Source organism: Wolbachia endosymbiont of Ctenocephalides felis wCfeT (assembly GCF_012277295.1).
Classification (GTDB): domain Bacteria; phylum Pseudomonadota; class Alphaproteobacteria; order Rickettsiales; family Anaplasmataceae; genus Wolbachia.
In genome coordinates, this window is sequence record NZ_CP051156.1 from 1,210,504 (window position 1) to 1,268,174 (window position 57,671).

At 34.9% G+C, this 57,671-nt stretch carries 44 protein-coding genes, 1 tRNA gene and 12 pseudogenes (1 of these 57 running past the window's edge); 28 read left to right on the top strand and 29 right to left on the bottom strand.

Going from position 1 to position 57,671, the window contains the following annotated elements:
* The first annotated feature begins 263 nt into the window (after positions 1–263).
* Together HF197_RS05880 and HF197_RS05885 are read left to right on the top strand one after the other, a co-directional pair.
* Positions 264–1,033, top strand: a pseudogene (locus HF197_RS05880) (IS5 family transposase).
* Positions 1,034–1,156: 123 nt separating this feature from the next.
* Complete coding sequence (locus HF197_RS05885; protein WP_168464622.1) at positions 1,157–1,354, top strand: hypothetical protein; 198 nt, start codon at positions 1,157–1,159, stop codon at positions 1,352–1,354.
* Positions 1,355–1,512: 158 nt separating this feature from the next.
* Here the strand turns inward: HF197_RS05885 and tnpC (HF197_RS05890) are convergent.
* The 5 genes and pseudogenes from tnpC (HF197_RS05890) to HF197_RS05910 all read right to left on the bottom strand — a co-directional run.
* A pseudogene (gene tnpC, locus HF197_RS05890) lies at positions 1,513–2,873 on the bottom strand (IS66 family transposase).
* A gap of 310 nt (positions 2,874–3,183) precedes the next feature.
* Entirely contained in the window at positions 3,184–4,119 is a 936-nt protein-coding gene (locus tag HF197_RS05895) for a BRO-N domain-containing protein (RefSeq protein WP_168464623.1), read from the bottom strand.
* A 282-nt stretch (positions 4,120–4,401) separates the two neighbouring features.
* Positions 4,402–4,635 carry a hypothetical protein gene (locus tag HF197_RS05900; RefSeq protein WP_168464624.1) on the bottom strand — a complete coding sequence of 78 codons (234 nt, stop codon included), beginning with the start codon at positions 4,633–4,635 and terminating at the stop codon, positions 4,402–4,404.
* A gap of 75 nt (positions 4,636–4,710) precedes the next feature.
* Positions 4,711–5,480: pseudogene (locus tag HF197_RS05905) on the bottom strand (IS5 family transposase).
* Positions 5,481–5,547: 67 nt separating this feature from the next.
* Positions 5,548–5,790: pseudogene (locus tag HF197_RS05910) on the bottom strand (hypothetical protein); the annotation flags it as partial.
* A 389-nt stretch (positions 5,791–6,179) separates the two neighbouring features.
* Here HF197_RS05910 and HF197_RS05915 point away from each other — a divergent pair.
* Positions 6,180–6,371 carry a hypothetical protein gene (locus tag HF197_RS05915; protein ID WP_168464625.1) on the top strand — a complete coding sequence of 64 codons (192 nt, stop codon included), beginning with the start codon at positions 6,180–6,182 and terminating at the stop codon, positions 6,369–6,371.
* A 115-nt stretch (positions 6,372–6,486) separates the two neighbouring features.
* Entirely contained in the window at positions 6,487–6,789 is a 303-nt protein-coding gene (locus HF197_RS05920) for a hypothetical protein (protein ID WP_168464626.1), read from the top strand.
* Positions 6,790–7,318: 529 nt separating this feature from the next.
* Here the strand turns inward: HF197_RS05920 and panC are convergent.
* The 5 genes from panC to HF197_RS05945 form a co-directional block, all read right to left on the bottom strand.
* Entirely contained in the window at positions 7,319–8,086 is a 768-nt protein-coding gene (gene panC / locus HF197_RS05925; RefSeq protein WP_168464627.1) for a pantoate--beta-alanine ligase, read from the bottom strand.
* A 113-nt stretch (positions 8,087–8,199) separates the two neighbouring features.
* On the bottom strand, positions 8,200–9,060 hold the full coding sequence (locus HF197_RS05930) for a Rossmann-like and DUF2520 domain-containing protein (protein ID WP_168464628.1): 861 nt from the start codon (positions 9,058–9,060) through the stop codon (positions 8,200–8,202).
* A gap of 51 nt (positions 9,061–9,111) precedes the next feature.
* The gene (gene panD / locus HF197_RS05935) at positions 9,112–9,456 is read right to left on the bottom strand and encodes an aspartate 1-decarboxylase (RefSeq protein WP_256359333.1); all 345 of its coding nucleotides are present in this window, start codon (positions 9,454–9,456) and stop codon (positions 9,112–9,114) included.
* Positions 9,457–9,516: 60 nt separating this feature from the next.
* Positions 9,517–10,308, bottom strand: a complete 792-nt coding sequence (gene panB, locus HF197_RS05940) for a 3-methyl-2-oxobutanoate hydroxymethyltransferase (protein WP_168464630.1) — start codon at positions 10,306–10,308, stop codon at positions 9,517–9,519.
* Between the two features lie 70 nt (positions 10,309–10,378).
* Complete coding sequence (locus HF197_RS05945) at positions 10,379–11,413, bottom strand: Glu/Leu/Phe/Val dehydrogenase family protein (RefSeq protein ID WP_168464631.1); 1,035 nt, start codon at positions 11,411–11,413, stop codon at positions 10,379–10,381.
* Between the two features lie 302 nt (positions 11,414–11,715).
* On the opposite strand from HF197_RS05945, the gene HF197_RS05950 reads away from it, so the two are divergent.
* Both HF197_RS05950 and HF197_RS05955 read left to right on the top strand, forming a co-directional pair.
* On the top strand, positions 11,716–12,921 hold the full coding sequence (locus HF197_RS05950; RefSeq protein WP_168464632.1) for an IscS subfamily cysteine desulfurase: 1,206 nt from the start codon (positions 11,716–11,718) through the stop codon (positions 12,919–12,921).
* On the top strand, positions 12,911–13,765 hold the full coding sequence (locus tag HF197_RS05955) for a DMT family transporter (RefSeq protein WP_168464633.1): 855 nt from the start codon (positions 12,911–12,913) through the stop codon (positions 13,763–13,765). Before HF197_RS05950 ends, HF197_RS05955 begins: the two co-directional genes overlap by 11 nt.
* A gap of 39 nt (positions 13,766–13,804) precedes the next feature.
* On the opposite strand, the gene bioB is transcribed toward HF197_RS05955, so the two are convergent.
* On the bottom strand, positions 13,805–14,758 hold the full coding sequence (gene bioB, locus HF197_RS05960; protein ID WP_218938901.1) for a biotin synthase BioB: 954 nt from the start codon (positions 14,756–14,758) through the stop codon (positions 13,805–13,807).
* Between the two features lie 52 nt (positions 14,759–14,810).
* Between bioB and HF197_RS05965 the strand changes: the two genes are divergently transcribed.
* From HF197_RS05965 to bioA, 5 genes are all read left to right on the top strand, one after another.
* Positions 14,811–15,920, top strand: coding sequence for an aminotransferase class I/II-fold pyridoxal phosphate-dependent enzyme (locus HF197_RS05965; protein ID WP_246168484.1), 1,110 nt, complete (start codon positions 14,811–14,813; stop codon positions 15,918–15,920).
* A gap of 89 nt (positions 15,921–16,009) precedes the next feature.
* The gene (locus HF197_RS05970) at positions 16,010–16,567 is read left to right on the top strand and encodes a hypothetical protein (RefSeq protein WP_168464635.1); all 558 of its coding nucleotides are present in this window, start codon (positions 16,010–16,012) and stop codon (positions 16,565–16,567) included.
* Positions 16,536–17,285 carry a methyltransferase domain-containing protein gene (locus HF197_RS05975; RefSeq protein ID WP_168464636.1) on the top strand — a complete coding sequence of 250 codons (750 nt, stop codon included), beginning with the start codon at positions 16,536–16,538 and terminating at the stop codon, positions 17,283–17,285. The genes HF197_RS05970 and HF197_RS05975 overlap by 32 nt, the downstream gene beginning before the upstream one ends.
* Positions 17,270–17,887 (top strand): dethiobiotin synthase, encoded by a 618-nt coding sequence (bioD, locus tag HF197_RS05980; protein WP_168464637.1) that lies wholly within the window; start codon positions 17,270–17,272, stop codon positions 17,885–17,887. The genes HF197_RS05975 and bioD overlap by 16 nt, the downstream gene beginning before the upstream one ends.
* Positions 17,884–19,161 carry an adenosylmethionine--8-amino-7-oxononanoate transaminase gene (bioA, locus tag HF197_RS05985; RefSeq protein ID WP_168464638.1) on the top strand — a complete coding sequence of 426 codons (1,278 nt, stop codon included), beginning with the start codon at positions 17,884–17,886 and terminating at the stop codon, positions 19,159–19,161. The genes bioD and bioA overlap by 4 nt, the downstream gene beginning before the upstream one ends.
* On the opposite strand, the gene HF197_RS05990 is transcribed toward bioA, so the two are convergent.
* The 3 genes and pseudogenes from HF197_RS05990 to HF197_RS07660 form a co-directional block, all read right to left on the bottom strand.
* Positions 19,158–19,535, bottom strand: coding sequence for a HesB/IscA family protein (locus HF197_RS05990; protein WP_168464639.1), 378 nt, complete (start codon positions 19,533–19,535; stop codon positions 19,158–19,160). The genes bioA and HF197_RS05990 overlap by 4 nt on opposite strands.
* Positions 19,535–19,966, bottom strand: coding sequence for a Fe-S cluster assembly scaffold IscU (iscU, locus tag HF197_RS05995; protein WP_168464640.1), 432 nt, complete (start codon positions 19,964–19,966; stop codon positions 19,535–19,537). The genes HF197_RS05990 and iscU overlap by 1 nt, the downstream gene beginning before the upstream one ends.
* 384 nt (positions 19,967–20,350) lie before the next feature.
* Positions 20,351–20,459: pseudogene (locus HF197_RS07660) on the bottom strand (IS5-like element ISWpi1 family transposase); the annotation flags it as partial.
* Positions 20,460–20,901: 442 nt separating this feature from the next.
* Here HF197_RS07660 and HF197_RS07580 point away from each other — a divergent pair.
* From HF197_RS07580 to HF197_RS07665, 3 genes and pseudogenes are all read left to right on the top strand, one after another.
* Positions 20,902–21,743 (top strand): annotated as a pseudogene (locus HF197_RS07580) (hypothetical protein); the annotation flags it as partial.
* Positions 21,744–21,911: 168 nt separating this feature from the next.
* Positions 21,912–22,265 (top strand): hypothetical protein, encoded by a 354-nt coding sequence (locus tag HF197_RS07585; RefSeq protein ID WP_256359343.1) that lies wholly within the window; start codon positions 21,912–21,914, stop codon positions 22,263–22,265.
* Positions 22,266–22,315: 50 nt separating this feature from the next.
* Positions 22,316–22,618: a hypothetical protein gene (locus HF197_RS07665; protein ID WP_369800032.1), complete on the top strand. Its 303-nt coding sequence runs from the start codon at positions 22,316–22,318 to the stop codon at positions 22,616–22,618.
* On the opposite strand, the pseudogene tnpC (HF197_RS06020) reads toward HF197_RS07665, so the two are convergent.
* The 4 genes and pseudogenes from tnpC (HF197_RS06020) to ltrA all read right to left on the bottom strand — a co-directional run bounded on the left by tnpC (HF197_RS06020) (position 22,615) and on the right by ltrA (position 28,274).
* Positions 22,615–23,975, bottom strand: a pseudogene (tnpC, locus tag HF197_RS06020) (IS66 family transposase). The gene HF197_RS07665 and the pseudogene tnpC (HF197_RS06020) overlap by 4 nt on opposite strands.
* 228 nt (positions 23,976–24,203) lie before the next feature.
* Positions 24,204–26,156, bottom strand: a complete 1,953-nt coding sequence (ligA, locus tag HF197_RS06025; RefSeq protein ID WP_168464643.1) for an NAD-dependent DNA ligase LigA — start codon at positions 26,154–26,156, stop codon at positions 24,204–24,206.
* Positions 26,157–26,185: 29 nt separating this feature from the next.
* A complete protein-coding gene (locus tag HF197_RS06030) occupies positions 26,186–26,470 on the bottom strand; it encodes a helix-turn-helix domain-containing protein (RefSeq protein ID WP_168464644.1) in 285 nt (94 codons plus the stop codon).
* A 16-nt stretch (positions 26,471–26,486) separates the two neighbouring features.
* Entirely contained in the window at positions 26,487–28,274 is a 1,788-nt protein-coding gene (ltrA, locus tag HF197_RS06035; protein ID WP_218938890.1) for a group II intron reverse transcriptase/maturase, read from the bottom strand.
* Positions 28,275–28,921: 647 nt separating this feature from the next.
* On the opposite strand from ltrA, the pseudogene tnpC (HF197_RS06040) reads away from it, so the two are divergent.
* Positions 28,922–30,282: pseudogene (gene tnpC / locus HF197_RS06040) on the top strand (IS66 family transposase).
* 90 nt (positions 30,283–30,372) lie between these two features.
* On the opposite strand, the gene nth reads toward tnpC (HF197_RS06040), so the two are convergent.
* Together nth and HF197_RS06050 are read right to left on the bottom strand one after the other, a co-directional pair.
* Complete coding sequence (gene nth, locus HF197_RS06045) at positions 30,373–31,011, bottom strand: endonuclease III (RefSeq protein ID WP_168464645.1); 639 nt, start codon at positions 31,009–31,011, stop codon at positions 30,373–30,375.
* Positions 31,012–31,032: 21 nt separating this feature from the next.
* Positions 31,033–32,340 carry an APC family permease gene (locus tag HF197_RS06050; RefSeq protein WP_168464646.1) on the bottom strand — a complete coding sequence of 436 codons (1,308 nt, stop codon included), beginning with the start codon at positions 32,338–32,340 and terminating at the stop codon, positions 31,033–31,035.
* Between the two features lie 155 nt (positions 32,341–32,495).
* Here HF197_RS06050 and terL point away from each other — a divergent pair.
* A pseudogene (gene terL / locus HF197_RS06055) lies at positions 32,496–33,872 on the top strand (phage terminase large subunit).
* A 163-nt stretch (positions 33,873–34,035) separates the two neighbouring features.
* Here terL and HF197_RS06060 read toward each other — a convergent pair.
* Positions 34,036–34,854, bottom strand: coding sequence for a transporter associated domain-containing protein (locus HF197_RS06060; protein ID WP_168464647.1), 819 nt, complete (start codon positions 34,852–34,854; stop codon positions 34,036–34,038).
* A gap of 407 nt (positions 34,855–35,261) precedes the next feature.
* On the opposite strand from HF197_RS06060, the gene hemE reads away from it, so the two are divergent.
* Entirely contained in the window at positions 35,262–36,263 is a 1,002-nt protein-coding gene (hemE, locus tag HF197_RS06065) for a uroporphyrinogen decarboxylase (protein WP_369800006.1), read from the top strand.
* A 35-nt stretch (positions 36,264–36,298) separates the two neighbouring features.
* Here the strand turns inward: hemE and HF197_RS06070 are convergent, their stop codons facing one another.
* Genes HF197_RS06070 through HF197_RS06080 form a run of 3 tightly spaced genes read right to left on the bottom strand, consistent with a single transcriptional unit; the run spans position 36,299 to position 37,779 of the window.
* A complete protein-coding gene (locus tag HF197_RS06070; RefSeq protein ID WP_168464649.1) occupies positions 36,299–37,084 on the bottom strand; it encodes an enoyl-ACP reductase FabI in 786 nt (261 codons plus the stop codon).
* Between the two features lie 45 nt (positions 37,085–37,129).
* Positions 37,130–37,492 carry a histidine phosphotransferase family protein gene (locus HF197_RS06075; RefSeq protein ID WP_369800033.1) on the bottom strand — a complete coding sequence of 121 codons (363 nt, stop codon included), beginning with the start codon at positions 37,490–37,492 and terminating at the stop codon, positions 37,130–37,132.
* Positions 37,489–37,779, bottom strand: a complete 291-nt coding sequence (locus HF197_RS06080) for a hypothetical protein (RefSeq protein ID WP_168464651.1) — start codon at positions 37,777–37,779, stop codon at positions 37,489–37,491. Before HF197_RS06080 ends, HF197_RS06075 begins: the two co-directional genes overlap by 4 nt.
* Positions 37,780–37,914: 135 nt before the next feature.
* Here HF197_RS06080 and purM point away from each other — a divergent pair, with 135 nt between their 5' ends.
* The 3 genes and pseudogenes from purM to HF197_RS06095 all read left to right on the top strand — a co-directional run bounded on the left by purM (position 37,915) and on the right by HF197_RS06095 (position 42,815).
* Positions 37,915–38,919: a phosphoribosylformylglycinamidine cyclo-ligase gene (gene purM, locus HF197_RS06085; RefSeq protein WP_168464652.1), complete on the top strand. Its 1,005-nt coding sequence runs from the start codon at positions 37,915–37,917 to the stop codon at positions 38,917–38,919.
* Positions 38,920–39,011: 92 nt separating this feature from the next.
* Positions 39,012–40,372, top strand: a pseudogene (gene tnpC / locus HF197_RS06090) (IS66 family transposase).
* 328 nt (positions 40,373–40,700) lie between these two features.
* Entirely contained in the window at positions 40,701–42,815 is a 2,115-nt protein-coding gene (locus tag HF197_RS06095; protein WP_168464653.1) for an FtsK/SpoIIIE family DNA translocase, read from the top strand.
* 11 nt (positions 42,816–42,826) lie between these two features.
* Here the strand turns inward: HF197_RS06095 and purC are convergent, their stop codons facing one another.
* Positions 42,827–43,546: a phosphoribosylaminoimidazolesuccinocarboxamide synthase gene (purC, locus tag HF197_RS06100; RefSeq protein ID WP_168464654.1), complete on the bottom strand. Its 720-nt coding sequence runs from the start codon at positions 43,544–43,546 to the stop codon at positions 42,827–42,829.
* Positions 43,547–43,663: 117 nt separating this feature from the next.
* Here purC and lipB point away from each other — a divergent pair, with 117 nt between their 5' ends.
* Together lipB and HF197_RS07670 are read left to right on the top strand one after the other, a co-directional pair.
* Positions 43,664–44,281: a lipoyl(octanoyl) transferase LipB gene (gene lipB / locus HF197_RS06105; RefSeq protein ID WP_168464655.1), complete on the top strand. Its 618-nt coding sequence runs from the start codon at positions 43,664–43,666 to the stop codon at positions 44,279–44,281.
* Positions 44,282–44,633: 352 nt separating this feature from the next.
* Positions 44,634–45,680 (top strand): annotated as a pseudogene (locus tag HF197_RS07670) (ankyrin repeat domain-containing protein); the annotation flags it as partial.
* A gap of 97 nt (positions 45,681–45,777) precedes the next feature.
* Here HF197_RS07670 and tnpC (HF197_RS06120) read toward each other — a convergent pair.
* A pseudogene (gene tnpC, locus HF197_RS06120) lies at positions 45,778–47,138 on the bottom strand (IS66 family transposase).
* Positions 47,139–47,246: 108 nt separating this feature from the next.
* Positions 47,247–48,287, bottom strand: coding sequence for an NADH-quinone oxidoreductase subunit NuoH (gene nuoH / locus HF197_RS06125; protein WP_369800007.1), 1,041 nt, complete (start codon positions 48,285–48,287; stop codon positions 47,247–47,249).
* A gap of 165 nt (positions 48,288–48,452) precedes the next feature.
* Here nuoH and HF197_RS06130 point away from each other — a divergent pair.
* From HF197_RS06130 to HF197_RS06145, 4 genes are all read left to right on the top strand, one after another.
* Positions 48,453–48,525, top strand: a tRNA-Lys gene (locus HF197_RS06130).
* An 18-nt stretch (positions 48,526–48,543) separates the two neighbouring features.
* On the top strand, positions 48,544–49,818 hold the full coding sequence (nuoF, locus tag HF197_RS06135; protein WP_168464658.1) for an NADH-quinone oxidoreductase subunit NuoF: 1,275 nt from the start codon (positions 48,544–48,546) through the stop codon (positions 49,816–49,818).
* A gap of 106 nt (positions 49,819–49,924) precedes the next feature.
* Positions 49,925–50,614 (top strand): ankyrin repeat domain-containing protein, encoded by a 690-nt coding sequence (locus tag HF197_RS06140; RefSeq protein WP_168464659.1) that lies wholly within the window; start codon positions 49,925–49,927, stop codon positions 50,612–50,614.
* Positions 50,601–52,655, top strand: coding sequence for an ankyrin repeat domain-containing protein (locus tag HF197_RS06145; RefSeq protein WP_168464660.1), 2,055 nt, complete (start codon positions 50,601–50,603; stop codon positions 52,653–52,655). Before HF197_RS06140 ends, HF197_RS06145 begins: the two co-directional genes overlap by 14 nt.
* Positions 52,656–52,775: 120 nt before the next feature.
* Here the strand turns inward: HF197_RS06145 and HF197_RS06150 are convergent, their stop codons facing one another.
* The gene (locus tag HF197_RS06150; protein WP_168464661.1) at positions 52,776–53,186 is read right to left on the bottom strand and encodes a hypothetical protein; all 411 of its coding nucleotides are present in this window, start codon (positions 53,184–53,186) and stop codon (positions 52,776–52,778) included.
* 141 nt (positions 53,187–53,327) lie between these two features.
* On the opposite strand from HF197_RS06150, the gene HF197_RS06155 reads away from it, so the two are divergent.
* Positions 53,328–54,353 (top strand): aspartate-semialdehyde dehydrogenase, encoded by a 1,026-nt coding sequence (locus HF197_RS06155; RefSeq protein WP_168464662.1) that lies wholly within the window; start codon positions 53,328–53,330, stop codon positions 54,351–54,353.
* A gap of 73 nt (positions 54,354–54,426) precedes the next feature.
* On the opposite strand, the gene HF197_RS06160 is transcribed toward HF197_RS06155, so the two are convergent.
* Positions 54,427–56,751 carry an AAA family ATPase gene (locus tag HF197_RS06160; RefSeq protein ID WP_168464663.1) on the bottom strand — a complete coding sequence of 775 codons (2,325 nt, stop codon included), beginning with the start codon at positions 56,749–56,751 and terminating at the stop codon, positions 54,427–54,429.
* 214 nt (positions 56,752–56,965) lie between these two features.
* Here HF197_RS06160 and HF197_RS06165 point away from each other — a divergent pair, with 214 nt between their 5' ends.
* Positions 56,966–57,671 carry the beginning of a hypothetical protein gene (locus HF197_RS06165; RefSeq protein WP_174855542.1) on the top strand. It continues 734 nt past the right edge of the window, so only the first 706 of its 1,440 coding nucleotides appear in the window; its start codon is at positions 56,966–56,968; its stop codon lies beyond the right edge, outside the window.

Consider the following 57,671-nt stretch of genomic DNA (forward strand, 5'->3'; position numbering starts at 1 on the left):
ATTTTTATCTGTTGACGCACAGTTTCTTACTATATTAAATATTAATATTAAATAATTAATAATATTAATAAATGATTAGGAGTAAGTTATGCCAAAAAAATTGAAATCATTCGATGAAGTTGAAGAACGTCAGGGAATATGCAAAAATAAGATCGCAGAACTACAATTAAAACTAGAATCACGCACCCCCCTAAGAAGGTGTCTGCAAAGTATGTAGAAAAGTAGAAAAAAGGACAATTATGTGATACAAGGATAACTTTAACATGTATCCAAGTGACATAAAAGACAGTGAATGGGAAATTTTAAAGCCATATTTTGAGCCAAAAAAGACAGGTAGACCAAGAAAACACGATATTAGAACAATTATTAATGCAATAAGGTACGTAATGAGAACAGGCTGCCAATGGAGACAATTACCTAAGGATTTCCCACCATGGAAGACAATTTACAGTTGGAACACACGACTAAAAAACACTGGAAAATGGCAAGAAATACACGATATTTTAGTAAAAAAAGTAAGGGAGGTAGTTGGTAAAAGAGCCACACCATCAGTTGGAATAATTGACAGCCAATCAGTAAAAACGACTCAAAAAGGGGGGCCAGAGGTTACGATGCTGGCAAGAAAATAAAAGGTCGAAAACGGCATATTATTGTAGACACGCTAGGACTCGTGATTACGGCAGATGTACACAGTGCAAGCATCCAAGACCGCGAGGGAGCTTTAGATCTTCTGGTAAAAGCAAAACAAAAAATACCAACATTACAGAGGTTTTTTGCTGATCAAGGATACACAGGTAACCTTAAAAACAGATGCTTAATAAAAACAGGATGTTTATTTACAATAGCAAAAAAAGCTCCTAATATTGCGGGATTTGAGGTTATACCGAAGCGTTGGATTGTTGAAAGAACTTTTGCTTGGCTTTCCAATTTTAGGCGTATGAGTAAGGATTATGAGCATTCTCCTCAAACTTCGGAAACCAATATTTTCTTTAATATGACTACTATTATGCTTACTAAATTAGCTAATTCTTGAGTTTGCAGACACCTTCTTAGAGAACGTATCGAATCTTCCACTTCTGGAGCTATCGCTCTTGTTGTAAGTGATGTTATTAATAAATTTCGCGATAAAAGAGAAATAAAAACACTTCAACGTAAAGTGAAAAAATTGGAAAAATTAGCCAGTAATATGGAGCAACCTGCTACTGTAACAGAAATTGCAGAAGAAGAAATGGATCAAGATAATTATTTTCTATATCCTGTGTCAATTGAGGATGGATTGGATCAAGATAATTCTTTTCTAGATTCTGTATCACATGTTAAACACGTACAACCAGCTCAATGTACACAGCGATAAGTTATTATGTGAATTAGAGTCACTGTAAAGGTCGGCTACTTAGATAACACTATTTTACAGGTCACTGGCCTAAAACGCAACGTTCGTACAGCTGTGGTGTCAGCTACTTGGCTGACACGTTTTGCAAAGAGTTATTTGTATCCATTCAGGTGTATGGCTTAAGAAGCAATAGCCAGTAGGTTTTGAAAAGGATTTAACTTCTTTTGCCTCCAAGTCAAGTACAATGAAATTATCCTCTCAAGAAACATATTTCCCCGTTTCGATTGTGTAAAATATGAAACTTTTCGGTAAACAACGTAATGCCGAATCTGTCGCTCAGCATAGTTGTTTGTCAGTGGAATATTTTCTGGATCGTCCAAAAATTTCCACATCATCAGATCCGATTTCATGATATTTTTTGCTACTCGAGACGCTCCAATTGCCTCGGGTAAATTTGATATATTCTTTAAGTAATATCTCGTTCGCTTGCGTAATTTTCTTGCTCTTCTTATGAACCTTAATGTGTCTATTTCATCCTTTAACAGAGCTTTTTTCAATGCAAATAATTCAGTAGCAACATTCCTTAAATAATACCCCAAAACTTTCACTTCGCTATTCCAACTATGAGACAACCTTTCAAAATCTCTTGCTAAATGTGCCCAACAGACCTGCCTTTTCTTGCTGGAAAAGTAGTTGTAAGCTGCATATCTGTCGGTCACTACTAGGTTGTTATTCTTTCCAAATTTACTATTTTCCAGGACTTTCATCCCTCTTGACTCTGTCAATTTGATCACACTTCCTATTTTGCTCGCAAACATCCAGCACCAGCCCTGTTTACCTTTGTTGTAATGGCTAGTTTCATCGATATGTAAAATTTTGCTCTTGCTTACCTCTTCCTCAATTTGCTCATATGCTTCTTGGCATTTTTCTGCCACTCTAGCCTCGCTATTTGATACACTACCGACGCTGATATCCAGGTTGAAAATGTCCTTTATAATATTTGCCACTTCTTTTTTCGAATTCTTGTAAAATCCACTTAATGCTGCAATTACTGACTTAACTCTTGGACCAAATGTGTCCGCAGTTACTCCTTCTTGTAGCTTGCTACTTTTTCTTTTTCCACATTTTTTGCAACGTCCATGCTCTAGTTGATATTCAACTACATACGGCTTGATTTCCGGCAAATCGACCTTTTGATGAGTATACGGATCTTTTGATACCGCAATTTCTCCTCCGCACTCACACGTATTGGGCAGTTCTATTTTTACCATCTCATCTGCCTCCATTTTAGGGCGGTAACTGCCTTTATGTCCAACCTGTGCTCCTACTTTCCTGTCACTTTTTGGCTTATTTTCCCTCATCTTATATAATTCTTTGGAGCTTGGTATAGATGAATTTTTTGAACTTAAGCCAAGCCTTTCTTTTAACTCAGCGTTTTCGATCCTTAGCGCTTTATTTTCTGCTTTAAGCTCTTCTATTTTTGTTTCTAACTTTTCTATAGTCTGCTTAAACTTTCGCAAAATTCTAAAAGATCAACCATATTACCTCACAGCCACTCTAGTTTACCTTTTTAGCATTCCTTGTCTACTCTTTATTTTACCGCCCGGCTGAATGGATACATCCTTTTCAAAACCTACTGGCTATTGCTTCTTAAGCCATACACCTGAATGGATACGATTTAAAAAGATAACCTAAAGGACTTAGGTGGTGTAGTTTTATACAAAAAACACCCCAATGGTAATTTTACAATATTCTCTACATAATGTCAACTAAAAATTCCTGGTGTTTTAATTAATTTGTCACACTTAATCTTTTAAACGAATTATCATCTTAAGGTATTGATATTCTCGTTATTTTTCTATATCCGGAAGAGTAATCATTTTTTCTATTCCTTCTTCAGGCTCTTTTTCTCCTATTAATGCTAACTCGATACCTTTCTTTTTCAGAAAATTACTAGAAGATACAACTTTTATGTTTCTTGCTTCCTCAAATGCTTTTCTTGCTATACCAGCACTTCTGCCACCATCTTTTACAGCTTCTAAGTTTGCATTATATCCTTGTGCATTCCTATCTTTTACTTCTTCTATAGTCGCTTGTTCACCAAGCATGTTAAATATCAATTCTGTTGGTGTCATGTGATCCCTCAAAGGCTGCTTTTTTAAATCTTTTATTTTCTTGTGTTCTTTAGTTGTAACTCCAAATGTTTCTTGGGAGATCACATCAGTGAGTATTGCATACTCTTTACCTTCCATATTCTTATTATTATGGTCAGTTATGTTCATCTTGTCCCATTCTTGTGTTAGTTGATTTCTTGTAGATATAGATTGAATTCTTCTTTGTATCCATTCATGAGAATACCCTTTTGCAACATAATTAGCATAGGCACGCTTAAATGCAAGTTCAGGGTTTTTATATTCTTCTAACCTTTCATATCCAACCTTTGCCAGCCAACGTTTAAATTGTTCCACTCTTTCAGTTTTAGAAGGTACAGATTGTAAGATACGCAATAATCCCTCGACATTCGTACAATTTACATTTTGTTTACCACCTTTTGTTTTTATTTCAAGGGGGGTGACAAATTGTCCCCATCCTTTAGCAAGCTCTGGATCTCTGCTCCTCATCTTCTTTAAGTAATCAGATGGGTTTGTACTACCTGTAAGAGAAGCTATTACTTCCGTTATTACATACCACCACTCTCCGTTATGCAGGATTCTAGTTAAACTATTGCTATCAAATGAGGTAATATCGATACCTCCTTCTTTTATATTTAAGACATTATTTACCATAACTCTCTAAAAAACCTTCAAACATTTTATCTTTAATTTACACCATTTTCAACCACCCACAATAGTTACTTTTTTAGAGTCACCCAACTACCATAGTTACATTCAAGTTATAAAATTGTGTAACATATTTTCTCAGCAGCAATATTTCAGACAACTGGATTTTTCTTGGCTAGCTAACATATTTTGTAGATGCTCATTCTTTACGTATGCTTCCACTAGGAAATAACATACTTTGTCTCCTAACTTGAGTATTTATATATGTTATAAAAATTACAGATATTCTTAAGCTTTTAATGAAGAGCTATACATCAAACTTGCATAAATATGATGATCAGGTGTGATAATTGAAGTGATTTTATTCTTATCACCATATTCGCTAGTTTCAATGCTAACTTTAACTACACACTCCAAATCATTTAACTCAGATAAAGATTCAATTCTACGAGCAAGCTTAGCCTCCTCACCGTTATCATATGGGTAAACATTGCGAGCAGATTCTAGGATAACGCGAATCATTGACCTACCCATTTCACCCCATTTATCTTCAACGTCTGCACTTAACTTGCCACTCCTAAGAAGGTGTCTGCAAACTCAAGAATTAGCTAATTTAGTAAGCATAATAGTAGTCATATTAAAGAAAATATTGGTTTCCGAAGTTTGAGGAGAATGCTCATAATCCTTACTCATACGCCTAAAATTGGAAAGCCAAGCAAAAGTTCTTTCAACAATCCAACGCTTCGGTATAACCTCAAATCCCGCAATATTAGGAGCTTTTTTTGCTATTGTAAATAAACATCCTGTTTTTATTAAGCATCTGTTTTTAAGGTTACCTGTGTATCCTTGATCAGCAAAAAACCTCTGTAATGTTGGTATTTTTTGTTTTGCTTTTACCAGAAGATCTAAAGCTCCCTCGCGGTCTTGGATGCTTGCACTGTGTACATCTGCCGTAATCACGAGTCCTAGCGTGTCTACAATAATATGCCGTTTTCGACCTTTTATTTTCTTGCCAGCATCGTAACCTCTGGCCCCCCTTTTTGAGTCGTTTTTACTGATTGGCTGTCAATTATTCCAACTGATGGTGTGGCTCTTTTACCAACTACCTCCCTTACTTTTTTTACTAAAATATCGTGTATTTCTTGCCATTTTCCAGTGTTTTTTAGTCGTGTGTTCCAACTGTAAATTGTCTTCCATGGTGGGAAATCCTTAGGTAATTGTCTCCATTGGCAGCCTGTTCTCATTACGTACCTTATTGCATTAATAATTGTTCTAATATCGTGTTTTCTTGGTCTACCTGTCTTTTTTGGCTCAAAATATGGCTTTAAAATTTCCCATTCACTGTCTTTTATGTCACTTGGATACATGTTAAAGTTATCCTTGTATCACATAATTGTCCTTTTTTCTACTTTTCTACATACTTTGCAGACACCTTCTAATACCAATAATCTGATGAATTTTATATTGTGAATATGGACCTTCAACTACAGTAAATTCTGTGTTTAAATATATACTCCCACTGTTTACACTCTTACTTAACCAACTGTTTTGTTCATATCCACCAGGGTGAATTTTAACCGATACTTTTACTATTGTACCTAAAGGAATTAGAGTACTTTGTGGCACCGCAGTATTGAAATCAGTCAAAAATTCATCAGCTAAAAAGTCATATTCCATAAAGTTACCCCTATACTCAAGTTTTTTATAACTTATTTTAACCAAAAATTATATGAGATACAAAATTTTCAAACAATTTTTCCTAAAGTAGACCATTCTTATGAATTGTACAGTTCCACTATGTCATGAGATGGTTTAATTGAAAATAATACAGGATATTTTGCCTGCTGTAACAGTATGGACGACATTGCAAATTTAGAGTTTAAAAGGGTAATTCCTCGAGAACCACTGCGTCCAAGTAAGGGCGCTGAATTTGTATATAATGTTGATCATGGAGGTTTTGTATGGGTAATAGTGAGGATAAAAGAAGAGAAAAATTAAAAACTAGAATTCTATAAAGCAAAAACACTCTGCTTGATCATGAGTTGTTATAGTTTATATTGTATTTTGTGTGCAAAAAAGGGGAAAGCAGAAGTGTTGCAGAAAAACTTATAGAGCTTCATAGTTTGGGAAAAGTAACTAGTGCTGAATATCATAAGAATATAGATCAAAAACACTTAAAGGAACTGGAAGGGTCGTTATCCAAGTCATATGAAGCATTAAAGCTAAATCTTTCAAAAGACATAACAAAATTACCTTAAGAAAAAGATAAGGTTTGTCAGCTTTTTATGCGATTTCAAGTATCAAGAAAATCCGATAGAGTCATTTGCAGCCCAAGCAAATGTTGATTATCAAGTAGATAAATTTTTACTTTTTTTGATTGCAGAAAATATAAAAGAAGAAGAGATGTTAAACGAAATAAACGGAATGATGGAACTATTAGAAAAGCATGAAAGATTTAATGAATTAGAATACAAAGTAAGGAGGCTAAAGTCAGAGCTTGGGCGCGGTAAAAGCAAATACCCAGCAGAAATTATTAAAGCAATCATCAAAGAACGAGAAAGGGAAATGAGGAAAATCGAAGAAAAATATGTCAAAGTAAAGAATTTATCTGAAGAAAGGAAGAAATTATTGAGACAGCTAAAGAAGCTAAGTGTTGGTTTCAATGAAGTATGGTAGAAAATAGGATTAATGGCACAAATATAAGAAGTACATAACTTTAAAATTAAAAACATCGATATGCAACCCACGTATTGTAGGTAAAGTTTACTATATTTTAAACGGTATCATATATAAAAGTTCTTACTTATTCCTTATGTTTTTATGGTATGCAACATTAAATTTGGTGCCTACACAATTGAGAACAAGAATAAATTTATAGCAAATTTTAATAAAATTAGTTAATAAAATAAAAGTTTAGAAGTAAAGCAGTCAATAAAAGATTTTCCATTAACACTGCTTTATCAATTCTTTTTGCTGGAAAATTTTGTTGCATAAGATGAATATTTAAACTGAGGTAAGCATAACAGTGAAAGCCACAGGACAATTATGTATGGAGTTTATCATAATACCTGATCTTTCTTGTTCACAAAGAAACTAAAACAACAATACTATTATTGTATAATTTATGTCAATTAAACCAATACTGCTTATCAAGGGTTTTTGTTACAGACAGAGAACAGTAAAAAAAATATGCATGCACAGGTATTTAAACTAAAAAGTTGTCTATTAATGTAGTTTCACCTATTTGAACTGAACCGTACCTTCTTTCATTTACTTCTTCGATATAATTGACTTTAAAACCTAGTGCTCTTAATTTAGCTGTTATTTGTTCAGGCGAAAGTTGTTTAGATGAAAGTAGTAATGGAAAGTGCTTAGCCAATTCCATTTGTTCTTCGCTAAGGTTTCTGTTTCTAGAACTTAGTGCAACCCCATTTTTATTCCTGATTATGGAACAGAGTATAATTTCCGTATCAATAAAAAAAGCTTCCTTCATTCCTTTGATTAGCTCGTACTGCTGGTAATCTTTTTCACCAAAATATGCTCTATGTGGTCTTACAATATTTAGAAGTTTTAGTACCACAGTTAACATTCCGGTAAAATGACCAGGACGATATGTTCCTTCTCTAAATAAACTAATATTGTCTTCAACAACTTTATAATGAAAATCATCAGGATATATCTCATTACTTGCCGGAAAAATTACAGCATCTACTTTTTCATATCTAGCTATTTCTAGGTCTTCCTGAATTGTCCTTGGATAGTTTTTATAGCTAGACTTGTCAGCAAACTGGGTTTCATTAACAAAGATACTAAGGACAGAGAAATCATTTTCTAAGATTGATTTTTTAATCAAACTACAGTGTCCCTCATGTAAACAACCCATGGTTGGAATAAAACCTATAGATTTTATATTAGATAAAGAACTTTTTCTAAAAATGTTCCACTCCTTTATAGATTCAAAAACTTTTGGCATTTTTTGGTAACAACAATTCCAGTATACAGCTTAATATACTATTCTTCACGCATACTTCAACTTTTTTTCACGCATACTTCAACTTTTTTTATTGAGTTCTTAGCATACTTTCTTTACTCAAGTAATTCTCTTATATAGTCAAAGTAACAGTCTTTACCGGATATCGATTCTAAAACTACATTACCTAAAGCCTTATATAGGCTCAACAGCAATGGCATTGACTCCAGAGAACTGATATGGCTTTTTATAATATCTATATCTCCTCTTTGTATTGGACCAGTAATAGACTTTTCAAGAGACCTATTTCTATGTATATTTGCCAAAGTACCTGAAGAGAGGCTATAAATAATATCGAGAATATTGTTTTCTTTTATACCAGCTTTATAATAGAAATCGTATGATATTTTTAATAAAGCAATTAAGTAATTTGAAGCAAAAACACTTCCAATGTGATATAAACTTTTTGCTTCTCTGTTAATTTTGAAAACTTTAGCTCCTATTCTTTCAAAAAGACATCTTATTAATGAAAAAGCTTGCTTATCGCCTTCATAAGCACAGTACGTTCCTTTAAATGTTTTAATGCTTACCTCTGGATCTGCGAAGGATTTTATAGGATGTAATGAGCCAACAAAACATCCTGCTTTTTTTGCAGAATACAAAACCTTTGAGTTTAATGTACCGCTGAAGTGGATTACAACATCTCCCCTTGCAAGCTTTTCATGACTTAATAGCTTCTGACAAACACTAGGGATTAATGAATCTTGTGTTGATATTAACCATAAGTTAGAGGTCATTAATTCTTCGTAGCCATTGCAAACATAACCATCTTCTATAAACTTAATAGCTCTCTCAGAGGAATCAATATTTCTGTTTAAAATTCCTTTAATGCTACAATTAGCTTTTTTTGCTAGAAGATAACCAATTGTCTTTCCTACTTTACCGCACCCTATAATATTTACAGAAATCTTTTCCATCAAACTACCATGACAATACAGTAGAAAATACAAAACTATAGAATAGGAGCTTTAAATAACCCTATCAATACCATTAGACTTGTTAACTAAAACAACAGAAGGCTTCCAATCTTTAGGAACAGGTTCCTCTATCTGTAAATACGACATAATAATCACTAAGTCCCCTACGTTAACTAGATGTGCTGCAGCTCCGTTTACTTGAATCACACCGCTGTTCTGGTCACCTTCTATAGCATAAGTTTCAAACCTATTACCGTTTGTAACATTAACCACCTGCACAAACTCAAAAGGAACTATATTTGCCACTTTCATTAGCTCTAAATCAATAGTAATTGACCCTACATAATGTAGATCACTATGTGTTACTGTTGCTCTGTGAATCTTTCCATTTAACATATTCCTAAATTTCATAAGTTGCTCTATATAAAAAACTTTCCTTAATAACCTTATAAACCTCTAATAATAACAATGATTCTCAAGAGGAAACTTTTCCGTTTTAACTTCTTCATCGAAGTCATTTAAAGCATTCTTTATCATCTGATATCCATCTAAATAGGTTTTTAGGAATTTAGGACTAAAACCAGAATTCATACCTAACATATCTTGTAGTACTAACACTTGCCCAGATACACTAGGACCTGCACCAATTCCAATAGTTGGAATTTGAAGTTTTTCTGTTATTACTCCAGCTAATTTTGCCGGGATGCACTCAAGTACTATTGCAAAGCAACCAGATCTTTCTAACGCAATAGCTGACTGTAAAATTTCTTCCTCCTCTTCTTTTTGTTTGCCTTGTACTTTAAATCCCCCTAATTGATTAACAAACTGAGGTGTCAATCCTAAATGCCCCATAACTGGAATACCAGATTCAACTATGTGAGAGATTAGCTCTAAATTTCCTTTTGCCCCTTCTATTTTGATTGCATGAGCACCACTTTGTATAATTCGTAAAACAGAGTTCATAGAATCAGTTAAACCTTTTCTAAAAGATAAAAATGGCATATCTACGATAATAGTCTTTTGTTTTGCCCCTCGAGCAACAGCACCAACATGCATACACATTAACTCCACAGTTGCTAAAATGGTATCTTTATGGCCATGCATTACCATGGCTAAACTATCTCCAACCAAAATGGCATCTATATTTGTTCCATCAATGATTCTAGCTGACCAATAATCATAACAGGTAACCATACTAATCCCTTTCGATAATTTTTTCATATCCTGGAATTTTAAGATACTTGCCATTTCTACCTCCATAAAACCTCTTGAAAAGGTGATTTTATTACTAAATTAGAATAAAATCAACCATTATTTCTTAAGCTTCTGAATTTTGAAAGTAAGAACTTGCTATCTCATCAGCCACGGCATTTGTAGATTTTCCTAATCTTTCAGAAGATATAAAAATTTCCATTAAGGTACCATAAATTGCTGCTATTTTTGATTCTATTTGACTTTTTAACATATTACTATAAAGTCCGGCTACATGAATAAGACCGCCAGCATTAATTACGTAATCCGGTGCATATAAAATATTTCTTTTCTTTATTATTTCACTAACTGTATCATCAGAAAGCTGATTATTTGCTGATCCAGCAATGATTGTTGCTTTCAATTTAGAAATAGTTTCTGGATTTATTGTGCCACCAAGTCCACATGGTGCAAAGACGTCACATTCTATAGAATAAATATCGTTTGGACTGACTACACTAGCTGTAAATTCCTTTAAACACTTGTTTACCATCAGTGGATCATAATCGCATATAGTGAGTTTTGCACCTCTCTCATAAGCTTTTTTTCCCAAAAAGAAACCTACATTTCCTACACCTTGAATAGCTATATGAATACCACTCATTTTTGAAGTGCCGTACTTGAAATTAAGAGCAGCTTCAATTCCTCTTATTACACCTTCTGCAGTATACGGTGCTGGATTGCCATCAATTCCAAGTCCTGTAAGATATGACGTCTGGTTAGAAATTATCTCTAAATCTTTAGTAACCATACCGCTATCCATAGTTGTAATATACCTACCGCCTAGCTGATTTACAAAGTTACCAAAACTCTTAAATAAAAGTTGCCTATCAAAAGGTTGCTCTGGTTTTAATATAACAGCCTTACCACCACCGTATGGTACCCCAGCAAGAACTGCCTTAAAAGACATACTTCTTGATAATTTCAGCGCATCTACAAGTGCATTCTGACTAGAATCGTAGCTTATAAACCTACACCCGCCTAAGGCAGGTCCATTGGAGGAATTGTGAACACAAATAATTGATTGAAGGCCAGTTTTCTTATCACATTTAATATATACTTCCTCATGAGCATCAAGTTCATAAGTATCAAAGTCTGGCATTTGTTTTAACATAATTTTGATAAATAAAATTCTATTTTTAGTATAGACCTTAAAAGCTATTAGTCACCATTTTTTTACTATCTACAAAAACAGCATTGCATTTGAAATCAGGCTCAAAGACTATTAGTTTAGCTCTGAAATGGGTTTATAAAAAAAGGCCACCATGTCTAGTTTGCACTATCCAGCCTATTTATAAGGATACTTTTTATCTTTGAAACCGTTAGTAGCAGGTTAAAACTAAACTGTTGCATTAAAAAATATTTTCTCCATATTTAAATTGGTATAATAAATCGGAGTGTACAGTGAAAATACCAATCTTCCTGGACTATCAATCAACAACTAAAGTAGATCCTCGCGTGTTAGAGGTGATGATTCCTTACTTTGGTGAATTCGCTAATCCACACTCACGTAGTCATTCATTTGGCTGGACTGCTGAAGAGGCTGTTGAAAGGGCAAGGAAGTATATTGCAGAATTGATCAATGCAGATAGTAAAGAAATAATATTTACTTCTGGTGCAACAGAATCAAACAACATGGCAATTAAAGGAGTTGCCAACTTTTACAAAAATAAAGGTAATCACATAATAACAGTTTGTACTGAGCATAAATGTATTCTTGACTCTTGTAGACATTTAGAAGGTGAGGGTTTTGAAGTAACTTATTTACCTGTTCAGCAGAATGGTATGATAGACTTATCAAAGCTTGAAGCAGAGATTACTGATAAAACTGTCCTTGTTTCAGTTATGATGGTAAATAACGAAATAGGAGTAATTCAACCTACAAAAGAAATTGGTGCAATATGTAGAAAACACAACATATTCTTTCATACAGATGCTGCACAGGCGTTTGGTAAAATTTCAATAGATGTAATGAATATTGATTTAATGAGTCTTTCGAGCCATAAAATTTATGGGCCGATGGGAATAGGGGCACTATATGTGCGTAGAAAAAATCCTCGCGTGAGATTAACTCCATTAATTAGTGGTGGTGGGCAAGAGAGAGGTATGCGTTCTGGTACAGTTCCAACTCCTCTTGCAGTTGGTTTTGGTGGAGCAGCTAGAATTGCAAAAGAAGAAATGATAGAAGAAACAACTAGGCTAGAAAAGTTAAGAGACATTTTATACAACAAAATAAAAGAAGCATTTCCTGATGTTGTGTTAAATGGTGATTATGAAAACAGGATTCCTGGAAATTTGAATTTAAGTTTTCCTTATGTTGAAGGCGAATCACTTATCATGGCAATAAAAGACTTAGCAGTTAGTTCTGGTTCTGCATGCACTTCAGCTTCCCTTGAACCTTCATATGTTATACGTTCATTAAATAACGGTCATGATCTTGAGCACTCTTCAATTAGATTTGGTTTAGGTCGCTTTACAACAAAAGAAGAAATTTTATATGCGGCAGATCTCGTCACTAAAAATATTGGTCGATTAAGAGAGATGAGTCCTCTTTGGGAGATGGTTCAAGATGGTATAGATTTAAATTCAGTTAAATGGGATGCTCATTAGAGGAAATAGTTATTCTATTGGTGTTATTTGGTTTACACTTAGCTTGTTTAGCAGTGCAATCAATGATGTTATAGCTAAGTATTTAGGGTTACGTCTTAATAGTTTTGAACTGGCTTTTTTTCGTTTTTTATTTAGTACCGTTACTCTCATACCTTTCATTATCTACTATGGGATAAAAACTCTCAAAACAAACAACTTCATTATTCAGATAATTAGAGGAGTTTTATTGTTTCTTGGTATGACTTCTTGGAACTATGGATTAACTGTTGGCTCTGTAACTACAGCAACAATCGTAAGCTTTTCTATACCATTATTTGTATTGCTACTTGCAGTACTCTTTTTAAACGAGAATATAATTTGGCAAAGATGGGTAGTAGTAATTATCGGGTTTATTGGTATTGCTATTACCTTAAAACCTAGTAGTGATCCTAAAATTTTTATTGTAGCTGCATTGTTCTTTTCTCTCTTGGATATAATCAATAAAAGAATTGTTGTTCAAGAATCAATAATCAGTATGTTATTTTATTCAGCTTTAACTACAACCATTTTCTCTATTCCACCTTCATTACTTTATTGGCAAACACCGTCTTTCTTGGAATTAATGTTGCTGTTTATTCTTGGTGTTAATGCTAACTTAATTTTATTCTTTATATTAAAAGCTTTTGCTATTGTCGATGCCACTGCACTTGCACCATATAGATATTTTGAATTAGTGATCTCTGCAGTAGTAGCATACCTTATATTTGGCGAGTTTCCTGATAAAAACATTTGGTATGGTGCTTTAATTTTAATATCATCAACATTATTTATAATTTATTCAGAGCATAAGTGCAACGTGCTATAATTTACCTCTACAAAGTTGAACTTTATAGAGGTGTTTTTTTTAATGTTCCATGTATTGTAACTTCTGTAACCCTAACCTCTGGAATAAATAATTATCCTGTTCAGGTACTGGATTGTGGGCTGTAAGTAGCTTTTCACCATAGAAAATTGAATTAGTGCCAGCAAGAAAACATAGTGCTTGTAGTTCATCTGACATCTTTTCTCGCCCAGCTGATAAACGTATATAGGATTTTGGCATCATAATTCTTGCTATTGCAATAGTGCGAACAAAATCAAATGGATCAACATCAGCTACATTCTCAAGAGGAGTTCCAGGAATTTTCATCAGCATATTAATTGGTACTGATTCTGGTGGCTCATCCATATTAGCAAGAAGAATTAACATCTTTATACGATCATCATTAGTTTCACCCATACCAAGAATACCACCACAGCAGACCTTGATTCCGGCACTACGTACATTTTCCAGTGTATTTAAACGATCTTTAAAAGTACGTGTTGTTATAATTTTATCGTAATATTCTTCAGATGTGTCAACATTATGGTTATAAAAATCTAAACCAGCTTCTTTTAACATATCAGCTTGGTGATCTTTCAATAACCCAAGAGTAACACACGTTTCAAGACCTAACTTTTTTACTTCTTTAACCATTTTGCAAACAACTTTTAAATCTTGATCTCGTGGACCACGCCAAGCTGCACCCATACAGAAACGAGTACTGCCAGCTTCTTTTGCACGCTTTGCTGCTTCAACTACTTCGGCAATTTCCGATAAAGACTCTTTTTTCAATCCAGTGTCATAATGTGCTGACTGTGGGCAGTAAGAGCAATTTTCAGGACAACTACCTGTTTTAATGCTTAAGAGTGTACTAATCTGTACTTCACTAGAATTAAAATGTTTTCTATGTTCCGTTTGTGCTGTATACATTAACTCGGGAAACGGAAAGCCGAAAATTTCGTTTGCCTCGGCAAAAGTCCATTCTTTTGTCATTATCTAACCTCCTATGAGAAAAATTATGTATTACTTATACCACAAATACTATAATATGCTACAAAATAAAGGTAAATATCGCCAACTACCAGACACGATATTTGATACAAACTTTATCGATTTTTCCACCAATGATTACTTTGGTTTAAGTAAGTCAAAAGTGTTATTTGAAGCAGCAAAACTTGCTGGGGAACAGTTTGGAGTAGGGTCTACTGGTTCTCGTTTGCTTTCAGGTAATAAAAAGATATTTGAGGATCTTGAAAATCAGATTGCTCAAGATAAAGAAAGTGAATCAGCTCTTATTTTTAACTCAGGTTTTCAAGCTAATCTAACAGTCCTTGCAAGTCTATTAGATCAATCAGTGTTAGGTAATAAACCTATTGTTTTTTTTGATAAATTAAATCACGCTAGTTTGTATCAAGCTGTTTTCCTAAGCCATGCTGAACTTGTGCGATATAGACACAATGATATGGATCACTTAAGTAATTTACTAGCAAAATTCAAAAACGACTTGAGACCAAAGTTTATTGTCACTGAAACCATTTTTGGTATGGATGGAGATATTGTGCCAATAGAGGAAATTTTTGCTCTCAGTAAAGAATATGAAGCTTTTCTATACTTAGATGAAGCACATGCAACAGGTATCATTGGTCATGATGGGTACGGTCTATCTACTAATGTTAATCTTCAGGAAATTCCTCATTTGGTTCTAGGTACTTTTAGTAAAGCTTTAGGATGCTTTGGTGCATATGTAGCTTGTTCTAATGTTATAAAAAACTATCTCATCAACAAATGTTCAGGATTTATCTATTCAACCTCTCTTTCTCCAATGATAATTGGGGCAGCAGCTAAAGCTTGGCATTTAGTACGACATCTTGCTAATCAGCGCAAAACTCTACTTTTTAAAGCTGCAAACTTGAAAAATCATTTGCAAAACCTGGGATTTAATACAGGTGATTCAGTTACTCATATTATACCAATAATTCTAGGTGACGAAACAACTGTCATAAATGCAAAAGAAAAACTTCTAAAACACGGATTAATTGTTTCTGCTATACGTCCACCTACTGTTCCTACTGGAACGTCAAGGTTACGTATTGCACTGAATGTTAGTCATACTGAAAGTGACCTAGATCATTTAGTGCACGTTCTTCAGCAAATATGAATTACTGCTTTTGCCATGGCTGGGGGTTTAATCATAAATTTTTTGAACCTCTTATCAATGAATACTTTTCCCATGCTTCTTGCTACAACTTGGATCTTGGTTATTTTGGAGAAGAAAACTTAAACCTGCCAAGTCAAAAAGATAATACATTTATTGGTATTGGGCATTCTCTTGGTTTAATAAAGCTAGCATCTTTAAATGTAAAGTTCAAGGCACTTATTGGCATACAAGCCTTTGTTAAATTTTTAGGATTTGATTCGCAATTACACAGAGAACGTGAATTGGAGTTAAAAACAATGATGCGGAATTTTAAAATAAGTTCCATAGACACCATGATATCCTTCTACAAAAGGTGTGGTATTAACTTGAGAAACAACTATTCTTTTAGTCACCTGAATAAAGTAAAACTAATGCAAGATTTAAAATTATTAACTACAACACATGAGTTGCCACGTATGCCACTATTGATATTAGGTGCAACAGATGATACAATCGTACCTCCAAGGCTTATCTATGATAATTTTGGTAGCGATGTTATTATGCACAATAAAGGTCACCATAGTTTAGGTTTACTCGAGCATCGTTTTGTATATGAACAAATTGTTAATTTTTTGAATGGAATTACAGAAAAAATACATACAGGGTAATTTTAGCAGAGCAAGCTCATCCTATGATTCTGTTGCTTTAGTTCAAAAAGAATGTGCTATAAAACTAGTTAGTATATTGGGAAATTATTTTTCTGAGTTTTACCCATATTCCATTTTAGATTTGGGTACAGGTACAGGATGTATTCCAGAAATCTTATTTAATTTTTTTCCACGAAGCAAATTTGCTTTAAATGATATATCGTCCAACATGCTGACAAAAGCAAAAGAAAAACTTGCAGGTAGAAGAGTTGAATTTATCTTAGGTGATATGGAAGAACTAGACTTTAGCTTTTATAGCCTGATCATTTCAAATTTAGCCCTTCAATGGGTAAATGATATAAACAAAATAATAAAAAGATCTTATGAAAATTCAGACGTTTTTGCTTTCTCATGTTTACTTGATGGTACATTTAATGAATGGTCTAAAATCTTTATAGAATCCTCACTACCTGTACCAACTTATCGTTACCCATCCCAACAAGAATTAGAGAGTAATTTGCTTTCTTTAAACCCAAGTAAATACTTTTTTGATTTGCAGGAATTTAAATTGAGTTTTTCAAATGCAAGTGAATTTATCAGGTATCTAAAAAACTTAGGGGCAAATCAAGGTAGCAAAATAATTCTTCCAGCTGATCTAAAGAAAATCATTAAAACCTATACAGATAAGATTAACATAACTTACAAGGTATTTTTTGGAGTTTTATGCAGATCTTTGTAACAGGAACAGATACTGATGTTGGTAAAACTATTATAAGTAGCTGGCTTTGTTTGCACACTGGATATTCATACTTTAAACCTATCCAAACTGGAAGTGTTTTAGGTACAGATAGTCATCAAGTAAGTGACTTGGTTAGTACTGAAGTCTATAAAGAAGATTTTGTTTACAAAGAACCACTGTCTCCTCATCTGGCAGCATCACTGGAAAACTGTAGCATTGATATCGATAAGATTAGTTTGCCAAAAACACATGAACTAATAATAGAAGGTGCTGGTGGAATTCTAGTGCCAATTAGTAGAGATAAATTTATAATTGACTTAATTAAAAAGTTTAACGTACCCACAATTTTGGTTGCTAGATCTGTTCTTGGTACAATTAATCATACATTACTAAGCTTAGAAGCATTACGTGCCAGAAATATTTCTATTTTAGGAGTGATCTTAAACGGACCACCTAATCAAGATAATCTTGAAGCAATAGAATTTTATGGCAGAGTACAGGTGTTAGCCTCAGTACCAAAACTACAACGAATTAACAGAGAATCTTTAATGCAAATACCACTTTCAAATCAATTAAAAACTATTTTTGAGGTTAAGCAATGATGAATTTAAGTGAACGTGATAGAAAGATTATATGGCACCCATTTACACAAGAAAAAACCGCCGAGCTTCCAATTGCAATTAAAAGAGCCTATGGGTCATACCTTTATGATGAAGATGATAAGTCATATCTTGATCTAATTTCCAGCTGGTGGGTAAATCTGCATGGCCATGCTCATCCTAAAATCGCTGAAGCTATATATAAACAAGGTATAACTTTAGAACATGTGATTTTTGCAGGGTTTACCCATGAGCCCGCAGTAATACTTTGTGAAAGGTTGAAAACTTTATTGCCCGATAAGCTTTCCAGGTTCTTTTTTTCAGATAATGGCTCCACTGCTGTTGAAGTAGCATTAAAAATGGCTTATCAGTACTGGTGGAACCGTGGCAACTATGAAAAAACTACCTTCTTAAGTTTTGCCGGAGGATATCATGGTGATACATTTGGAGCAATGAGTGTAGGTGCTAAATCTGGATTTCATGATGTTTTTTCAAATCTATTGTTTTCTGTTTTAACAATACCTTTCCCTGAAACCTGGAGTGGAGATGAAGAAATAGAGAATAAGGAAAAGTACTCACTTGAAGTATTGGAAAATCATCTCAATACTGGTGCCAATAAAATTGCTGCATTAATTTTAGAACCCTTAGTACAAGGTGCAAGTGGTATGAAGATGTGTCGACCAGAATTTATTAATAAAGTTGTTAACTTAGTACGCAAACATGAAATTTTAGTAATTTGTGATGAAATTATGACTGGCTTTGGACGTACTGGTACCTATTTTGCTTTCGAACAAACCAAAATCATACCAGATTTTTTATGCATCTCCAAAGGGCTAACCGGAGGCTTTCTTCCACTTGCTCTTACAATTACTACTGAAGAAATTTATTCAGCATTTTTAAGCAAGCATTTTAGCAAAGCATTTGCTCATGGTCACTCTTATACTGCTAACCCACTTGGTTGTGCTGCTGCAATTGTTTCCCTAGATTTACTTATGAAACCTGATACTATGAAATCAATTCAGAGAATCCATAGTGCACAGAAAAAAGAACTAAATTCATTGAAAACTTGTACAAACATTCAACATATACGCGTGACTGGTACAATAGCAGCCTTTGACATTCATAATGCCCAAATGTTAAAAACAACGTTTTTGAAACACGGTCTTTTAATCAGGCCACTTGGCAACACTATTTATTTATTGCCACCTTATTCAATAAGCACCTTGGAACTTGAAGAAGCTTATGCAAAAATTAGAAATATCCTTGATGCAAGCTAAACATGAAAACTTTCTCCGCAACCACATTTTCCTTTTTCATTAGGATTATTAAAAACAAAACCCGATGAAAGTTTTTCTTCTACATAATCCATTTCAGAGCCAAATATAAACATAATAGACTTTGGATCAATTAACACCTTAACTTTAAATCCATCACAACAGCTTGCTTCAATTAGTGACTCAAAAGGACGAATATCGTAAGCATACTCAATGGTATACTTTAACCCAGAACACCCCTTTTGCTTAACTAATATCCTTATTCCTATTACTTTCATTTCAGAAGAATTTTGATCCAGTAAATACCTGACTTTTTCCAATGCCCTATCTGTGATAGTAATAGGATCTTTTTTATTTTTTCCCAAATACTCACTCATTATGATTCAACTTCATTCGCTTCATACTTCTCACCTCCTGATTTATTATTACCATTCTGTTTACTACGATAATCATTAATTGCGGCTCTGACAGCATCCTCAGCAAGAACTGAACAATGTATCTTAACAGGTGGTAAAGATAACTCTTGTACTATTTGAGTATTTTTTATTTGTGCAGCATCCTGAATAGTCTTTCCTTTTATTATCTCGGTCAGTAATGAACTTGAGGCAATGGCAGAACCACAGCCAAAAGTTTTAAACTTGGCATCTTCAATAATACCTTTTTCATTCACTTTTATCTGCAGTTTCATTACATCACCACACGATGGAGCACCAACCAGACCAGTACCAACTTTTGGATCACTATTATCTAAAGACCCAACATTTCTTGGATTTTCATAATGATCTAAAATCTTTTCATTATAACTCATATGATAACCTATACATTAATAACTATGTAGTTATAGCATATTAAGACTATAGAAGTAAACTACGGTAAAGCAGTTAAAAATATTTATAATTCTTGGTGTGAAAATTTTCATCATCAGAGAAATAATAACGGCAGTTGAGCAAAACTCTATGCTTTTAAAGACTACAGCAACCACAATTATAGCACTCTTTCCAATGTTTCCACTACCTCTAGCTAGCTTAGCTATTGCAGCAATATGGCGTTTCCTTTTGTTCCTAGCATGAGCGATAAAGGTTACAGCTATGATAATTCTGTCTCAGAGAGCTTTCTTAGTTTACCAAAAAGAGACTGCCCATTCCAAGTACTCCATAGAGGTTTTTTTAGAGCTTGTTCGTAAACTAAAAAATCAAGCATGTTCCCTCTTTAAATATAACTCTACTAATAGATAGATATATGAAATTTTCAGTAGATGTGGTGAGTAAATCATACTCTTTTGATAGTTTCCTGTTTTTGTTGAAGTGGCACATCAAGCACCCTGCCTATTGCCCGAAATCTACTATTATTCAAGTATATAGCTACCGCTATACACCTCGTTTTATCACTGTATTTTACTTGATTACCTTCCAATACTTGATTTTGCACACTTTTTACAGATGCAGCACTGCATCCCTTTACCATTTTTGATCAGCTCATCTTGTTTGCAAAACTTACATCTTTCCGTATTCCCTTATCTCTAAAATCTAATCCTGGATTTCTATCTTGATTTGTCAACGCCCAAAAAGGATAAGAATTTCAGCAATTTACTTTAATTCATAGTTGGAATTTACATGAAAAAATTCTGTTATATACCAATAAAAAAATATTGACTTAAATACTTTTATGCACTTTCAATGCCGTTTTAAATAAGTATTAGGGAGGTAAGTTATGCCTAAATCACATATTTTAGGTTACCCAAGGATGGGTGAACGTCGTGAATTAAAAAAAGCGTTAGAAGCCTATTGGGCAGGAAAAATCTCTCAAACTGATTTGCTTGAAACAAAAAATGCGCTGGAAAAGGACATTTGGGAAATGCAAAAAAATCAGGGTTAGATTACATCACCGTAGGAGACTTTGCATTATACGACCACGTATTGGACGCTAGTTTACTATTTAACGTAATTCCGGAGCGGTTTATAGCCTGTGATAATGAGATGGATAGAATGTTTTGTATGGCCAGGGGTAAGGCGCCTAATGGTTCAGAAGCTCAAGCCTGTGAGATGACGAAATGGTTTGATACCAATTATCACTACATTGTTCCTGAATTCTCAAAAGAACAAAAGTTTACTTTAAATCCAGAAAAATTACTGGACGCTGTGGAACGTGCTCAATCCACAGTAGGGAATTCTATTAAACCGGTTATTTTGGGACCACTCACTTTCCTATGGTTAGGGAAGGTGGGCAATGATACGGATAAATTATCGTTATTAGAAAATTTAATTCCTCAATACAATCGACTCTTTGAATTACTCAACCAAGCTGGGGTTCAGTGGGTACAAATGGATGAACCTATCTTAGCCCTTGATCTAAACAGGGATTGGAAAGAAGCGTTTGTACACGCCTATTCAGAACTTCAATGCTCAAAAGTAAATGCACTGCTCACGACCTACTTCGGTGCTTTAGATGACAATCTGGAGTTCGTTTCAAAAATGCTTGTGTCCGGCTTGCATATCGACCTATGTAGAGGTCCAGAACAACTGACCGATGTTTTAAAACAGTGGCCATAGAATAAGGTATTGTCTTTAGGTGTTGTAGATGGTAGGAATATATGGAAAAACGATCTGACTGAAACACTGAGTCTCGTCGAGGATCTTAGTAAAAATAATGGGGTTTCTCCAGAAAATATATGGGTGGGTTCTTCATGCTCTTTGTTACATTGTCCCATTGATTTGTCACTAGAAACGGAGCTTGATGCAGACATAAAGGATTGGATGGCTTTTTCAAAACAAAAGATACAAGAAGTTGCCACAATTTCCCGAGGATTAAGTGAAGAAAAGTCGTCGATAGAAGAAACGTTACAAGAAAATCGCCAGGTCGTTCTTTCTCGGTCTACATCAAAGAAAATTCACGATAATACGGTTAAAGAAAGAGTTAGCAAAATAACGGAATTAGGGAGTAAAAGAGCTCATGACTACTGTACTCGAGCTAATGTCCAAAAAGAAGAATTGAAATTACCTCTTTTACCGACAACGACGATTGGGTCTTTTCCTCAAACTCAAGAGATACGACGGAATCGCTCTCAATTCAAGAAAGGGGATACCCTCAATGAATATCAAATTTCCTAAAAGAAGAAATAAAAGAGGTTATAAGAGTTCAAGAAGAATTAGGGCTAGACATACTCGTTCATGGTGAACCAGAACGGAACGATATGGTAGAGCATTTTGGTGAACTGCTTCAGGGATTTACCTTTACCAAGAATGGTTGGGTTCAAAGCTATGGATCACGGTGTGTAAAACCTCCTGTTATTTACGGTGATGTAAAAAGAACACAGCCTATGACCTTAGAATGGTCTGAATATGCCCAGTCACTTACTGATAAGCCTGTTAAGGGTATGCTCACAGGGCCAGTAACGATTTTAGAATGGTCTTTTGTCCGAGATGATCAGCCCAGACAGTATCCATTCAGGTGTATGGCTTAAGAAGCAATAGCCAGTAGGTTTTGAAAAGGATTTAACTTCTTTTGCCTCCAAGTCAAGTACAATGAAATTATCCTCTCAAGAAACATATTTCCCCGTTTCGATTGTGTAAAATATGAAACTTTTCGGTAAACAACGTAATGCCGAATCTGTCGCTCAGCATAGTTGTTTGTCAGTGGAATATTTTCTGGATCGTCCAAAAATTTCCACATCATCAGATCCGATTTCATGATATTTTTTGCTACTCGAGACGCTCCAATTGCCTCGGGTAAATTTGATATATTCTTTAAGTAATATCTCGTTCGCTTGCGTAATTTTCTTGCTCTTCTTATGAACCTTAATGTGTCTATTTCATCCTTTAACAGAGCTTTTTTCAATGCAAATAATTCAGTAGCAACATTCCTTAAATAATACCCCAAAACTTTCACTTCGCTATTCCAACTATGAGACAACCTTTCAAAATCTCTTGCTAAATGTGCCCAACAGACCTGCCTTTTCTTGCTGGAAAAGTAGTTGTAAGCTGCATATCTGTTGGTCACTACTAGGTTGTTATTCTTTCCAAATTTACTATTTTCCAGGACTTTCATCCCTCTTGACTCTGTCAATTTGATCACACTTCCTATTTTGCTCGCAAACATCCAGCACCAGCCCTGTTTACCTTTGTTGTAATGGCTAGTTTCATCGATATGTAAAATTTTGCTCTTGCTTACCTCTTCCTCAATTTGCTCATATGCTTCTTGGCATTTTTCTGCCACTCTAGCCTCGCTATTTGATACACTACCGACGCTGATATCCAGGTTGAAAATGTCCTTTATAATATTTGCCACTTCTTTTTTCGAATTCTTGTAAAATCCACTTAATGCTGCAATTACTGACTTAACTCTTGGACCAAATGTGTCCGCAGTTACTCCTTCTTGTAGCTTGCTACTTTTTCTTTTTCCACATCTTTTGCAACGTCCATGCTCTAGTTGATATTCAACTACATACGGCTTGATTTCCGGCAAATCGACCTTTTGATGAGTATACGGATCTTTTGATACCGCAATTTCTCCTCCGCACTCACACGTATTGGGCAGTTCTATTTTTACCATCTCATCTGCCTCCATTTTAGGGCGGTAACTGCCTTTATGTCCAACCTGTGCTCCTACTTTCCTGTCACTTTTTGGCTTATTTTCCCTCATCTTATATAATTCTTTGGAGCTTGGTATAGATGAATTTTTTGAATTTAAGCCAAGCCTTTCTTTTAACTCAGCGTTTTCGATCCTTAGCGCTTTATTTTCTGCTTTAAGCTCTTCTATTTTTGTTTCTAACTTTTCTATAGTCTGCTTAAACTTTCGCAAAATTCTAAAAGATCAACCATATTACCTCACAGCCACTCTAGTTTACCTTTTTAGCATTCCTTGTCTACTCTTTATTTTACCGCCCGGCTGAATGGATACAATATTACTGCTTAGCATTCTATAAGTGCAACAAGAAAAGATTTAAAATATCAAAAACTACTAAAAGCTTAAAAGCCTTTTCCCAGACTGGTTTTGAGTTGTCCGGAAATTCAGGAACACTTGATTCATTTATAATCTTAATGGACTTATTAACTATTTGCAACTAAGCTAAGCCTCTCTTCCTCTCGTAGTATTTTTATACCAAGCTCCACAGCTTTTTTGTGCTTTGATCCAGGGTTTTGACCTACTACTAAAAAGTGGGTTTTGCTTGATACACTTGAGCTAACTTGTGCTCCCATAGATCTAGCTTTGTTGCTTGCTTCGTCTCTTGACATTTTTAAGGTGCCAGTGAAAACAATGATCTTACCACTTAAAGCTGAGCTGCGTTTATTGTTATCAACGGGAAGAATATTCAAATGGGACACAAGATTATTTAACATATTTACGTTTTGCTGATTGGAAAAGAATGACCTTATAGATTCGGCTGTTTTCTCTCCAATGCCATCTATACTCATTAATTCAGAGAAAGATTCATAGCATTGCAGCTTCATCATCGAATTTTGCCAATTTTCAAAGAAAACGTAGTGCTTTGCTAGTAGTTTTGCTGTACCTTGAGCAATGAACCTGATACTGAGCGAAGAAATAAATCTATCCAAGCTTATAGTTTTCCTGCTATTTATAGAGTTTAATAAATTAGCTATAGATTGCTTTCCCCAGCCATTGTATGCTTCCAAGTCAAACTCTTTTAATTTTTCTTCTAGTGTAAAGATGTCTGGAATTTGCTGAATAAGACCAATATCATAAAAGAACTCAATCTGTTTATCAGCTAGCCCAATGATAGCGAAGGCTTCTTGCGAGACAAAATGTTTTAACTTCTCAATAATTTGGGCCTTACAAGTGAACTCTCCAGAGCATCTTATAGCCGTTTCTCCATCAACTTTTTCTATTCTACTTCCGCATTCAGGACATACCTCAGGGAAGATGAACTTAGGTGCATTTGGTAGACGAGAATCTTTATCTACTTCTACAATGTGTGGAATAACATCACCAGCTCTTGCAACTACAACGATGTCTCCCTCTCGTATATCTTTCCGTTTTATCTCCTCATAATTATGCAAACTTGCTCTGCTTATAATCACCCCTCCTACGTTTATTGGTGTTAATTTTGCGATTGGAGTAAGAACTCCGGTGCGTCCGACCTGTATTAATATCTTTTCTAATTTGGTTTTTCCATAAGCTGCAGGAAATTTATGCGCAATAGCCCATTTAGGTGCTCTGTTGGTACTACCTAATTTGCTATGCAATTTTAAATCGTTCATTTTGTAAACAATGCCATCTACATCGAACCCTAAGTTACAACGGCAATTATATATCCCATTATAGAATTGTAGCATTTCATCTACGCTCTTCGCTAAGAATCGGTGTTTATTTACACAAAAACCAAGCCCCTCCAATCTATTTAATACTTCATCTTGAGTTTTTTCTTCTCCACCTAACAAAGAATATGCAAAGTATTTAAGCGGCATATTTGCAGTAATATTAGGATCCAATTGCCGTAAAGAACCAGCCGCTGCGTTTCTTGGATTTGCAAAGTCATTATTCTCATTTAATTTTAAAAAGTCGTCATTTCTTATATAAGCTTCTCCCCGTACTTCTAATCTATCCTTTATACCAGACAGCACTTGTGGGAAATCCTTGATAGTTGCAATATTTTTTGTAATATCTTCACCATAATCGCCATCTCCACGGGTTGCGGCTTTGATGAATCTTCCATCTTCATATACGGCAGAAAAAGATAACCCATCCACTTTTGGTTCACACATTATCTCTAATTTACTAACATTCAAGAGCTTTTTTACCTTAGTTATAAACTTTTCTATATCTTGCTCATTATATGCATTACCAAGTGACAGCATTGGTTCGCTGTGTTTTACTTTGCCAAATCTACTATCCAGTTCTGAACCTACTTCTATTTCTTCTCCCAATTCAACTGCCTTTTGTTTTAATATATCGTATTCTGCATCAGTTATCTCCGGCTTATTCTTCTGATAATATAGTAAATTATGGTATTCTATTTTTTGTCTTAGTTCTTGGTTTGTCATATACTCCCTCACATTAATTCAAAAGCAGCTTAGTAGTTTCTTTTCACAGTAATTTCCACCTCACAATCCAATAGAGATAAGAGCATGAAAATCCTTTCTGCGCTAAACCCTTTAGTCTTCAAATTTTCAATTGACGATATTTTTGGCTGGTCCAGTTCCAGCATATCTGCAGCTACTGTCTGAGTCCAGTTATGAGCTTTTATAATATCTCTTACAATGCTCAACAATTCTGTTCTTACTTTATTTTTATTACTCCATTTTACTACAAGCATAATTTCCTCACCAAAAATTTGTCCTCTTTCAGCAACAGACAAAATCAACATGTGTTATCTAAGTGAGGAAAGTTACCCCTCCCCACTCGACTTCAGAACCGGACTTGATAGTTTGCCCATCATCCGGCTCCTCTGTAATTTGGCGCTTGTCACGCATACTCTTATGTAATTGATCATGGCAATGCTTGTGTAACAAGGATAAGTTTTTCATGTCATTATTACATCTATTCCGATCTTGATGATGCACGTGTGCTAGGTCCTCAAATCTGAACTGAAGATGACAATAATTGCATTTACCTTGCTGCAGCTTTAGTAATTTTATTACTCGTGTTGACCTCCATGGTATTTTACTTAGGCGACTTCCCCAGTATGTCCAATCCCCATCATACGGAGATTTGGTTTCCTTCACTTTGACATGCCTCTTAATAGCATGATCTCCATGTTTGATAAGATGTATTCCGTTACTTGTCATGAACCTCCAATTGTCGTTGTTATACTTTCTAAAGTATTTTCTTTTTATCCAGCGTTTCCCTTTGTTATGGTGTCTACGAACTGCCCATTTCCAAAGTTTCTCAAACATGATACAGTTTAATTTACTAAAGATTCTGCTTGAAACTACCGAAGTGTAATATTGACACCATCCTCTAATAATTAGATTAAGTTCTTTTATTATTGCCTCTTGAGGTACTCCGCGCATTTTCTTAAGCTTCATTTTTATGGTTGATGTATGTTGCTTTACTGATTTACAACTTGGTTTAATCAATAACTTGTAACCTCTCTTATTTCTTACTTGATACTGTCGTACAGTAAATCCAAGAAAATCGAAACCTGGTTTCTCTCCACTGAGAGAATTTATTGTGTGAGAAATTCTTGTCTTTGATGGTTTCAATTCTAATCCAATGGTATTTAACCATTTTTCAACTAGAATCTTAGCTTTCAGAACAAGTTCCTTGCTCTCATGTAAAATCACAAAATTGTCAGCATAAGTAATTACGCCAATCGAATTCAGTACATGTTTGTAAGCTCCGCTACCATATTTCTTTTTCATATGTTGACAAAGTTCTTCCTTGAGTTCTTCTTTGATATTCTGCTCTAATCCATATAATGCTACACATGCAAGAAGTGGAGATATTGTCCCTCCTTGAATTGTACCACATTTAGTGGGTTTGAACTTTCTATCTTCCATAACGCCTGCTTTCAACCATCCTTTTATAATTCTCTTTAAAGTCGGTGTGGTATTGAGTTTTTCTAACAGTGCATGATAATCGATATTATCAAAGCATCCGGAAATATCAGCACCTAATACAAATGCTGTCTTCCTTCCAAGTGCGATAAATATGGCTTCTATTGCATCCTTACACGATCTACCAGGTCTAAAACCATATGTGTTAGGTTCAAATTTTGCTTCCCACTCTGGTTCTAGCACCATTTTAACAAGTGTTTGCTTTGCTCGATCTGTTATTGTGGGTATCCCCAGTGGTCTTTCCTCAGTTTTTCCAGGTTTTGGAATCCAGACACGTCTTGATGGTTCAGCCTTCTCTTTTATATCTAAAGAATATGCTAATTGCAACCTTTCTTTTTGATTGAGATTAGCTTTTCCATCAACTCCTGCTGTCTTTTTTCCTCTGTTATCCTGAGTTATCTTCCTAACAGCGAGCATTCTCCCACTTGTTGATTTGAGTAATAATCTCTGAAGATTATGCATCTTTTTGATATCATTACACTTAGAAGCTCGGTAAATTCGTTTTTGTAGCTTGAATACAGATTTTTCTAGCTCACGCCAAGGAATTGTATTCCATTCATACCTAACTTTCTGTTGGTCCATAACATATACACTACTACTCACAACTTTACCCTCCAAATTACAGTGTCTACGTCTGCATATCCTAAGCATTACCTTAGGCATTAGCTTCTTAGACAATCCCTCCACATAGAAGCATTCAGTTGGCTACCTTCTTAATTATCCCTTTAAAATAAAGAATAATAAGAACGTCTATGTGGTTACTCCGTTCCATGAAACCGTTTCCCGTTAAACTTAGGTCCCTATTATTTGCCGGAAGATAGGAAACATCTTGTTTAGAAAGTAAAATCTAAACATCCACTTCTCCACACCTTTTGGTTTATGTGTATCAACCTTTTTCACATATTTAACATAACGACAATTCAAACATAGGTTCCTCTCGTAACCATATTTAACTCTTTTTGGGAGGATTTATTATAAGGTTTAATATTACTCCCTTTTAGTCCATGCTTTCATTTTAAGTAGTTGCCAATTACCTAAAATGTGGACTATAATTTCAACCAGATGTTATGGTGGATGGAATTCAACCATCACGATTCCACGACTTCCAGATCGCACTTACTGCTGTTATTTTTAGTATATTCTAGCTTTACACTAAATATAAATAATTTTCGTATCCATTCAGCCGGGCGGTAAAATAAAGAGTAGACAAGGAATGCTAAAAAGGTAAACTAGAGTGGCTGTGAGGTAATATGGTTGATCTTTTAGAATTTTGCGAAAGTTTAAGCAGACTATAGAAAAGTTAGAAACAAAAATAGAAGAGCTTAAAGCAGAAAATAAAGCGCTAAGGATCGAAAACGCTGAGTTAAAAGAAAGGCTTGGCTTAAATTCAAAAAATTCATCTATACCAAGCTCCAAAGAATTATATAAGATGAGGGAAAATAAGCCAAAAAGTGACAGGAAAGTAGGAGCACAGGTTGGACATAAAGGCAGTTACCGCCCTAAAATGGAGGCAGATGAGATGGTAAAAATAGAACTGCCCAATACGTGTGAGTGCGGAGGAGAAATTGCGGTATCAAAAGATCCGTATACTCATCAAAAGGTCGATTTGCCGGAAATCAAGCCGTATGTAGTTGAATATCAACTAGAGCATGGACGTTGCAAAAGATGTGGAAAAAGAAAAAGTAGCAAGCTACAAGAAGGAGTAACTGCGGACACATTTGGTCCAAGAGTTAAGTCAGTAATTACAGCATTAAGTGGATTTTACAAGAATTCGAAAAAAGAAGTGGCAAATATTATAAAGGACATTTTCAACCTGGATATCAGCGTCGGTAGTGTATCAAATAGCGAGGCTAGAGTGGCAGAAAAATGCCAAGAAGCATATGAGCAAATTGAGGAAGAGGTAAGCAAGAGCAAAATTTTACATATCGATGAAACTAGCCATTACAACAAAGGTAAACAGGGCTGGTGCTGGATGTTTGCGAGCAAAATAGGAAGTGTGATCAAATTGACAGAGTCAAGAGGGATGAAAGTCCTGGAAAATAGTAAATTTGGAAAGAATAACAACCTAGTAGTGACCGACAGATATGCAGCTTACAACTACTTTTCCAGCAAGAAAAGGCAGGTCTGTTGGGCACATTTAGCAAGAGATTTTGAAAGGTTGTCTCATAGTTGGAATAGCGAAGTGAAAGTTTTGGGGTATTATTTAAGGAATGTTGCTACTGAATTATTTGCATTGAAAAAAGCTCTGTTAAAGGATGAAATAGACACATTAAGGTTCATAAGAAGAGCAAGAAAATTACGCAAGCGAACGAGATATTACTTAAAGAATATATCAAATTTACCCGAGGCAATTGGAGCGTCTCGAGTAGCAAAAAATATCATGAAATCGGATCTGATGATGTGGAAATTTTTGGACGATCCAGAAAATATTCCACTGACAAACAACTATGCTGAGCGACAGATTCGGCATTACGTTGTTTACCGAAAAGTTTCATATTTTACACAATCGAAACGGGGAAATATGTTTCTTGAGAGGATAATTTCATTGTACTTGACTTGGAGGCAAAAGAAGTTAAATCCTTTTCAAAACCTACTGGCTATTGCTTCTTAAGCCATACACCTGAATGGATACGACACTAGGATGACACCTTTGGAACAATGTTCGTACACTTCTGCTGTGGATTAAGAGATCAAGCGATTCTTAGATTTTATATCTCTTGTGCTCAAATTCACATAAATCGTGAATTATGCATGTATCACATAAAGGTCTTTGTGCTTTGCAAACATATCTACCATGTAAAACCAACCAATGGTGCGCATAAAGTAAGTATTTTTTTGGCACAGCCTTTAAAAGAGATTGCTCTGTTTTAAGCACGTCTTTCTCTTTTACAAGCCCAACCCTATTGCTAACTCTAAAAACGTGAGTATCAACTGCTAATGTTGGGATACCAAGCCCTGAGTTTAAAAATACATTTGCGCTTTTTCTGCCAACTCCAGGCAGGGCTACTAAGCTGTCAAAATCAGTGGGCACTTTGCTATCGTGCCGTTCAATTAATATTTTACACAGTTCTATTATGTTTTTTGCTTTGGAATTATATAGACCTATACTGCTGATGCTTTTTCTTAGCTCACCTTGCCCAAAACTTAACATTTTTTCTGGAGTATTAACAATGTTAAATAATTCTTTTGTAATTTTATTAACACTTACATCAGTTGTGCGTGCTGATAAAACAACCGCAATAAGTAATGTAAAATGATTAGTATAATTTAGCTCTATTTTTGGTGTAGGGTTTGATTGCTGAAACCTTTCAAATATCAGTTCTACTTTCTCTGAATCCATTCATAGAGCTAAAAGCTTATACTATACCGTAACGTTCGGTTGTGCAAACTCAGCTATTTGAGGTGTAAATGGCTGTTCAGTACTAACGTCTTGCATGTCAGAATCTACTCCATCTAGATTTCTCTCAGCAAATTCACCTACTAGTTCTGCAAAATATTTCTTAACAAAAGGCATAATAATCGGCATTAGTAACTTACGTGGATCATACCACTTTAGTAAGTCAGTTGCCTTTTGCACTCTATCTCTTGGATCTTCTTCAAGCAGGTCTCTCGTATATTTTTCAGTGTATACTTCAGAACCTTTTGCAAAAATAGGAGCCAGTGCTTCAATTAATATAGCTGCAAATAATAAAGGACTGAGTATAACACCCCCTATAGTTAAACCATTTGCAATAAAATTTGTTGTGAGTAGATAAACAGAAAAAGCAGCCAGAGGGTAGTTAATCAAAAACTTGCTAGCTAGTGAAATATAGTTCATTTTATTTATAAATTCATCAGTGGAAATTTCTGAATTTTTATACTTTTCCATGTAGCGATTCACTAGTGCCTTAGAAGACATGCCAATAGCGGTATTGAATGCTAGTATCCACAATGAAAAATAACAGCATATAGTAATTGTAGTTAATAGAGCCAAAAGAACAATACTCATGCTTAAGATAGATATTAGACCATTTTTGCGCTCTATAAACTTTTGTGCTAACACTTTCTTGTCCTCATTTATAGGACTTCCCTTTTTTTCCAAAGGGGCAAAGTAATCAAATAATTTTATGCAAGGTTTTGCTAGCTGTTTCTTTAGTTCTTTAACTAATTTTGCAACCTCTGTTAATTTTTCTAAAGGACTCAAAACTGGGTTTTGTGAAATTAGCATTATCCGTGTTTTAAGCCAATCACATTCTTTTTTTGCTTGTTTAAGCGAATTATCCTTATTATGTAACATAGAGATTAGCTGATCATAGGTTTTACCTACTGCTTCTTCTTGGGTAATATTTAATGTATCAAATAACTTTTTTCTGTAATAAAATTCATGTATTGTTAAGCGTCCATCGCTTTCAGCATCAATACTAACTTTAACGCAAGGGTCACCTAGCTCTAAAGGTTCGATATATTTTTTTAGTTCTTGATAAGCTTTATAAATTTGGTTAAACCTATGTTTATCTCCACCTTTGTCTGGATGATTTACGAGAATTAATTTCTTATGCTGTTCTTTTAGAATTTTTGTAAGTTGTTGATGGTTCTTACCAACAACTTTCCTCGCTTTTATTTCTAGTACATTAAATAGATTACTATTATCATGAAATTCTTTCTCAGTTAGAGAAAAATGATTAACCATATTTGCCCCACGTTAGTTATTATATGCTAATAATACACTAATTTATGCCAATATGATACTGATTTTATTGGGTCTAATAAAATAATATTTTTCCTAATAAATACCCTCTTCATAGCAGTTACTAAAATGACCTTCCTTAAGTTATTACGAATAAAATCAATTTTCTCAAATTCATCGAACTGTGCTTTAAAACGGTAGTGCCAGGGTTTGAGTATAATGACTATCAATACATAAAAGTCATAGCAGATAGGCTGGAGGCTGCAAACACTGGTAAAGTTAGGCGCATAATATTCAATATGCCGCCACGCTCGATGAAGTCCATATGTGTGAGTGTTGCGTGGCCTGCGTGGATACTGGGAAATCAGCCAACTGCAAGGATAATAGTTGCAAGTTATTCTCGATTGCTCAGCGAAAAGCATTCACTTGATACAAGGTGCATAATACAGTCCGATTGGTATAGAGAGTTATTTCCAGAAGTGAAATTATCTAAGAGTCAAAATACTAAATATAAATTTCAAACTGTGCAGCAAGGGTTTAGAATAGCAACCTCTGTTGGAGGCACATTAACTGGAGAGGGTGGCGATTTCATTATTGTGGATGATCCGCTGAGTTCTGCTCAAGCTTTGAGTGAAACATTCAGAAAGCGTGCCATAAATTGGTTTGATCAGACTTTAGTAACCAGGCTTAATGAGCGGAAAAAAGGAATAATTGTGCTGGTAATGCATAGGCTACATCAGGAGGATTTAACAGGACATTTACTTTCTAAGCCAAGGAACATATGGCATCACGTCTGTTTACCGATGGTGCCAGAAAGTGGGCAAATTATCAATTCAGCTCTGGGAGAAGCAAAAGAATTATACTCAAGAAAGGAAGGTGAATTACTATATCCCATTGATGATGAAGAAATTGAAATGATAAAAATTGAACTTGGAAGTTATGCCTTTGCTGCGCAATATCAGCAGAATCCTTTGCTATTTTCAAGTGGCATGATTAAACAGGAATGGTTGAAGTGCTACAAAAATTTTCCTGATAGCCTTACACATGTGGCTCAAAGTTGGGACACTGCAGTTTCAATAAACGACACTAGTGACTTTAGCGTATGCACCACCTGGGCGAAAATGGAGAATAAATTCTATTTACTTGACGTATATCGTGCAAAACTTGAATATCCAGCGCTTAAAGAGCAAGTTTTGTCATTAGAAGCAAGGTGGGAACCACATGCAATTCTGATTGAAGCAAAAGCAAGTGGGCAGCAACTAATTCAAGAGTTAAAAATTAGTAGTGATCTGCCCACCACTGAGGTATTTCCACATAATGATAAGCTTGCTAGGTTTTGTCAAGTGGTTCCGATGATAGAGTCTGGTAGGGTATTTTAACCACATCAGGCAGTGTGGTTAAATGATTTCGAGCATGAAATGCTGATGTTTCCAGGGGCTCGTTATGATGATCAGGTAGACAGCATGGTGCAATATTTGCAGTGGGTAAAAAAAGCTAGTAACAATATCTTGAGAATTAGAGATTTTTCCAACTAATGGCTCTTTGTCTTGCATAAATTCCATGTACAAACATTGCATTTTGGGCCATTTATTCACAAAATGGAGTCTCCAGTGCTACATTTTTGTCAACGAATTACTTGACCTTTACAGGAATAACACCATTTTCTAACGCGTAAAGTATTTCAAATTGATAAAAAATTTAACTCTTATAATCGTTCAAATCTAGTATTACTTCGTTAATATAACGCTCATTTGCGCCTTTAATAATAAATCTTATTCCGTTTTTATATTCAATAATTTCACCTACAGAAGGAACCTTGTCTGCAATCGATAAAATCAAGCCGCCAATAGTAGCATAATCTTCCTCAGAATCACGTAACTCTATATTTAAATCTTCTTCTAAATCTTTTATAAGAGCTCTTGCTGAAACTTCAAATTTATTCTCAGGTAACTTAACAATTGCATACTCTGAGCTAGCCTCATCTTCATTGTCAATGTTTGGTATCATTTCTTCTATAAGATCAGTCATTGAAACTAGACCGTCAGTTCCACCATATTCATCCAGTACAATAGCTAGGCTCGATTTAGAGGATCTCATCTTAACAAAAAGATTAGTTGCCTTCATTGAAGGTGGGACAAATACCACACTCTGTATTATACTTCTTAAGTTAAAGTTTTCATCTTTGCTAAGAATAACATCTTTTGTATAGAAAAAGCCTACTACATTATCAAAATTACTTTTGTAAATAGGTATTTTAGTATAATAAGTATTTTCTATTTTCTTCAGCACTTCGTTTCTGCTTGAGTCAATATCCACCGCGCATATCTCCGTGCGTGGAACCATTATATTTACTATGCTACAATCGTGAAACTTCAACAGGCTATTAAATATATTAAGGTTTGGCAGATCTTTTATTAATGCTTCGGTTGCACACCTTTTTAGCATGGGAACTTTTTTAAAAAGAAACAAAAAGATCCTATATGCTATCTTTTCCATCAAAGTCCTCTTTTTATTCAACCTATCTCCTATAATGAGTTTAGACAAGATTTACAAAAAAAACTGTTACTAAATGTTTAATAACTATGTGAATAATGTCAAATTAATCTGTGCACAATTTGTTGATACAAAATACTCACAATTATTCCACAATAATTTCACAGACATGTACATGATTATATAACAGCAGCCAGTAATGAGTTATTTTCCATAAAAGAAAATTGCTAACACGTTCAACATCTTACTTATACACACAAATTATAATCGAAAATCATTAATATACGAAAGTTACTAACATATTTATCAACAAATCAAACAACAGAAAACTTTACTAAATTTTAAGTTACTAACAAATCATTGAAGAATTACTATTACTACTATACTCTTAAGTATAAGAAAGAATTAAATAAAGTAGATTGAAAGTGAACGTGATAGTAGCAGAAACAATAAAGGGTACTAAGCAATGTAAGGTGCCTATTTGGCTAATGCGTCAGGCAGGTAGGTCTCTTCCGGAGTACAGAGAGGCCGTAAGTAGCTTTAAAAATTTCATGGAAATGTGTTACAACACAGATCTTATGGTAGAGCTAACACTTCAGCCAGTAAAGAGATTTGATATGGATGCGGCTATAATATTTTCTGACATCTTAACAATACTCAATATGCTAGGTTGTGAGGTAAATTTTGTTCGTGGTGTTGGACCAAAAATAAAGCCTATAAGAAACTCTGCAGAGTTGAATTGTGTTGAAGGGGTGGAAAATAGTGCCAAGAGAGTTCTAAGTGCTATAAAGGCAGTTAGAGAGCTACTGCCTAAGGAAAAAACTCTTATAGGATTTGCTGGTGGACCTTGGACGGTAACTTCCTATTTGATAGAGGGTGGAGGAAGCAAAACTTTTTCTAAAGTACTTAATTTTTGTTCTAAAGATTTAAAAGAAATAATTGACAAAATTACGGATGAAACTGCTGCTTACTTAATTAAGCAAATAGAATATGGAGCAGATGTTATTCAGTTGTTTGATAGTAACGCTGGTGTATTATCCGAACCTTTGTTTAGAGAGTATATTGTGGAGCCGACGAAGAAAATTGTCTCTACTATAAGAAGTAAATTTCCTAACTTTCCGATAATAGGTTTTCCAAGATCTGCAGGAAACCTTTACAAAGAGTACTGTAAGCATACTAGTGTGTCTGCAGTTAGCATAGACTATGATGTTTCAATTGAATGGGCAAGGGATAATCTACAGATACCAATACAAGGGAATCTTAATCCTAGTCTTTTGGCTTATGATATAGAGGAAGCACTAAAGGAAACAAAGCGCATTATGGATTGTTTCAGAGATTTACCTTTTGTGTTTAATCTTGGACATGGTGTGCTTCCTGACACCCCGGTTGAAAATATTGCTGCTTTGGTAAACTTGGTAAAAAGTTATCAATGAGTGCATAACTTTTTAGTTAATTTAAAAGTTGAAATTTAATCCACAACCTTCATTCCCACCACGTTGTACCCTGAATCAACATGGAGGATTTCTCCAGTAGTACCGCTACTTAAATCGCTTAATAGATAAAGTGCTGCCTTTCCAACATCCTCAATAGTGGTATTTCGCCTTAGTGGAGCATTGTTTCTGTTCCACTCTGATATAAAGTGAAAATCACTTATTCCAGAGGACGCTAAAGTTCTAATTGGACCAGCGGAAATAGCATTAACTCTTATATTCTGTGGTCCAAGATCACATGCTAAATATCTTACGCTCGCTTCAAGTGCTGCTTTACATAAGCCCATAACGTTATAATTTGGCATAACTTTTTCAGCACCATAGTAAGATAAGGTAAGCAAACTTCCACCGCTTGGCATCACCTTTTCAGCCCTTTGTGCTAAAGCAGTGAAAGAGTAGCACGATATATTCATTGCATTTTGGAAATTATTCAGCGAAGTATTAACATATTTACCACTTAACTCATTTTTATCAGAAAATGCAATAGCATGTACTAAAAAGTCAAGAGTACCCCACTTTTCCTTTATTGTACTAAACATAGAGTCTATGGTTTCTTCATTTGAAACATCGCAATTTAATACTAATTCTGCATTTAACTCTTCTGCTATAGGTGATAATTTTTCTCTTATTGCTTCATTCTGATAGGTAATAGCAAGCTCTGCTCCATTGTCTGAGATAGTTTTTGCTATACCGTATGCTATCGATCTTTTATTTATTATTCCAGTTATTAACCCTTTCTTGCCTTGTAGTAAATTTGTTGACATAAAGCTGCATCATGTTGCTTAAGTAAATGTGCAGCATCAGCAGACTTAAGTCAACCTTATCTGCACTTCTATGAGGTTGTTATTGCAAATGTAACTAACCTCAGCATTATAGGACTTTAATAACAGAGAAGTCATATAAACGTTAATATCTTTTGTATTTAAATTAGTATCGCTTTTATTGCTTAGCTTATCCGTCAATGATCCGCTAAGCGGTTTATTTTCATTTGAAATTCTTATAGTTAATAGCGTTTTACTTCCTTCTTTACTTAGTAAAATTGATACTTGCTCAACTCCTGCTACTGCACTAGCTATAGTTAGTACCATGCTAGAAACTACTTTATTTATTTTCTCAACTAGACTTTCGTCTTCTACTGCGTAGTACTCACCTATTTCCCACGCAAGTTTTATTTTTTTTTTAGTAAGTAATTTTTGATATTTGACTTAGTCTGATCAAAACTTCGATTATCTGCTGAAGAGGAATAAGCCTGCTTCATGACATTATGCTGATATATTAGGTAATAGGAGCTTTCTTTCAGTAAAGATAGTGCATCGTTCTGAGCATCATTATCATAATCATTTTCATCAAACTCTTCTAAACCAAACATTATTCCATTCATAGAATTAGCAAAGTCATGAAGTAATCGTCCTGATAGTAACTCCATTGCTAGTAGTGTGTTTTTGATGTTTTCGTTCATTTGATAATTATAAATGATGACAAAATTAAAGTTACCCTGTATTAGTAAGGATGTGATAGTCAATTACGAGAAGGTTGCATTTTTTGTTCATGACTATTAATATGTTATTAATAATTACTAATTTGTAAAGTATTTATGAATACTTATGCTAAATCGGGTATAGACCTAGAATTGTATAATGAGCTAATAAAAGAAGTCAAACCTATTGTTGAGAGCACCAAAGGTAAGGAAGTAATCAGCGAAGTAGGCTCTTTTTCTGCATTATTTGACTTTGCTGCACTGAGTAAGAAATATAACCATCCTGTATTAGTTTCATCGACTGATGGAGTAGGGACAAAGCTGTTAATAGCTCAAGAAGTAAATAATCACGACACTATAGGCATAGATTTAGTAGCAATGTGCGTGAATGACTTGCTTGCACAAGGAGCAACGCCTTTATTTTTCCTCGATTATTTTGCATCTGGCACTCTTGATAGAAGTGTTTTACTGTCTGTAGTTAAAAGTATTACAGAAGGGTGTAAGCAGGCTAAGATAGCGCTAGTTGGAGGAGAAACTGCAGAAATGCCGGGAATGTATGGTGAAAATCACTATGACCTTGCAGGTTTTGTTGTTGGTGTGGTTGACAAAGAGCAAATACTTCCAAAGTATGACATAATAAAAGAAGGTGATTGTTTGATTGGCTTGGAGTCAAGTGGCATCCATTCAAATGGATTTTCTTTAGTGCGTCATATTTTTAAAGATCTTGGTATAAATTATAAAGATTTATCACCGTGGGATAATAAATCATGGGGAGAGGTATTACTTGAACCAACAAAGATATATGTTGATTCTCTATTGCCTGTAATGTCAAAAGTGAAAGGTATTGCACACATTACAGGTGGTGGGTTAGTAGATAATGTTCCACGTATTCTCCCCAAAGGTTTACGTGTAGGCGTAGATGCTGGTTCTTGGGGGTGGCCTGAAATATTTTCATGGCTAATGGAAGAGGGTAAAATTAAAAAAGAAGAGATGTTAAAAACGTTTAACTGTGGTATTGGGATGGTGTTGGCCGTGGATCACGAAGACGTGCAGGATGTGGAAAGCTATTTTCAAAAACGTGGAGAGAAAGCTAAAGTGATAGGGCATATTATTGGTCGTTAAAAAACAGCATTTTGTATCCATTCAGCCGGGCGGTAAAATAAAGAGTAGACAAGGAATGCTAAAAAGGTAAACTAGAGTGGCTGTGAGGTAATATGGTTGATCTTTTAGAATTTTGCGAAAGTTTAAGCAGACTATAGAAAAGTTAGAAACAAAAATAGAAGAGCTTAAAGCAGAAAATAAAGCGCTAAGGATCGAAAACGCTGAGTTAAAAGAAAGGCTTGGCTTAAATTCAAAAAATTCATCTATACCAAGCTCCAAAGAATTATATAAGATGAGGGAAAATAAGCCAAAAAGTGACAGGAAAGTAGGAGCACAGGTTGGACATAAAGGCAGTTACCGCCCTAAAATGGAGGCAGATGAGATGGTAAAAATAGAACTGCCCAATACGTGTGAGTGCGGAGGAGAAATTGCGGTATCAAAAGATCCGTATACTCATCAAAAGGTCGATTTGCCGGAAATCAAGCCGTATGTAGTTGAATATCAACTAGAGCATGGACGTTGCAAAAGATGTGGAAAAAGAAAAAGTAGCAAGCTACAAGAAGGAGTAACTGCGGACACATTTGGTCCAAGAGTTAAGTCAGTAATTACAGCATTAAGTGGATTTTACAAGAATTCGAAAAAAGAAGTGGCAAATATTATAAAGGACATTTTCAACCTGGATATCAGCGTCGGTAGTGTATCAAATAGCGAGGCTAGAGTGGCAGAAAAATGCCAAGAAGCATATGAGCAAATTGAGGAAGAGGTAAGCAAGAGCAAAATTTTACATATCGATGAAACTAGCCATTACAACAAAGGTAAACAGGGCTGGTGCTGGATGTTTGCGAGCAAAATAGGAAGTGTGATCAAATTGACAGAGTCAAGAGGGATGAAAGTCCTGGAAAATAGTAAATTTGGAAAGAATAACAACCTAGTAGTGACCGACAGATATGCAGCTTACAACTACTTTTCCAGCAAGAAAAGGCAGGTCTGTTGGGCACATTTAGCAAGAGATTTTGAAAGGTTGTCTCATAGTTGGAATAGCGAAGTGAAAGTTTTGGGGTATTATTTAAGGAATGTTGCTACTGAATTATTTGCATTGAAAAAAGCTCTGTTAAAGGATGAAATAGACACATTAAGGTTCATAAGAAGAGCAAGAAAATTACGCAAGCGAACGAGATATTACTTAAAGAATATATCAAATTTACCCGAGGCAATTGGAGCGTCTCGAGTAGCAAAAAATATCATGAAATCGGATCTGATGATGTGGAAATTTTTGGACGATCCAGAAAATATTCCACTGACAAACAACTATGCTGAGCGACAGATTCGGCATTACGTTGTTTACCGAAAAGTTTCATATTTTACACAATCGAAACGGGGAAATATGTTTCTTGAGAGGATAATTTCATTGTACTTGACTTGGAGGCAAAAGAAGTTAAATCCTTTTCAAAACCTACTGGCTATTGCTTCTTAAGCCATACACCTGAATGGATACCTATTTTCTTTAAAAATATCATAACTAATATATAAATTTTATCTAATATTCTTAACTTTTGTCGATTTTTTAATAGAATTATGGGAAATTATATGAAAATCAGTTATTTCCAAAACGGAAATAACTGGTCTTTAAAAGTATGTTGCCACATAATGATAGCGTTAAAGTTGTAATTTTGGAGTTTATGGAAGCTTTGGTGTTTGTACAGTTGTGTTTGGAATTATAAAATTTCTGCAAATCATTTATGATGGTATTGCTAATGGCAATTCATGTTGTAAAATATACAATAATTGACTACTTTAAGTAGATGCTAAAAAGATACCTAAAATCAGCAGTATATTTATCGCTTTTGTTATATGTATATATATCAGTTTTTAGCTATAACTATAAAGACTCATCCTTAAATACAACAACAGGTGAAGAGGTAACAAATTTAGGTGGAGTAATTGGCTCATATTTGGCTGATGCATTGGTTCAATTTCTTGGCTTAACTAGCATTGCAATAGCTACAACTGTGGCCTACTTATTGATTTTTAAGCCACCAAAGATGCTACTAAAAATTCTTTATTTTACTCTGATTAATTTAGGAATATGTGCTGTGTTGCCTGAGCTTTCATTGGATATCACTGGAAAATACAAGCATGGCGGAATAGTAGGGAATGCGCTAATTGACCACTTCCCATTTTATGTATTTCAGGTGGCAACATCAATAGGTACTATAGGCCTAATTGGATGGAAAAGAGTGATTTATACCCTGCTTCTTCTGTGTAAAAAAACTGCTTCCTTTCTTTGGAAAATTATGTTTTTTAGGTCACGCAGAACCACTGAATATTCTGTTGTGCCACCAGTAGTAGAAGAAAGATATAATGCTCAGATAACCACTAAACAGCCACCAAGAGAAAGGCGGGAAAGGATTAGTGAAGAGCCGTCAAGTGAGTTTGAGTTTCCGAGCATTCATTTACTGTCTAAAGCAAGGGAATCTGTGCAGAAGAAAGAATTGAATGAAATAGAAAGTAATAAAAACTTATCTCTCTTAGAGCAAGTGCTTAATGATTTTGGCGTGCAGGGGAAAATTATCAGTATATGTTACGGGCCGGTTGTAACTCTCTACAAACTTGAGCCTCAGGCTGGCACGAAATCAGCAAGAGTGATTGGTCTTGCAGATGACATTGCACGTTCAATGAGCGCACTTTCAGCACGCATCTCAATAATCCGCGGCCAAAATGCTATGGGAATAGAGTTGCCAAATAAGGAGCGAGAAATTGTAATGCTGCGTGATTTGCTTGAGTCAACTGAATATCAGAATGCAAACTTAAATCTTCCAATTGCACTTGGTAAGGATATAAGTGGAAAGCCTATTATTGCAGATCTAGCAAGAATGCCGCATCTACTTGTTGCAGGAACTACAGGATCTGGTAAGTCAGTTGCAATTAATACTATGATTCTTTCGCTTGTATATCGGCTAAGCCCAGATGAATGTAAAATGATAATGATTGACCCAAAAATGCTTGAGCTTTCAATATATGATGCAATACCGCATTTAATAGCACCAGTGGTTACAGAGCCAAAGAAAGCTGTGATTGCGCTTAAGTGGATTGTGAAAGAAATGGAAAATCGCTATCGCATGATGTCATATTTAAATGTACGTAATGTTATAAATTACAACCAAAAAATTACAGAAGCTATAGAAAGTGGAGTAGAGTTAGAACGTGTTGTGCAAATTGGCTTCAACTCAACAACAGGTAAACCTTTGTTTGAAAAAATACCGATAAAAATGGAAACATTTCCATATATTGTAGTCATTGTTGATGAAATGGCAGATCTGATGCTTGTTGCTGGAAAAGAAATAGAGTGTTCTATCCAGCGTTTAGCCCAGATGGCCCGTGCTGCAGGGATACATATAATAATGGCCACACAACGTCCATCTGTTGATGTAATAACTGGTGTAATCAAGGCAAATTTTCCAACTAGGATAAGTTTTGCTGTTACTTCTAAAATAGATAGCAGAACAATACTTGGCGAGCAAGGTGCTGAGCAGCTGCTTGGCATGGGTGATATGCTATATATGTCTCCGGGTGGAAAGATTGTTCGAGTTCACGGTCCCTTTGTAAGCGATGATGAGGTGCAAGACATAGTTGATCACCTTAAAATGCAAGGCGAACCAAACTATATGGAGGAAATCACCAAAGAAGATGAAAATTCTTCTGTAGAGTCAGAAGATGGAGCGGAGGACAATGAAAGTGACCTCTATAATCAGGCAGTTGCTATAATTCAAAGAGATCAAAAAGTTTCAACTAGTTATATTCAGCGACAACTTAGAATAGGTTACAATAGGGCTGCAAACATTGTAGAGAGAATGGAAAAAGAAGGCATTGTCAGTGCTCCTAATTATTCAGGTAAGAGAGAGATATTGGTTGATTAATTTCTATAGAGCTATATCCTAACTGATAATCTTTCTGCGACTTCTAAATACGCTGCTTTTAAATCACCTAAATTCAAACGGAAGACATCCTTATCTAATTTTTTGTGAGTCTTTTTGTCCCACAATCTGCAATTGTCAGGGCTAATTTCATCTGCTAAAACAATTTTTGTATTATCATTTACTAATCGGCCAAATTCCAACTTAAAATCAACTAGATCTATGCCAATGTTTGAAAACAAGCGGACTAAAATTTCATTAATTTTTAAAGTAATAGCTTTAACTTCTTCTAACTCTTTGTTTGATAGCCAAGAAAAATATAATATGTGACCTTCACTTATCATTGGATCAGCTAAACTGTCGTTTTTATAGAAAAATTCGATTATGGGAGATGAAAGTTTATCACCCTCTTTTATGCCAAAACGCTTGCAGAAACTTCCGGCTGCAATATTTCTTACTACTACTTCGATGGGTATTATTTTTAACTTTTTTACTAATTGTTCTCTATTACTTAGAACTTTTATAAAATGTGTATTAATTCCTACTTCTTCAAGCTTTCCCATGATAAAGGTGCTGATACGGTTGTTAATTACCCCTTTGCCTTCAATAACTTCGTACTTTTCTTTATTGAAGGCAGTGACGTCGTCTTTAAAGTATTGTATTACAGTTAGTGGATCTTCAGTTTCAATGATAGACTTTGCTTTACCTTCATATATTGTTTTATTTAGTGGCATGTTCCAAATAGCTGTTTGTTGTCATTATATCAATTTATTGTCGTATTTACCACAAATTATGCAGCCAAACTATCTCAATTTATATATAATATGTATTAAAGAATAAAGAGATGTAACATGGTAGAATGGCTAATATCCGACAAATCAGTTGATTATAATTACGCTGTGGAATTCATGGAAAAGAGAATTCGGCAAATTCATAATAATTCAGCAGACGAACTGGTATGGCTGCTTGAGCACCCTCCATTATATACTGCAGGAATTAGTGCAACGGGCGGTGACGTGGTTGAAAAATTGTTTCCTATATATAAAACGGGCAGGGGGGGTAAATATACGTACCATGGTCCAGGACAGCGTGTTATCTATTTAATGCTAAATCTTAAAAAAAGAAACAAGTGTGATATAAAACTTTATATCAGGGATTTAAGTAGATGGATAATAAGCGTCTTAAAACACTTTGATATATTAGGAGAGTGTAAGGAAGATAGAATTGGCGTTTGGGTAGATAATCATGGAGCAGAAGAAAAAATCGCAGCTTTTGGTATTCGCATAAGAAAGTGGATAACCTACCATGGTATAGCACTTAATATTTGCCCAGACCTTTCTCATTATATGGGCATTATTCCCTGTGGATTGCAAGGATATGGAATCACATCAATGGAAAAGTTGGGGGCAAAAGCCTCGCTTGCTGAGTTGGATGGCATATTAAAGCAAGAGTTTCATAAGATATTTTGATAAGAGCATTAGAGCTTCTGTGGATTTCAAAATTACAACTTTAACGCTATTACCATGCGGCAACATACTTTTAAAGACCAGTTATTTCCATTTAAAGGGCAGTTATTTCCGTTTTGGAAATAACTGGTTTTTCATACAATTTATCATAATCTTGATTAAAATATTAATGAAATTAAGAGTATTAGATAAAATTTACAGAAATGATAAGCAGGTCTGTGAAAGCTATATTATTTTACATAACTAGTATACTAACTATTTACCATAATATAAAACTATTGAATTATAAGTTTTAAAATGAGGTAATTTATGAGTGATACACCAGAACTAGAAAAACGACTTTTTTTATGCTGTTTACAGGGGAAATATCGATGTAATTAAAGAGCTGATAGAAGCTGGAGCAGCGATTAATGCATTGGACGAGGAAGAATGGACTCCTCTACACTTGGCTGCTTATGGTGGTGGTGAGGAGGTAGTAAAGTGCTTACTTGAAGGTGGAGCAGATATTCATGCAACAGATAAATATGGCTCCACACCTTTACATTTTGCTGCTGAAGAAGATAACGAGGAGGCAGTGGAGCTTCTACTGAAAGCAGGAGCAAATGTTCATTTAGTGGATAATTAAGGATCTACTCCTCTACACTTGGCTGCTGAAAGAGGTAATAAAGAGATAGCAGAGTTTCTAATTAGAGCAGGAGCTGATGTTAATGCGAAAGATAAAGATGGGTGGTCTGCCTTACATTTTGCTACTTACGACAGTAATGAAGCAGTAGTAAAGCTTTTGCTGGCAAATGGAGCAAATATTTATGCAAAGGATAAATATGGCTCTACTCCTTTACATTTTGCCGCTGAAAAAGGTAATAAAGAGATAGTAGAGCTTCTAATTAAAGCAGGAGCTGATGTTAGTGCGAAGGATTACCTTGGAACGACTCCTTTACTTTCAGCTATTGAAAACGGCCATATAGAGTGCAGTAAAACTCTCATTAGATATATTGTACTCAAAAATCCTGAAGCAATAAAATCAAGTTATATTACTAGCAATGCTGAGCTATTTGAACTTTGGGATTATTGTCAATATGATGTATTGAAAATGCAGAATGAAAAAATTGGTAATAGTGATGTATCACTTTATCAATTCTTACGTGAAATAGATAAAAGCAAATTAGTAGGCTATTTATTGGACAAACACTCTTGCCTATGGGAGGAATTAGAAAAGGATCTATATATAGAAAGATTCCCTTATACTTATCCTATGTATGGTGGTATAATAGAAGGCATGATAGAAAGTCAATATAATAAAGGAAAGGCTAGTTGTCCAAAGGTTCTACGTAATGATATTCCCAGTAGAATGTTTGAAAATATAACTTGTGAGTTGGTTGGTAAGCAGCAGGGGCAGTATTAAACCCTGTTTCATGTGTGAGTTTGCTTCTGTACAGCTATCTAAAAATCAAAATTTTGTAACAAAAAACCCTTAATTAGTATCCATTCAGGTGTATGGCTTAAGAAGCAATAGCCAGTAGGTTTTGAAAAGGATTTAACTTCTTTTGCCTCCAAGTCAAGTACAATGAAATTATCCTCTCAAGAAACATATTTCCCCGTTTCGATTGTGTAAAATATGAAACTTTTCGGTAAACAACGTAATGCCGAATCTGTCGCTCAGCATAGTTGTTTGTCAGTGGAATATTTTCTGGATCGTCCAAAAATTTCCACATCATCAGATCCGATTTCATGATATTTTTTGCTACTCGAGACGCTCCAATTGCCTCGGGTAAATTTGATATATTCTTTAAGTAATATCTCGTTCGCTTGCGTAATTTTCTTGCTCTTCTTATGAACCTTAATGTGTCTATTTCATCCTTTAACAGAGCTTTTTTCAATGCAAATAATTCAGTAGCAACATTCCTTAAATAATACCCCAAAACTTTCACTTCGCTATTCCAACTATGAGACAACCTTTCAAAATCTCTTGCTAAATGTGCCCAACAGACCTGCCTTTTCTTGCTGGAAAAGTAGTTGTAAGCTGCATATCTGTCGGTCACTACTAGGTTGTTATTCTTTCCAAATTTACTATTTTCCAGGACTTTCATCCCTCTTGACTCTGTCAATTTGATCACACTTCCTATTTTGCTCGCAAACATCCAGCACCAGCCCTGTTTACCTTTGTTGTAATGGCTAGTTTCATCGATATGTAAAATTTTGCTCTTGCTTACCTCTTCCTCAATTTGCTCATATGCTTCTTGGCATTTTTCTGCCACTCTAGCCTCGCTATTTGATACACTACCGACGCTGATATCCAGGTTGAAAATGTCCTTTATAATATTTGCCACTTCTTTTTTCGAATTCTTGTAAAATCCACTTAATGCTGCAATTACTGACTTAACTCTTGGACCAAATGTGTCCGCAGTTACTCCTTCTTGTAGCTTGCTACTTTTTCTTTTTCCACATCTTTTGCAACGTCCATGCTCTAGTTGATATTCAACTACATACGGCTTGATTTCCGGCAAATCGACCTTTTGATGAGTATACGGATCTTTTGATACCGCAATTTCTCCTCCGCACTCACACGTATTGGGCAGTTCTATTTTTACCATCTCATCTGCCTCCATTTTAGGGCGGTAACTGCCTTTATGTCCAACCTGTGCTCCTACTTTCCTGTCACTTTTTGGCTTATTTTCCCTCATCTTATATAATTCTTTGGAGCTTGGTATAGATGAATTTTTTGAATTTAAGCCAAGCCTTTCTTTTAACTCAGCGTTTTCGATCCTTAGCGCTTTATTTTCTGCTTTAAGCTCTTCTATTTTTGTTTCTAACTTTTCTATAGTCTGCTTAAACTTTCGCAAAATTCTAAAAGATCAACCATATTACCTCACAGCCACTCTAGTTTACCTTTTTAGCATTCCTTGTCTACTCTTTATTTTACCGCCCGGCTGAATGGATACTTTTGAGGAGATGAAATAAATTGAAATTATTAACTTAGGGTAGCAGGTAAATTCCCAGTAAACAGCAATACCCCTGAAATTAACACTACCCAAAGTACTGATATTGGTAAAAACACTTTCCAACCAAGACGCATCAGTTGGTCATATCGATAACGAGGTATTGTTGCTCGAATCCAAATAAATACGAACAATAGTAGCACTATTTTCAAGATAAACCAAATTAATCCTGGAATCTTATAGAGTAAACTAAAATCAAGTGGTGGATACCATCCTCCAAGAAAAAATATCGTCATCATAGCACTTGCTAAAATCATGTTTGCGTACTCACCAAGGAAAAAGAGAGCAAAGGGCATAGATGAATATTCAACGTTATATCCAGTCACAAGCTCTGATTCTGCTTCTGGTAGATCAAACGGATGACGGTTTATTTCTGCAAGCAAAGAGATAAAAAATATTATAGCAATAGGTAGCATTAGCAAGTCAACCCAAAATGGCATATTGTGCTTTGTAGCTACCATTTCTCCAAGATTTAATGTACCAGTTGTAATAACAACCGTGGCAACTATTAGACCTATTGAAACTTCATATGAGATCATCTGAGCAGCTGATCTTATTGCACCAAGAAAGGCATAATTGGAGTTGCTAGACCAACCTGCAATGATAATACCATATACCCCTAAAGAAGATATTGCAAGTACGTAGAGTACACCAACATTAATGTTTGCCATCACTTTAGGAATCACTGTTTGCTGTCCATTTTCTATAATTACTTCAGCACCAAATGGTATAACTGCCCAAGCAATTAACGCTAAAATAAAAGTAAGCATTGGCGCCATAAGGAACAACAAAGTATTTGCCCTAAATGGTATTATTGGCTCTTTGATTAATAGCTTAATTGCATCTGCAAATGGCTGCAGTAAACCGAATGGTCCAACAACACTTGGTCCATGTCTTAATTGAATTGCACCAATGACTTTACGCTCAAAGTATACCAGATATGCCACTGAGAGCAGTAGTGGTACAAGGAGAAAAAGAATTTGTATTATTAGAAGCATAAAGCTTGTGTACATTAAAATAACGTAAAATGCAAGTATTGAAGTTGCGTTTTAATTGTATGCAATTGTATAAATTTTATGTTTTTTATCATAAGTACAGTTCATTTATTTAATTATATGTGAAAATTTTAGTTTGATTAAAATGGATAAAAGCTGTATTTATACTCAGTATAGCTAAATGATCCCGTAGCTCAGCCGGTAGAGCAACTGACTTTTAATCAGTGGGTCGCGCGTTCGATTCGCGCCGGGATCACTTGAAATTTTGAAATGCATGCTGAAGGCACAAAATAGAATATTCACTAACCTAAACGGTAAAGAAGATCCATTGCTTAAAGGTGCAAAAAAACGTGGTAGCTGGCAAAAAACAAAGGAGTTTCTAGATTTAGGGCCAGAGAAAATTATTGATGAAGTAAAAAAATCTGGTTTAAGAGGAAGAGGAGGAGCTGGATTTCCAACTGGCTTAAAATGGAGTTTTATGCCAAAAAACCTTCCAAAAGAACAACCAACTTATTTAGTAGTAAATGCAGATGAATCTGAACCTGGCACATGTAAAGATAGAGATATATTGCGATATGAGCCACACAAGTTACTTGAAGGAATTGTTCTAGCAGGAAGGGCAATCAATGCATCAGCTGCTTACATCTATATAAGAGGTGAATTTTATAACGAATATTTAGTTTTAAAAAAAGCGCTTGAAGAAGCTTATAAAGGAGAGATGGTTGGAAAAAATGCCTGTAAGTCAGGTTATGATCTTGATGTATTTATTCACCGAGGTGCAGGTGCTTATATATGTGGAGAAGAAACAGCCCAACTTGAATCCATAGAGGGTAAAAAAGGCTTTCCTCGCATGAAGCCTCCATTTCCTGCGGGTGTTGGGCTTTTCGGTTGCCCAACTACAATAAACAATGTTGAAACTATAGCTATGGTTCCTGATATCATGAACCGTGGAGGGGAATGGTTTGCTTCTCTTGGTAAACCAAACAATTCTGGTACTAAAATCTTTTGCATTTCAGGGCACGTGAATAATCCATGCAATGTTGAAGAAGAACTTGGGATTCCATTACAGGAATTAATTGAAAAGTATGCAGGTGGAGTGCGTGGAGGTTGGGATAATTTGCTCGCTGTTATACCTGGAGGATCTTCAGTACCATTAATTCCAAAGTCTATATGTGACACTATTGAAATGGATTTTGACTCCCTAAGAAATGTACAATCTGGTCTTGGTACTGCGGCTGTGATAGTTATGGATAAGTCAACCGACATAATAGCAGCTATAGAGAGGTTGTCACACTTTTACATGCATGAATCCTGCGGACAATGCACACCATGCCGTGAGGGCACAGGGTGGATGTGGAGAATCATGAAAAGAATGGTAGCAGGAAGTATTCAACCTGGTGAAATAGATAAGCTACTTGATCTCACAACTCAAATAGAAGGGCATACTATCTGTGCACTTGGTGATACTGCAGCTTGGCCAATTCAAGGGCTAGTTAGGCACTTTCGTCATGTAATTGAAGAAAGAGCAATTCAATTTTGTCAGAGTTAGAAATTTTATCCTTCAGCTAGATTTATTTCATTTATGTAATATTTTTCTATACATTTTGGATAAATTACTATAATTAACGCATTATGTAAATAATAGTTATGGCATTATGGTAAAAAAACACAAATATCAAAACAACAACAAACCTGCATCGTTTAAGCTTAAAGAGTTTGGCTCTACTGCTAACATAATACCAGAGTATAGTACTTCAGTAGACATGGAGGCTGTAAGGTACAATCAGCCAGTAGAAGAAACTTCCATTCAAACGGAACCTAACGTAAAAGCAGATCACGCTGTCAGTGAGCAGGAGTTAAAACACTATTACATGGCATTCAAAATCAATGGCTATAGTAACAATGCCAGCTTAAATAAATGCATAAACTTCTTTAGCCAGGATAAGAATCTAACACTCTTGCATTTAGCAGCACAAGACGGCAATGTAGATGCTATTAAAAATTTAATAAAAAGAGGAGCAAAATTTACAAAAGATATCTATAGAAAAACGCCTCTGCACTACGCATCTATTGATGGTAAAAGTGAGGTACTAGAAGTTCTTATTAAAATGTTGAGATGCGATAGAAGTGAGATTAACAGACAAGATCAAGAGGGCAATACTCCGCTACATTATGCATCCAACGTGAATTGTGTACAGTGCCTTACAGCAAATGGAGCAAGAATTATAAAAAACAACCAAGGTCATACTCAATTTCATACTTTTGCTATACGGGGTTTAAAAGAATGTGTTGAGTACTTGATATACAATTTAGGTAGTATCCGCGATCTTGATGCTAGAAGATAATGAGCATTGTGCATTTCTACATTACGCTGCCAAGTCTGGTGTTGGTATATATTTCATAAAATACTTATACCAAAAAGGTTTAACATTTATAGATGATGGTGAGTTAATAGCTGATAAAAGCGGCAGGAGCCTACTGTTTTATGCTGCAATGAGTGGAAATTGTCAGTATTTCATAGATTTTTACACTTTACTGATTTCAGTACAGGGATTTAACTCAGAATTTGAGATTGGCAGGAAAGACAAGGATGGAGCTACAATTTTGCATCACACCGCACAGTCAGACGGAGAAGAGTTATTAAAATTTATAATAGATCAGGGAATTAAAAAAAGAAATCCTACTCATTTAAGTGATGGCAATAGTTCAATTATTAAAAACCTAAAAGGTCGGTCTCTACTGCATTATGCTGCTCAAAGTAACACTAATAACTGCCTTAAATTTCTTATAAGCCAATTAGAAAGAGATAGGACAAAATATACAATTGATCTTGCGCAAGAAATAAATACGCAAGATGAAGATGGTAGTTCACCTCTACATTGTGCTGGTAGAGTAGGAAATAAGGAGTGCATTGAATTATTACGCAAAAAAGGAGCAAATATTTACCTTGTTGATAAGAATGGAATGAATTCATTGCATATCGTTTCTATGCACGGACACATGTTTTGCGCCAAATTACTTATTTTACATAATCAAAACAAACAAGATTATGTTAACAGTAAAACCCATAACGGTGAAACACCATTACTTTTAGCAATTAATGAAAACCACCGAGAGTGTGCTGAGCTATTAAAAAGTGCAGGCGCAAATGTTTATGCCTGCAGTAACATGGGAGCTACTATATTACATTACGCAGCTCGCGGAGGTATAGAGTGCCTTGAGTTTGCTATAACAACGCTGAAAAATTGTGGTCGAGTGCACAATATTAACGCATGTGATGAATATGGCAGAATGCCACTGCATTTTACAAGAAATAAAGAATGTTTTGAGCTTCTTGTACAAAATGGTGCATATTTTGCTGAGCAAGGAAAGCTCATTCGTGATTGTCATAATAAAACCATATTGCATCATATTGCTACAGTTGGAAACATAGGCTTTATGGAATTTATTTTAAAAGAGTTAGAAAAGTATAGGGTTAATGTTAATCAAGAGGTTAATTATCGGGATGAAGATGGCAGAATGCCGTTATATTATGCAGTACATTGCCAAAACTTAGAGACGGTTAAATTACTTTTAGATACCAATACTCAACTTGCAGCCAAAGAGATAAATAACTGTGTTGAAAGCGGGACATATAAATTGTTGATGTATAACGTAGCAAATAAAGACAAGATTCTTCACACCAAAGATAAATATGGAAAGACAATTTATAACTATGCGTTGGAGAGTGATGAGATTGCCATGTTAGAGTTATTTCTGGAGTTTTCTTTTAACATGGAAAAGTTAAAGGAAAAATTTCATGATAAGCTTGATAATCAATTTATGAGAAAATTTGCTTGCTTTAGTTCAATTTCAGGTTTGATTATGTCTCTCTTTAGCATTAGGTTTTATGCTAGAGGTGATTTTACCGGAAGGCGAGAGTTGTCTGATTTTGTTGTCTCTATTAGTATTTTTCTTTCCGTGCTCACAACTTTAGTAGTATTTTGCCCCGCAGCTAAAAAAACTAAGATTGGAAAAATAATGAGTGAATATGAAGCAGAAGCGAAAAAAATTACTGCTAAAATTAATGACATTGAACAAGAAAAATCTAGTAATGCTCAAAGTATAGAAGAAAAACTGCAGCAATATGTTGAAGCGGCGGTTGGAGAAGGTAATGCATCAAACGATCAAAAAAAATGTCTCGATGAACTAAAGAAGGAAAGTGAAGCTTTCTTAATAGCTAAAAAAATATTTTCAAATCTTTTTGCAGACTTAATCACTAGAAGCAATAGACCTGAGCCTACAGAATCCTGGATAAGTACACAAAAACGCTGGGAAAGTGCAATAAGACAGATCATTGATGACATAAAGGAAAAGAAGGAAGAAGATTGCATTACAAAGTTGTAAAGACATTACACCAAGTCGTAGGAGAATTGGTGTAGTTTAAAGAAAGCTAAACAATACTGCACGAAAAACCAGAAGATTTCTTTAAACTAGCTTGAGAATCCCAATCAACAGAAAAGTATATTAAGGATGTTTACCAGTATCTTCTACCTTTGTAGCGCTACTTTTTTTAAGCTTACTTTTAGGCGTGAAAATTTTTGAAAGAAGCCATTCAATTATTGTTACGGCAGGAGGATTTACTTGCTTTACTTTCATTTCTGTGCCACCATACTTTATATCATCAAATATAGGATTTACTTTCCTTGTGGTTTTTGGAAATAAAGGTGCAACCTTGGCTGCATCATGCTTTTTACTCACATTTGAAGCAGTGTTTTGAGCTTTTGATTCATTGATTTGTGCAGGTAAAGGTTTAATCCTTGTTTTATCAAGCTTTTCACCCGTATTTGAGGTAGGGTTTTGGGCTTTTGACTCGTTGATTTTTGCAGGTTGTGGAAATGAAGATCCAACATTGTTTTTGTCATGCTCTTTTTCCATCTCTTATGTCATTATGTAATATTATTAATATTACATAATGATTATTAATTTATGGTTAATTTTAGAGTAAAAATATTAAGAAATTGTAAATTTTTTTAATAAAAATATAATATAATTTAAATACTTAGGGGTTTTATTTATATGATACGTAAAATAGCTGTTATCGGTGCAACAGGAAGAGTAGGACGTGAAGTATTGAGTATACTTTCTGACTTTCAAATAGGTTATGTCGTTGCACTTGCATCAAAAAAATCAGAAGGAAGAAAATTAAGTTTTGGTGATAAAAACTTAACTGTTTTATGCCTTGAAAATTACGATTTTGCTGAAATTAATATAGCTATCTTCTGTGCTGGATCTAATGTTTCCGAAAAGTATGTACCAATTGCAACAAAAGCTGGGTGCATTGTGATAGATAACACTTCTTATTTTAGAATGAAAGAAGGTGTGCCACTGATTATTCCAGAGATTAATAAGGAAAGAATTGCAGAATATAAAAACCATAACATCATATCCAATCCAAATTGCACAACAATACAGATGCTCCTAGTGCTGCATTTATTAAATCAAAAAGCAAAGATAAAAAGAGTAGTCACTTCGACTTATCAATCAACCTCCGGTGCCGGTAAAGCAGCAATGGATGAACTCTATAACCAGACAAAAAAAATGTTCATGAATGAAACTACAAATCCTGAATTATTTCCTAAACAAATAGCATTTAATTGCATTCCTCAAATAGGGGAATTCATGGAAAACGGCTCTACAAAAGAGGAATGGAAAATACAAGAAGAAACGAAAAAAATCTTGGGGAAAGATGTAAGAGTAACTGCAACTTGTGTAAGAGTGCCTGTTTTTATTGGTCATGCAATAGCAGTTAATGTAGAATTTGATCAACAAATAACTGTAGAACAAGCTCGTGAAATATTAAGTAACGCTGAAGATAAAGGGATTTTAATGCACAATGGACGTGAGTATACAACTCAAATTGATGTTGTACAAGAAGATGCCGTGTATGTGTCACGCATTAGAAAAGATGATACTGTTCAATATGGATTAAATATGTGGATAGTAGCTGATAACCTACGTAAAGGTGCAGCGTTAAATATAGTGCAGATTTTAGAAATTTTAATCAAGGAACACTTGGAGAGTAAGGTGGAAGTGTTAATATGATATTCCATGGTAGCTTTCTTTTGTGTCAATTATAGTAAACTACCGCCTTTCCCTTGTTTCTGCTATTTTTTCTCTACTTTATTTTCTCATGGCAAATTTTGTTCACAGAGCCTACAAACTCGATTTTATTTTCCTTTTTATTCATGAAAATATTCAGGATTTTTCCTTTTACTAATCTGCAATTGAGTATCTCATCTGCCAGATAACCCTTTATTTCTTTTTCAATTAGTCTTTCTATTGGACGTGCTCCCATTTCTTTACTATAACCCATTTTAGCGAGATAAAGCTTTACCCCTTCATCGACTGAACAAGATATGCCCTTTTGTGTAAGCTGATTTTTCAGCTCAGCAATGAATTTATCAACTACATGGAGAATGGTATCTTCATTTAAATCAACAAACGAAATAGTTGCATCAAGGCGGTTACGAAATTCAGGGCTAAAAACCTGCTCTAGTGCTTTCTCGCTATCACCGATGTTAAAGTCTTTATATCCAAAGCCAATAGAGCTTTTGCTACGCTCAAATGCTCCTGCATTGGTTGTCATGATTAAAATCACATTAGAAAAATTAATCTTGCGTCCGTAAGTGTCTGTAACGCAGCCATAATCCATGATTTGCAGTAGTATATTGTAAATATCACTATGTGCCTTCTCGATTTCATCAAGCAGCACAACGCTATACTGATTATTGGATACAGCTTCTGTGAGCAACCCACCTTGATCATAGCCAGCATATCCGGGAGGAGAGCCAATCATTCTCGAGACTGTGTGAGGTTCCATGTACTCGGACATATCAAAGCGTATAAGGTGCATACCCATGTTCTCTGCCAATTGTTTTGCAAGTTCCGTTTTACCCACACCAGTTGGCCCCGCAAAAAGGTAGCTGGCTAATGGCTTGTTGTAGTTTCTCAACCCCGATTTAGCAATTTTGATAGAGTTTACTAGAGATTCTATAGCTTCTTCTTGACCAAAAATAACTTTTTTAAGATTTTCTTTTAAAGATTTCACCTTTTGAAAATCCTTGTATTCAGAGCCGCAAGGTACGTTTGTGATACGAGTAATGGTACTTTTAATATCACGACTATTCACAACTTTGCCTCTGTTTCTCAGCAGCTTACAATATGCTCCTGCCTCATCAAGGACATCAACTGCTTTGTCTGGTAATATTCGCCCAGTAATATATTTATATGAAAGCTCGGCTGCTGATCGGATAGCATTTGCTGTGTAATACACTCCATGGTAGCTCTCGTAATAATGTTTTATACCATTTAGTATCTTCACTGTTTCACTAACAGATGATTCTCTGATATTAATTTTTTGAAACCTTCGTGCCAGCGCTTTGTCCTTTTCAAAACTAGTACTATATTCTTTGTATGTTGTTGCACCTATGCAACGCAATGTACCTCTTGCAAGTGCAGGCTTGAGCAAGTTTCCTGCATCAAGAAAGCTACCACTTGTTGAGCCAGCACCAATTATAGTATGTATTTCATCAATAAATAAAATAGCTCCTGGTTTTGCTTCAATTGCTTTGATGATAGATTTTATTCTCTCTTCAAAATCACCTCGATAACGCGTTCCTGCAAGGAGCGATCCAAGATCTAAAGCATAAATTATACTGGACCTTAGCAAATTTGGAACGTTACCCTCGATGATTTTAAGGACTAATCCTTCAACTATGGTTGTTTTACCAACACCTGGATCTCCAACATAAAGAGGATTATTTTTTCTGCGCCTTGATAATATTTCTATTGTACGATCCAGTTCGTAATCACGGCCAATCACGTAGTCTATTTTCTTGCTCCTTGCAGAATCATTTAAATTTTTACAGTAAGTTTGTAAAACTTCATCATCTTTTAATAACTCACTCTTATTTACGGAAGGATCATTATTTTTATCAGATTTCACTTTATAATTAGTGGTATATTCATCAACACTATCTACATATTTCATGTTGGATATGTGGTAAATGAGGTCAGGGTCTCTTGCACTTTGCTTTTGCAACAGATCTTCTATGTATAAGTCTCGTTCAGACAAAATTTCCACTAGAACGTTCGCTCCACTTATCTCTCTCTTTTCTAAACTATGAGCTCGTATTATTGCCCTATGTATTATGCATCGAAATAGTGAACTAGGCTTCACTTCATGGGCAGCTAATTTAGAGTTGTCCTGCAATAAGACTTTTATATTATAATCGCTAATCTTAATATCACATTTTGATAGAACGTTATCTATATTTATGATTTCCTCAGGGCTAATATTACATCTCGAGAGAACATAATTTACATCCGCATCTTTAGTTAATGCTAATAGTAAGTGTTCTACTTTTGCATATTTAAGATTAAAATTAGACGCTATCAGTAACGCTCTATTTAAACTAGCCTCTAAATTTTTAGAAATCATGCTTTATTCTCTTTTAACGGGAATTTATGTATAATTAATAGCACAGAATTATTAAAAATTTTGAAACCTGGTCAGTAGACTTCTCACTCCATATATGAACATTTTCATATATGTACAACTGTACCTATAAAGTGGTAGGTTGTTAAATTTTTCCTCTGTTGTTTATTGAATTTCAATAAATTACCTTTTTAATCCTTAAATGAGTGTATGCTTTATGTTTGTTTCAAAGCCTAAAAGCAAATTTATGCTTTCTATTGGGGAAGAAGGTATAATATTACTATGCTTTAAGAATGATACCTTAAGTAAAAGGTACTTTGCTAAGAGCAAAAATGACAAAATAGTTTCTGAATTAAGATCATGTCTTCTATCTGATAAAAAAGCACCTTTATACTTGATTCTTAACCATACAGACCAAAATTATACCTCACAGTCTATTCCTGATGTAAGTAGAGTTAGCGCATATCTATCAGTAAAAGCGAAAATGGAGCATTTTGCTGATGATTACGATATAAACTCAGCTCTATTAATAGAGAAGCCAAACAAATCCAGCAAGTATTGGCATTATATTTGCGTGTCATCAAAGGTAAAGCACTTAATAGAATATTGGTTAGATATGTTTATTGAAGTAGGCTCTAACTTCAAGGGAATATTAATGTTTCCTATTGAAGTGAGTAGTACAGTAAAAAAGATTTTACATAAAAATTTAAAATATTGGAAGATCATAGTTGCTGCAACTAAAACAGGAGGCTATAGACAAGTGGTCTTAAAAGACAACAGAATGGTGCTTACACGCTTAGTGCCTTTTACTAACGATGTTTTGCCAGGAATTATTGCGGGAGGAATATACCAAGAAGTACAAAATACCATTAAATCTTTAGCTAAATTTGGTTTTAAAAAGAATGACCATGTTGACCTTTGTA

Bases quoted from the DNA above. Each gene is read 5' to 3' on its own strand.
- HF197_RS05895 (WP_168464623.1), bottom strand. From the start codon at position 4,119: ATGGTAAATAATGTCTTAAATATAAAAGAAGGAGGTATCGATATTACC.
- HF197_RS05900 (WP_168464624.1), bottom strand. From the start codon at position 4,635: ATGATTCGCGTTATCCTAGAATCTGCTCGCAATGTTTACCCATATGAT.
- panC (WP_168464627.1), bottom strand. From the start codon at position 8,086: ATGCCAAAAGTTTTTGAATCTATAAAGGAGTGGAACATTTTTAGAAAA.
- HF197_RS05930 (WP_168464628.1), bottom strand. From the start codon at position 9,060: ATGGAAAAGATTTCTGTAAATATTATAGGGTGCGGTAAAGTAGGAAAG.
- panD (WP_256359333.1), bottom strand. From the start codon at position 9,456: ATGTTAAATGGAAAGATTCACAGAGCAACAGTAACACATAGTGATCTA.
- panB (WP_168464630.1), bottom strand. From the start codon at position 10,308: ATGGCAAGTATCTTAAAATTCCAGGATATGAAAAAATTATCGAAAGGG.
- HF197_RS05945 (WP_168464631.1), bottom strand. From the start codon at position 11,413: ATGCCAGACTTTGATACTTATGAACTTGATGCTCATGAGGAAGTATAT.
- HF197_RS05955 (WP_168464633.1), top strand. From the start codon at position 12,911: ATGCTCATTAGAGGAAATAGTTATTCTATTGGTGTTATTTGGTTTACA.
- HF197_RS05965 (WP_246168484.1), top strand. From the start codon at position 14,811: ATGCTACAAAATAAAGGTAAATATCGCCAACTACCAGACACGATATTT.
- HF197_RS05975 (WP_168464636.1), top strand. From the start codon at position 16,536: ATGGAATTACAGAAAAAATACATACAGGGTAATTTTAGCAGAGCAAGC.
- bioD (WP_168464637.1), top strand. From the start codon at position 17,270: ATGCAGATCTTTGTAACAGGAACAGATACTGATGTTGGTAAAACTATT.
- bioA (WP_168464638.1), top strand. From the start codon at position 17,884: ATGATGAATTTAAGTGAACGTGATAGAAAGATTATATGGCACCCATTT.
- HF197_RS05990 (WP_168464639.1), bottom strand. From the start codon at position 19,535: ATGAGTGAGTATTTGGGAAAAAATAAAAAAGATCCTATTACTATCACA.
- iscU (WP_168464640.1), bottom strand. From the start codon at position 19,966: ATGAGTTATAATGAAAAGATTTTAGATCATTATGAAAATCCAAGAAAT.
- HF197_RS07585 (WP_256359343.1), top strand. From the start codon at position 21,912: ATGGCTTTTTCAAAACAAAAGATACAAGAAGTTGCCACAATTTCCCGA.
- ligA (WP_168464643.1), bottom strand. From the start codon at position 26,156: ATGACAAACCAAGAACTAAGACAAAAAATAGAATACCATAATTTACTA.
- nth (WP_168464645.1), bottom strand. From the start codon at position 31,011: ATGGATTCAGAGAAAGTAGAACTGATATTTGAAAGGTTTCAGCAATCA.
- HF197_RS06050 (WP_168464646.1), bottom strand. From the start codon at position 32,340: ATGGTTAATCATTTTTCTCTAACTGAGAAAGAATTTCATGATAATAGT.
- HF197_RS06070 (WP_168464649.1), bottom strand. From the start codon at position 37,084: ATGTCAACAAATTTACTACAAGGCAAGAAAGGGTTAATAACTGGAATA.
- HF197_RS06080 (WP_168464651.1), bottom strand. From the start codon at position 37,779: ATGAACGAAAACATCAAAAACACACTACTAGCAATGGAGTTACTATCA.
- purM (WP_168464652.1), top strand. From the start codon at position 37,915: ATGAATACTTATGCTAAATCGGGTATAGACCTAGAATTGTATAATGAG.
- HF197_RS06095 (WP_168464653.1), top strand. From the start codon at position 40,701: ATGCTAAAAAGATACCTAAAATCAGCAGTATATTTATCGCTTTTGTTA.
- purC (WP_168464654.1), bottom strand. From the start codon at position 43,546: ATGCCACTAAATAAAACAATATATGAAGGTAAAGCAAAGTCTATCATT.
- lipB (WP_168464655.1), top strand. From the start codon at position 43,664: ATGGTAGAATGGCTAATATCCGACAAATCAGTTGATTATAATTACGCT.
- nuoH (WP_369800007.1), bottom strand. From the start codon at position 48,287: ATGTACACAAGCTTTATGCTTCTAATAATACAAATTCTTTTTCTCCTT.
- nuoF (WP_168464658.1), top strand. From the start codon at position 48,544: ATGCTGAAGGCACAAAATAGAATATTCACTAACCTAAACGGTAAAGAA.
- HF197_RS06140 (WP_168464659.1), top strand. From the start codon at position 49,925: ATGGTAAAAAAACACAAATATCAAAACAACAACAAACCTGCATCGTTT.
- HF197_RS06145 (WP_168464660.1), top strand. From the start codon at position 50,601: ATGCTAGAAGATAATGAGCATTGTGCATTTCTACATTACGCTGCCAAG.
- HF197_RS06150 (WP_168464661.1), bottom strand. From the start codon at position 53,186: ATGGAAAAAGAGCATGACAAAAACAATGTTGGATCTTCATTTCCACAA.
- HF197_RS06155 (WP_168464662.1), top strand. From the start codon at position 53,328: ATGATACGTAAAATAGCTGTTATCGGTGCAACAGGAAGAGTAGGACGT.
- HF197_RS06160 (WP_168464663.1), bottom strand. From the start codon at position 56,751: ATGATTTCTAAAAATTTAGAGGCTAGTTTAAATAGAGCGTTACTGATA.